Origin of the sequence: Pseudomonas sp. 91RF (genome assembly GCF_003576265.1) — a bacterium.
Taxonomy (GTDB): Bacteria; Pseudomonadota; Gammaproteobacteria; order Pseudomonadales; family Pseudomonadaceae; genus Aquipseudomonas; species Aquipseudomonas kribbensis.
Genome location: NZ_QWFC01000023.1, coordinates 1 through 55374 on the forward strand (window position 1 = coordinate 1; position 55374 = coordinate 55374).

The 55374-nt window shown below is 62.2% G+C and carries 54 protein-coding genes and 1 pseudogene (1 of these 55 only partly in view); 30 read left to right on the plus strand and 25 right to left on the minus strand.

Going from position 1 to position 55374, the window contains the following annotated elements:
* A pseudogene (locus DXT77_RS09845) lies at positions 1-727 on the plus strand (threonine ammonia-lyase, biosynthetic); the annotation flags it as partial.
* A 39-nt stretch (positions 728-766) separates the two neighbouring features.
* Positions 767-1192, plus strand: a complete 426-nt coding sequence (locus tag DXT77_RS09850) for a DUF2269 domain-containing protein (RefSeq protein WP_119427503.1) — start codon at positions 767-769, stop codon at positions 1190-1192.
* A 119-nt stretch (positions 1193-1311) separates the two neighbouring features.
* Here DXT77_RS09850 and DXT77_RS09855 read toward each other — a convergent pair whose 3' ends face one another.
* Positions 1312-1968, minus strand: a complete 657-nt coding sequence (locus DXT77_RS09855; protein WP_119427504.1) for an HAD family phosphatase — start codon at positions 1966-1968, stop codon at positions 1312-1314.
* Positions 1969-2111: 143 nt separating this feature from the next.
* Here DXT77_RS09855 and DXT77_RS09860 point away from each other — a divergent pair, with 143 nt between their 5' ends.
* Both DXT77_RS09860 and ptsP read left to right on the plus strand, forming a co-directional pair.
* A complete protein-coding gene (locus DXT77_RS09860; RefSeq protein WP_003229203.1) occupies positions 2112-2591 on the plus strand; it encodes an RNA pyrophosphohydrolase in 480 nt (159 codons plus the stop codon).
* Between the two features lie 22 nt (positions 2592-2613).
* A complete protein-coding gene (ptsP, locus tag DXT77_RS09865) occupies positions 2614-4878 on the plus strand; it encodes a phosphoenolpyruvate--protein phosphotransferase (RefSeq protein WP_119427505.1) in 2265 nt (754 codons plus the stop codon).
* 31 nt (positions 4879-4909) lie between these two features.
* On the opposite strand, the gene DXT77_RS09870 is transcribed toward ptsP, so the two are convergent.
* Entirely contained in the window at positions 4910-5656 is a 747-nt protein-coding gene (locus DXT77_RS09870; RefSeq protein ID WP_119427506.1) for an NRDE family protein, read from the minus strand.
* Positions 5657-5786: 130 nt separating this feature from the next.
* Here DXT77_RS09870 and DXT77_RS09875 point away from each other — a divergent pair, with 130 nt between their 5' ends.
* The 3 genes from DXT77_RS09875 to DXT77_RS09885 all read left to right on the plus strand — a co-directional run bounded on the left by DXT77_RS09875 (position 5787) and on the right by DXT77_RS09885 (position 8503).
* Positions 5787-6569: a sulfite exporter TauE/SafE family protein gene (locus tag DXT77_RS09875; RefSeq protein WP_085709026.1), complete on the plus strand. Its 783-nt coding sequence runs from the start codon at positions 5787-5789 to the stop codon at positions 6567-6569.
* 96 nt (positions 6570-6665) lie between these two features.
* Positions 6666-7481, plus strand: coding sequence for a prolipoprotein diacylglyceryl transferase (gene lgt, locus DXT77_RS09880; RefSeq protein ID WP_065258902.1), 816 nt, complete (start codon positions 6666-6668; stop codon positions 7479-7481).
* 50 nt (positions 7482-7531) lie between these two features.
* Complete coding sequence (locus DXT77_RS09885; RefSeq protein ID WP_011336420.1) at positions 7532-8503, plus strand: thymidylate synthase; 972 nt, start codon at positions 7532-7534, stop codon at positions 8501-8503.
* A gap of 60 nt (positions 8504-8563) precedes the next feature.
* On the opposite strand, the gene cadR is transcribed toward DXT77_RS09885, so the two are convergent.
* Positions 8564-9013, minus strand: coding sequence for a Cd(II)/Pb(II)-responsive transcriptional regulator (cadR, locus tag DXT77_RS09890; protein ID WP_064600182.1), 450 nt, complete (start codon positions 9011-9013; stop codon positions 8564-8566).
* An 84-nt stretch (positions 9014-9097) separates the two neighbouring features.
* On the opposite strand from cadR, the gene DXT77_RS09895 reads away from it, so the two are divergent.
* The 8 genes from DXT77_RS09895 (at position 9098) to DXT77_RS09930 (ending at position 18583) form a co-directional block, all read left to right on the plus strand.
* Positions 9098-11365, plus strand: a complete 2268-nt coding sequence (locus tag DXT77_RS09895) for a heavy metal translocating P-type ATPase (RefSeq protein WP_119427507.1) — start codon at positions 9098-9100, stop codon at positions 11363-11365.
* A gap of 16 nt (positions 11366-11381) precedes the next feature.
* Positions 11382-12245: a LysR family transcriptional regulator gene (locus DXT77_RS09900; RefSeq protein ID WP_119427508.1), complete on the plus strand. Its 864-nt coding sequence runs from the start codon at positions 11382-11384 to the stop codon at positions 12243-12245.
* A gap of 107 nt (positions 12246-12352) precedes the next feature.
* Complete coding sequence (locus DXT77_RS09905; protein WP_119427509.1) at positions 12353-13429, plus strand: putative 2-aminoethylphosphonate ABC transporter ATP-binding protein; 1077 nt, start codon at positions 12353-12355, stop codon at positions 13427-13429.
* Positions 13429-15153, plus strand: a complete 1725-nt coding sequence (locus tag DXT77_RS09910; protein ID WP_119427510.1) for a putative 2-aminoethylphosphonate ABC transporter permease subunit — start codon at positions 13429-13431, stop codon at positions 15151-15153. The genes DXT77_RS09905 and DXT77_RS09910 overlap by 1 nt, the downstream gene beginning before the upstream one ends.
* Before the next feature lie 47 nt (positions 15154-15200).
* Positions 15201-16226 carry a putative 2-aminoethylphosphonate ABC transporter substrate-binding protein gene (locus tag DXT77_RS09915; RefSeq protein WP_119427511.1) on the plus strand — a complete coding sequence of 342 codons (1026 nt, stop codon included), beginning with the start codon at positions 15201-15203 and terminating at the stop codon, positions 16224-16226.
* A gap of 146 nt (positions 16227-16372) precedes the next feature.
* Positions 16373-17506 (plus strand): TIGR03364 family FAD-dependent oxidoreductase, encoded by a 1134-nt coding sequence (locus DXT77_RS09920; protein ID WP_119427512.1) that lies wholly within the window; start codon positions 16373-16375, stop codon positions 17504-17506.
* Positions 17506-18072 carry a phosphonate degradation HD-domain oxygenase gene (locus tag DXT77_RS09925; RefSeq protein WP_119427513.1) on the plus strand — a complete coding sequence of 189 codons (567 nt, stop codon included), beginning with the start codon at positions 17506-17508 and terminating at the stop codon, positions 18070-18072. The genes DXT77_RS09920 and DXT77_RS09925 overlap by 1 nt, the downstream gene beginning before the upstream one ends.
* An 85-nt stretch (positions 18073-18157) precedes the next feature.
* Positions 18158-18583, plus strand: coding sequence for a hypothetical protein (locus DXT77_RS09930; RefSeq protein WP_119427514.1), 426 nt, complete (start codon positions 18158-18160; stop codon positions 18581-18583).
* On the opposite strand, the gene DXT77_RS09935 is transcribed toward DXT77_RS09930, so the two are convergent.
* Together DXT77_RS09935 and DXT77_RS09940 are read right to left on the minus strand one after the other, a co-directional pair.
* Positions 18580-19965: a GTPase/DUF3482 domain-containing protein gene (locus tag DXT77_RS09935; RefSeq protein WP_119427515.1), complete on the minus strand. Its 1386-nt coding sequence runs from the start codon at positions 19963-19965 to the stop codon at positions 18580-18582. The genes DXT77_RS09930 and DXT77_RS09935 overlap by 4 nt on opposite strands.
* On the minus strand, positions 19958-21331 hold the full coding sequence (locus DXT77_RS09940; RefSeq protein ID WP_119427516.1) for a DUF2868 domain-containing protein: 1374 nt from the start codon (positions 21329-21331) through the stop codon (positions 19958-19960). Before DXT77_RS09940 ends, DXT77_RS09935 begins: the two co-directional genes overlap by 8 nt.
* An 85-nt stretch (positions 21332-21416) precedes the next feature.
* Here DXT77_RS09940 and DXT77_RS09945 point away from each other — a divergent pair, with 85 nt between their 5' ends.
* The gene (locus DXT77_RS09945) at positions 21417-21929 is read left to right on the plus strand and encodes a dihydrofolate reductase (protein ID WP_119427517.1); all 513 of its coding nucleotides are present in this window, start codon (positions 21417-21419) and stop codon (positions 21927-21929) included.
* A 76-nt stretch (positions 21930-22005) separates the two neighbouring features.
* On the opposite strand, the gene DXT77_RS09950 is transcribed toward DXT77_RS09945, so the two are convergent.
* On the minus strand, positions 22006-23397 hold the full coding sequence (locus DXT77_RS09950) for an L-cystine transporter (RefSeq protein WP_119427518.1): 1392 nt from the start codon (positions 23395-23397) through the stop codon (positions 22006-22008).
* A 241-nt stretch (positions 23398-23638) separates the two neighbouring features.
* Between DXT77_RS09950 and DXT77_RS09955 the strand changes: the two genes are divergently transcribed.
* Entirely contained in the window at positions 23639-24694 is a 1056-nt protein-coding gene (locus DXT77_RS09955) for a haloacid dehalogenase-like hydrolase (RefSeq protein ID WP_119427519.1), read from the plus strand.
* A gap of 62 nt (positions 24695-24756) precedes the next feature.
* On the opposite strand, the gene ilvD is transcribed toward DXT77_RS09955, so the two are convergent.
* The 5 genes from ilvD to DXT77_RS09980 form a co-directional block, all read right to left on the minus strand.
* The gene (gene ilvD, locus DXT77_RS09960; protein ID WP_064380052.1) at positions 24757-26598 is read right to left on the minus strand and encodes a dihydroxy-acid dehydratase; all 1842 of its coding nucleotides are present in this window, start codon (positions 26596-26598) and stop codon (positions 24757-24759) included.
* A gap of 255 nt (positions 26599-26853) precedes the next feature.
* Positions 26854-28071 (minus strand): multidrug effflux MFS transporter, encoded by a 1218-nt coding sequence (locus DXT77_RS09965; RefSeq protein ID WP_119427520.1) that lies wholly within the window; start codon positions 28069-28071, stop codon positions 26854-26856.
* Positions 28064-29020: a diiron oxygenase gene (locus DXT77_RS09970; RefSeq protein ID WP_119427521.1), complete on the minus strand. Its 957-nt coding sequence runs from the start codon at positions 29018-29020 to the stop codon at positions 28064-28066. Before DXT77_RS09970 ends, DXT77_RS09965 begins: the two co-directional genes overlap by 8 nt.
* A complete protein-coding gene (locus DXT77_RS09975; RefSeq protein WP_119427522.1) occupies positions 29017-30090 on the minus strand; it encodes a SagB family peptide dehydrogenase in 1074 nt (357 codons plus the stop codon). Before DXT77_RS09975 ends, DXT77_RS09970 begins: the two co-directional genes overlap by 4 nt.
* A gap of 443 nt (positions 30091-30533) precedes the next feature.
* Complete coding sequence (locus DXT77_RS09980; protein ID WP_085709044.1) at positions 30534-31730, minus strand: class I SAM-dependent rRNA methyltransferase; 1197 nt, start codon at positions 31728-31730, stop codon at positions 30534-30536.
* A gap of 266 nt (positions 31731-31996) precedes the next feature.
* On the opposite strand from DXT77_RS09980, the gene DXT77_RS09985 reads away from it, so the two are divergent.
* The 3 genes from DXT77_RS09985 (at position 31997) to DXT77_RS09995 (ending at position 34040) form a co-directional block, all read left to right on the plus strand.
* On the plus strand, positions 31997-32809 hold the full coding sequence (locus DXT77_RS09985; protein WP_178083460.1) for an HDOD domain-containing protein: 813 nt from the start codon (positions 31997-31999) through the stop codon (positions 32807-32809).
* A gap of 27 nt (positions 32810-32836) precedes the next feature.
* Positions 32837-33649: a bifunctional DNA-formamidopyrimidine glycosylase/DNA-(apurinic or apyrimidinic site) lyase gene (gene mutM, locus DXT77_RS09990; protein WP_085709046.1), complete on the plus strand. Its 813-nt coding sequence runs from the start codon at positions 32837-32839 to the stop codon at positions 33647-33649.
* 67 nt (positions 33650-33716) lie between these two features.
* Positions 33717-34040 carry a multidrug transporter gene (locus DXT77_RS09995; protein ID WP_085731548.1) on the plus strand — a complete coding sequence of 108 codons (324 nt, stop codon included), beginning with the start codon at positions 33717-33719 and terminating at the stop codon, positions 34038-34040.
* A gap of 38 nt (positions 34041-34078) precedes the next feature.
* On the opposite strand, the gene DXT77_RS10000 is transcribed toward DXT77_RS09995, so the two are convergent.
* From DXT77_RS10000 to DXT77_RS10020, 5 genes are all read right to left on the minus strand, one after another.
* Positions 34079-34330, minus strand: a complete 252-nt coding sequence (locus DXT77_RS10000) for a YfhL family 4Fe-4S dicluster ferredoxin (protein WP_003195146.1) — start codon at positions 34328-34330, stop codon at positions 34079-34081.
* 102 nt (positions 34331-34432) lie between these two features.
* Positions 34433-34912 (minus strand): pantetheine-phosphate adenylyltransferase, encoded by a 480-nt coding sequence (gene coaD / locus DXT77_RS10005; protein WP_003229157.1) that lies wholly within the window; start codon positions 34910-34912, stop codon positions 34433-34435.
* Positions 34913-35027: 115 nt separating this feature from the next.
* Positions 35028-36623, minus strand: coding sequence for a GMC family oxidoreductase (locus DXT77_RS10010; RefSeq protein WP_119427524.1), 1596 nt, complete (start codon positions 36621-36623; stop codon positions 35028-35030).
* 41 nt (positions 36624-36664) lie between these two features.
* On the minus strand, positions 36665-37210 hold the full coding sequence (locus DXT77_RS10015) for a twin-arginine translocation pathway signal protein (protein WP_119427525.1): 546 nt from the start codon (positions 37208-37210) through the stop codon (positions 36665-36667).
* Positions 37211-37234: 24 nt separating this feature from the next.
* Positions 37235-38665 (minus strand): coniferyl aldehyde dehydrogenase, encoded by a 1431-nt coding sequence (locus DXT77_RS10020; protein ID WP_119427526.1) that lies wholly within the window; start codon positions 38663-38665, stop codon positions 37235-37237.
* 146 nt (positions 38666-38811) lie between these two features.
* Here DXT77_RS10020 and DXT77_RS10025 point away from each other — a divergent pair, with 146 nt between their 5' ends.
* Both DXT77_RS10025 and DXT77_RS10030 read left to right on the plus strand, forming a co-directional pair.
* Positions 38812-39483: a TetR/AcrR family transcriptional regulator gene (locus tag DXT77_RS10025; RefSeq protein ID WP_065258928.1), complete on the plus strand. Its 672-nt coding sequence runs from the start codon at positions 38812-38814 to the stop codon at positions 39481-39483.
* Between the two features lie 27 nt (positions 39484-39510).
* Positions 39511-40365, plus strand: coding sequence for a sulfurtransferase (locus DXT77_RS10030; RefSeq protein WP_085731552.1), 855 nt, complete (start codon positions 39511-39513; stop codon positions 40363-40365).
* A 6-nt stretch (positions 40366-40371) separates the two neighbouring features.
* Here DXT77_RS10030 and DXT77_RS10035 read toward each other — a convergent pair whose 3' ends face one another.
* From DXT77_RS10035 to DXT77_RS10055, 5 genes are all read right to left on the minus strand, one after another.
* A complete protein-coding gene (locus DXT77_RS10035; protein WP_119427527.1) occupies positions 40372-41202 on the minus strand; it encodes an AraC family transcriptional regulator in 831 nt (276 codons plus the stop codon).
* A gap of 4 nt (positions 41203-41206) precedes the next feature.
* Positions 41207-42205 (minus strand): hydrolase, encoded by a 999-nt coding sequence (locus DXT77_RS10040; RefSeq protein ID WP_119427528.1) that lies wholly within the window; start codon positions 42203-42205, stop codon positions 41207-41209.
* Between the two features lie 63 nt (positions 42206-42268).
* A complete protein-coding gene (gene rsmD, locus DXT77_RS10045) occupies positions 42269-42877 on the minus strand; it encodes a 16S rRNA (guanine(966)-N(2))-methyltransferase RsmD (RefSeq protein ID WP_114886109.1) in 609 nt (202 codons plus the stop codon).
* Positions 42877-44364: a pitrilysin family protein gene (locus tag DXT77_RS10050; RefSeq protein WP_119427529.1), complete on the minus strand. Its 1488-nt coding sequence runs from the start codon at positions 44362-44364 to the stop codon at positions 42877-42879. The genes rsmD and DXT77_RS10050 overlap by 1 nt, the downstream gene beginning before the upstream one ends.
* Positions 44357-45712: a pitrilysin family protein gene (locus tag DXT77_RS10055; protein ID WP_114886107.1), complete on the minus strand. Its 1356-nt coding sequence runs from the start codon at positions 45710-45712 to the stop codon at positions 44357-44359. The genes DXT77_RS10050 and DXT77_RS10055 overlap by 8 nt, the downstream gene beginning before the upstream one ends.
* A 344-nt stretch (positions 45713-46056) precedes the next feature.
* Here DXT77_RS10055 and ftsY point away from each other — a divergent pair, with 344 nt between their 5' ends.
* The 4 genes from ftsY to rpoH all read left to right on the plus strand — a co-directional run bounded on the left by ftsY (position 46057) and on the right by rpoH (position 50236).
* Entirely contained in the window at positions 46057-47577 is a 1521-nt protein-coding gene (gene ftsY / locus DXT77_RS10060) for a signal recognition particle-docking protein FtsY (protein WP_119427530.1), read from the plus strand.
* Positions 47574-48245: a cell division ATP-binding protein FtsE gene (gene ftsE, locus DXT77_RS10065; RefSeq protein WP_007953396.1), complete on the plus strand. Its 672-nt coding sequence runs from the start codon at positions 47574-47576 to the stop codon at positions 48243-48245. The genes ftsY and ftsE overlap by 4 nt, the downstream gene beginning before the upstream one ends.
* The gene (gene ftsX / locus DXT77_RS10070; protein WP_119427531.1) at positions 48242-49267 is read left to right on the plus strand and encodes a permease-like cell division protein FtsX; all 1026 of its coding nucleotides are present in this window, start codon (positions 48242-48244) and stop codon (positions 49265-49267) included. Before ftsE ends, ftsX begins: the two co-directional genes overlap by 4 nt.
* 114 nt (positions 49268-49381) lie before the next feature.
* Positions 49382-50236 carry an RNA polymerase sigma factor RpoH gene (gene rpoH, locus DXT77_RS10075; protein ID WP_003229146.1) on the plus strand — a complete coding sequence of 285 codons (855 nt, stop codon included), beginning with the start codon at positions 49382-49384 and terminating at the stop codon, positions 50234-50236.
* A gap of 70 nt (positions 50237-50306) precedes the next feature.
* Here rpoH and mtgA read toward each other — a convergent pair whose 3' ends face one another.
* Positions 50307-51029, minus strand: a complete 723-nt coding sequence (mtgA, locus tag DXT77_RS10080; RefSeq protein WP_119427532.1) for a monofunctional biosynthetic peptidoglycan transglycosylase — start codon at positions 51027-51029, stop codon at positions 50307-50309.
* A 74-nt stretch (positions 51030-51103) separates the two neighbouring features.
* Here mtgA and DXT77_RS10085 point away from each other — a divergent pair, with 74 nt between their 5' ends.
* The 4 genes from DXT77_RS10085 to trmB all read left to right on the plus strand — a co-directional run bounded on the left by DXT77_RS10085 (position 51104) and on the right by trmB (position 53347).
* On the plus strand, positions 51104-51484 hold the full coding sequence (locus DXT77_RS10085; protein ID WP_119427533.1) for a DUF423 domain-containing protein: 381 nt from the start codon (positions 51104-51106) through the stop codon (positions 51482-51484).
* A 72-nt stretch (positions 51485-51556) separates the two neighbouring features.
* Positions 51557-51757 (plus strand): sulfur carrier protein ThiS, encoded by a 201-nt coding sequence (gene thiS, locus DXT77_RS10090; protein WP_007953386.1) that lies wholly within the window; start codon positions 51557-51559, stop codon positions 51755-51757.
* A 60-nt stretch (positions 51758-51817) separates the two neighbouring features.
* On the plus strand, positions 51818-52612 hold the full coding sequence (locus tag DXT77_RS10095) for a thiazole synthase (RefSeq protein ID WP_007953385.1): 795 nt from the start codon (positions 51818-51820) through the stop codon (positions 52610-52612).
* Positions 52613-52621: 9 nt separating this feature from the next.
* Entirely contained in the window at positions 52622-53347 is a 726-nt protein-coding gene (trmB, locus tag DXT77_RS10100) for a tRNA (guanosine(46)-N7)-methyltransferase TrmB (RefSeq protein ID WP_085646976.1), read from the plus strand.
* A 130-nt stretch (positions 53348-53477) separates the two neighbouring features.
* On the opposite strand, the gene DXT77_RS10105 is transcribed toward trmB, so the two are convergent.
* The 3 genes in view from DXT77_RS10105 to rdgB are tightly spaced (at most 20 nt apart) and all read right to left on the minus strand, a layout consistent with a single transcriptional unit that may run on beyond the window.
* On the minus strand, positions 53478-53801 hold the full coding sequence (locus DXT77_RS10105) for a DUF3392 domain-containing protein (protein WP_011336381.1): 324 nt from the start codon (positions 53799-53801) through the stop codon (positions 53478-53480).
* A gap of 20 nt (positions 53802-53821) precedes the next feature.
* Positions 53822-55027 carry a radical SAM family heme chaperone HemW gene (hemW, locus tag DXT77_RS10110; RefSeq protein WP_119427534.1) on the minus strand — a complete coding sequence of 402 codons (1206 nt, stop codon included), beginning with the start codon at positions 55025-55027 and terminating at the stop codon, positions 53822-53824.
* Positions 55024-55374, minus strand: partial view of an RdgB/HAM1 family non-canonical purine NTP pyrophosphatase gene (gene rdgB / locus DXT77_RS10115; protein ID WP_085709065.1) — the 3' portion only. It continues 246 nt past the right edge of the window; the window shows 351 of its 597 coding nt (coding positions 247-597); the start codon falls outside the window, past its right edge — the gene reads right to left on this strand; it ends in the stop codon at positions 55024-55026. Before rdgB ends, hemW begins: the two co-directional genes overlap by 4 nt.

Below are 55374 nucleotides of genomic sequence, written 5' to 3' on the forward strand. Positions count from 1 at the left end.
GATCAAGGACATCTACGACGACACCCGTTCGATCACCGAGCCGGCCGGCGCCCTGGGTGTGGCGGGGATCAAGAAGTACGTCGAACAGCGCGGCGTCAGCGGCAAGACCTTCGTCGCCATCGATTCCGGGGCCAACGTCAATTTCGACCGCCTGCGCCACGTCGCCGAACGCGCCGAGCTGGGCGAGGGCCGCGAAGCGATAATCGCCGTGACCATCCCGGAGAAGGCCGGCAGCTTCAAGGCGTTCTGCGAAGCCATCGGCAAACGCCAGATCACCGAATTCAACTATCGCTACAACACCGGCAGCGAAGCGCACATCTTCGTCGGCGTGCAGACTCACCCGGAAAACGATCCGCGCAGCGCGCTGCTGGCGAGCCTGACCGAGCAGGGTTTCCCGGTACTCGACCTCACCGACAACGAACTGGCCAAGCTGCACATCCGCCACATGGTCGGCGGGCGCGCGGCGCAGGTAGTCGACGAAGTGGTGCTGCGCTTCGAGTTCCCGGAACGTCCGGGCGCGCTGTTCAACTTCCTCAACAAGCTCGGCGGGCGCTGGAACATCTCGATGTTCCACTACCGCAACCACGGCGCGGCGGACGGTCGTGTGGTCGCCGGCCTGCAAGTGCCTCACGACGAGCGACATCTGGTTCCCGCGGCGCTGGCGGAAATCGGCTACCCGTACTGGGACGAAAGCGACAACCCGGCCTATCAGCTGTTTCTTGGCTGAGCGGCTACGCTGATGGGCAGGCCATAAGGAAATTCGACAATGGAAACGTTAACTGCCCTGAAAACGGCGCACATGGTCGCCACCGTGGTTCTGCTGGCGAGTGCGCTGGGACTGGGCGTCTGGGTTTTGCTGGCCCGGCGCAAGGGTGATGCGACGGCGGGCAGCCGCACGTTGCAGCGGCCACGGGTGTTTGTCTGGCTACTGATGGGCCTGGCGCTGCTGAGCATGCCGTTCACCGGCTGGTGGATGGTGCATCTGGTGGGCTGGCCGCTGGGGCAGACGTGGATTCTGGCCTCCAGCGTGCTGTACACCGTGGCGGCGCTGGCGTGGTTCTGGCTGCTGGTGCGCTTGAACCGCTTGCGCAAGACGCCGGGCGGCGTTGGCCGGTTCAGCTTTGCCCTGGCGTTGTTCAGTTTTGTCTGTTTTGTCGCGATTGCCGGATTGATGGGCGCCAAGCCGGTTTAAGGCCTGGTATCGAGTCGACCCCAATCGCGAGCAGGCTCGCTCCCACAGGGAATTTGTGTGCGACACAGATCCAATGTGGGAGCGGGCTTGCCCCGGGCGGCGTTCCGACGAAGGCGTAGTCAGTCGCGCAGACTGATCACCGGCCAGCCACGCTTCTCAGCCTCGGCCCGCAGATTCGGATCCGGGTCGACTGCCGCCGGATTCGCCACCTGCTCCAGCAGCGGCAGGTCATTCATCGAGTCGCTGTAGAAGTAGCTGTCTTCCAGCGAATGCCCGGTCTCTTCCAGCCAGCGGTTCAGGCGCGTCACCTTGCCTTCGCGGAAGCACGGCACGTCGGTGCTGCGGCCGGTGTAGCGGCCGTCCTGCATCTCGCACTCGGTGGCGATCAGGGTTTCAACGCCCAGGCGCACGGCAATCGGTGCGGTGACGAAGCGGTTGGTGGCAGTGATGATCACCAGTTTGTCGCCGGCATCGCGGTGCTTTTTCAGCAGCTCGACCGCTTTTGGCAGCATCAGTGGCTCGATGCAGTCGCGCATGAAGTCGCTGTGCCATTGCTCGAGCACGGCCATGTCGGTGCGGCCGAGGATTTCCAGGCAGAAGTTCAGGTACGCGGCGTTATCCAGTCTGCCCGCCAGGTAATCCTGGTAGAACTCGTCGTTGCGCGCCTTGTAGGCGATCGGGTCGAGGAAGCCGCGTTCGCACAGATAGTCGCCCCAGGCGTGATCGCTGTCGCCGCCCAGAAGGGTGTTGTCCAAATCGAATAAAGCCAGGCGCATTGCAGTTACCCGCTGAAAAGTCAGTAAAAAGGCCACAAGAATACGGTCTTTTCACAAGAGTGCACATAAGCTCGGAACCTTCGTTGCCGCCTTCACAAGCTTTGTGGAACAATGCGGCGACATGCGTTTGCGAGGTTGTTGCCGTGATCGACCCCGATGGTTTCCGTCCTAATGTCGGGATCATTCTGACGAATGACGCCGGACAGGTGCTATGGGCTCGCCGTATCAATCAAGATGCCTGGCAGTTTCCACAGGGAGGAATCAATCCCGAGGAGACGCCGGAAGACGCCTTGTACCGCGAGTTGAACGAAGAAGTGGGCCTGGAACGCGAAGATGTTGAAATTCTCGCCTGTACCCGAGGCTGGTTGCGCTATCGTTTGCCGCAACGTCTGGTGCGAACCCACAGCCAACCGCTGTGCATCGGCCAGAAACAGAAGTGGTTTCTCCTGCGCCTGATCTCCAACGAGCAGCGGGTGCGGATGGATTTGACCGGTAAACCGGAGTTCGATGGCTGGCGCTGGGTCAGCTATTGGTATCCGCTGGGCCAGGTGGTGACATTCAAGCGCGAGGTGTATCGCCGCGCTCTCAAAGAGCTTGCCCCGCGCCTTTTAGCGCGCGACTGACGACGGAGTTCGACCCCGAGCCATGCTCAATACGCTGCGCAAGATCGTCCAGGAAGTTAACTCCGCCAAGGATCTCAAGGCGGCGTTGGGGATTATTGTGTTGCGCGTCAAAGAGGCCATGGGCAGCCAGGTCTGCTCGGTCTATCTGCTTGATCCCGAGACCAACCGCTTCGTCCTGATGGCCACCGAGGGCTTGAACAAGCGCTCGATCGGCAAGGTCAGCATGGCACCCAACGAAGGTCTGGTCGGCCTGGTCGGCACGCGTGAAGAACCCTTGAACCTCGAAAATGCCGCGGATCACCCGCGCTACCGCTACTTCGCCGAAACCGGCGAGGAGCGCTACGCCTCGTTTCTCGGGGCGCCGATCATTCACCACCGCCGCGTCGTCGGCGTGTTGGTCATCCAGCAGAAAGAACGCCGCCAGTTCGATGAAGGTGAAGAAGCCTTCCTCGTGACCATGAGCGCGCAGCTCGCCGGCGTAATCGCCCACGCCGAGGCCACCGGGTCGATCCGTGGCCTGGGCCGTCAGGGCAAGGGCATCCAGGAAGCCAAGTTCGTCGGTGTGCCGGGTTCGCCGGGCGCGGCGGTCGGTACGGCGGTGGTCATGTTGCCGCCAGCCGACCTCGATGTCGTGCCGGACAAGTCTGTCGACGACATCGATGCCGAAATAAGACTGTTCAAGAAGGCGCTTGAAGGCGTGCGCGCCGACATGCGCAACCTGTCGACCAAACTGGCCACCCAGTTGCGTCCCGAAGAACGCGCGTTGTTCGACGTGTACCAGATGATGCTCGATGACGCGTCCCTCGGTAACGAAGTCAAAACCGTGATCAAGACGGGTCAGTGGGCCCAGGGCGCGCTGCGTCAGGTGGTGACCGACCACGTCAACCGTTTCGAATTGATGGACGATGAATACCTGCGTGAGCGGGCGTCGGATGTGCGTGACCTCGGTCGCCGTCTGCTGGCCTACCTGCAGGAAGACCGCACGACCAACATGGTTTTCCCCGACAACACCATCCTGGTCAGTGAAGAGTTGACCGCCACCCAGCTCGGCGAAGTGCCGGAAGGCAAGCTGGTGGGGCTGGTCTCGGTACTGGGTTCGGGTAACTCCCACGTCGCGATCCTGGCCCGGGCCATGGGTATTCCGACGGTGATGGGTGTAGTCGACTTGCCGTACGCCAAGGTCGATGGCATCCCGATGATCGTCGACGGGATCAAGGGCGAAATCTATACCAACCCGAGCGAAGTGCTGATCAAGCAATTCGCCGACGTGGTGGAAGAAGAGAAGCAACTGGCGCTGGGCCTCGATACCCTGCGCGACTTGCCGTGCGTGACCCTCGACGGTCACCGCATGCCGCTGTGGGTCAACACCGGCCTGCTGGCGGACGTGGCGCGGGCGCAGAAGCGTGGGGCCGAAGGTGTCGGCCTGTACCGCACCGAAGTGCCGTTCATGATCAACCAGCGCTTCCCGAGCGAGAAGGAACAACTGGCGATCTACCGCGAGCAGCTCGCCGCGTTCCACCCGCAACCGGTGACCATGCGTACGCTGGACATCGGCGGTGACAAGGCGCTGTCGTACTTCCCGATCAAGGAAGACAACCCGTTCCTTGGCTGGCGCGGGATCCGCGTCACCCTCGACCACCCGGAAATCTTCCTGGTGCAGACCCGTGCGATGCTCAAGGCCAGCGAAGGCCTGAACAACCTGCGGATCCTGTTGCCGATGATCTCCGGCATCCATGAGCTCGAAGAAGCGTTGCACCTGATCCATCGGGCCTGGGGCGAAGTGCGCGACGAAGGCACCGATGTGCCGATGCCGCCGGTGGGCGTGATGATCGAGATTCCGGCGGCGGTCTACCAGACCAGAGAACTGGCGCGGATGGTGGATTTCCTGTCGGTGGGTTCCAACGACCTCACCCAGTATCTGCTGGCCGTGGACCGCAACAACCCGCGTGTGGCCGACCTCTACGACTACCTGCACCCGGCGGTGCTGCAAGCCTTGCAGATCGTCGTGCGCGACGCCCATGCCGAAGGCAAGCCGGTGAGTATCTGCGGCGAGATGGCCGGTGACCCGGCGGCCGCGGTGCTGTTGATGGCGATGGGCTTCGACAGCCTGTCAATGAACGCCACCAACCTGCCGAAGGTGAAGTGGATGCTGCGTCAGATCAACCTGAGCAAGGCGAAGGATCTGCTGGCGGAACTGATGACCATCGACAACCCGCAAGTTATCCACAGCTCGCTGCAACTGGCGCTGAAGAGTCTCGGGTTATCGCGGATGGTCAAACCGCTCTGAACAGAAGATCGCAGCCTTCGGGCTGCGATCTTCAGAGATTGATCTCCACTTCCCCCAGATGCCCGCCATACGGCCCGAAACTGCGCTCCACCATCCGCCGCGTCCCGTCCGCCTGCACGATCAGCGCCGTACTCGCCCGGGTCCCGTAACTCTGGCTGGCAATAAACACACTCGACAGCAGCGACTCGGTCGCCAGCCCCACGCCGGTATCCGGCAGCTCGGCAAACGGCGCCGTCTGCGCATCCCCCAGCAACGCCAGCAACCGCTCGGGCTGCGGATCATCCAGCACCGCACTCAATGCCGCCTTGGCCTTGAGCAGTTTCGGCCACGGCGTATCCAGCCCCGCGTTTGAAAGTCCATAAATGCCCGGCTGCAGCATCACCGGTTCCGAAGACCGGGCGTTGAAATGCCACAGCTCGTTGGCATTGCCCAGCAGCAGATTGAACCCGGCATACTCCGGCGAGCGGGCGACAACGTCGGACAAATAGTCATCGATCGACAGGTTTGCGGTCAGAAATCCCGCCACCAGTTCGCCCCGAGAGCGCCGGGCCGGAGGCTGATGCGGATCGCGGATGTTGGTCAGCGCGGCAAAGCGGCCGTTGGCGCCGAGGCCGAGCCAGGTGCCGCCGGCCTCCAGATCCCGTCCGGCATGAACCTGTGGCGACTCGGGCCACTGGGCCAGCGGCAGGCTGGGCCGGGCGTAGAATTCGTCACGGTTGGCCGCGACGATCAGCGGCTGGGCGTGCCCGGGCCGCCAGGCGAAAACGATCAGGCACATAAGGTGGTCCTTGTGTGTTTTCTGCCCACTCTACGCAGACATCGTCCGTGCATCCATCGCCAGTGGAGCCGAAGGCCATGCATCCGTTACCATGCCGCTCCGGTTTTGGGATGCGCCTCTGGAGGCAGTCATGGAATTTCTGCTCTATCTGGCGCTGGGTGCCTGTGCAGGCGTACTGGCGGGGCTGTTCGGGGTTGGCGGCGGGATCATCATCGTCCCGGTGCTGGTGTTCAGTTTCACCTTGCAGGGTTTCGATCCGTCGATCCTGACCCACCTGGCCGTCGGCACGTCGCTGGCGACGATCATCTTCACCTCGGTCAACGCCGTGCGTGAACACCATCGACGCGGGGCGGTGCGCTGGCCGATTTTTGCCTGGATGACTGTCGGGATCCTGCTCGGTGCCGGTTTCGGCGCGCTGACCGCTGAAGCGATCTCCGGGCCCAACCTGCAGAAGATCATCGGTGTGTTCGCCCTGGTGATCGCGGCGCAGCTGGCGCTGGACGTCAAACCCAAGGCCAGTCGAACGGTGCCGGGCAAACTTGGTCTGACCGTGGCCGGCAGTGTGATCGGCTGGGCGTCGGCGATTTTCGGCATTGGCGGCGGCTCGCTGACCGTGCCGTTCCTGACCTGGCGCAGCGTGCCGATGCAGCAGGCCGTGGCGACCTCGTCGGCCTGTGGCCTGCCGATCGCTTTGGCAAGTGCAATAAGTTTCATGATTCTGGGCTGGCATGATCCATTGCTGCCGGCCCATAGTCTCGGGTTTGTGTATCTGCCGGCGCTGCTGGGCATTGCGCTGACCAGCATGGTGTTCGCCCGGATCGGCGCGCGGCTGGCGCACAAGTTGTCGCCGAAGTTGCTGAAACGGCTGTTCGCCGCTTTGCTGTTCTGCGTGGGGCTGAGCTTTCTGTTCTGAGGCGTCTGTTCCGAGCAGGCCACAATCCTGGCTTAATCCTGAGGTGGCAGCGTCGCCCGGGAATTTTGAAGATTTGAACTCTAACGAGGAGTCGCAATGCTGCCTTACCCGCAGATCGACCCGGTGGCCCTGGCCATCGGTCCGCTGAAAATCCATTGGTACGGCCTGATGTATCTGGTCGGCATCGGCGGTGCGTGGCTGCTGGCGTCGCGCCGGCTCAACCGTTTCGACCCGACCTGGACCAAGGAGAAACTCTCCGACCTGGTGTTCTGGCTGTCGATGGGCGTGATTGTCGGCGGGCGACTGGGCTATGTGCTGTTCTACGATCTGAGCGCCTACATCGCCAACCCGACGCTGATTTTCGAAGTGTGGAAGGGCGGCATGTCGTTCCACGGCGGCTTCATCGGCGTGATGCTGGCGGCGTTGTGGTTCGGCAAGCGTAATGGCAAGTCGTTCTTCCAGCTGATGGACTTCGTCGCGCCGATGGTGCCGATCGGTCTGGGCGCCGGGCGTATCGGCAACTTCATCAACGCCGAGCTGTGGGGCAAGGCCACCGACGTGCCGTGGGCCATGGTGTTCCCGCCGTTCAGCGACCCGGCGCAACTGCCGCGTCACCCGTCGCAGCTGTATCAGTTCGCGCTCGAAGGCGTCGCGCTGTTCCTGATCCTCTGGCTGTTCTCGCGCAAGCCGCGTCCAACCATGGCGGTCTCGGGCATGTTCGCGCTGTTCTATGGCATCTTCCGTTTCATCGTCGAATTCGTCCGCGTGCCGGACGCGCAGCTGGGCTACCTGGCCTGGAACTGGCTGACCATGGGTCAGATCCTCTGCGTACCGATGATCATCGGCGGGCTGTTCCTGATCTGGCTGGCCTACCGCCGTGCCCCGTCGGCGCCGGTTGCCCCGACAGCTTAAATATTCGAACCCCGGCGCAGTTCGCCGGGGCTCAAGGACACAGGTAACTCATGAAGCAATATCTCGATCTGGTGTCGCACGTCATCAACAACGGCACCAAACAGGCCAACCGTACCGGCGTGAACACCATCAGCTTTCCGGGCGCGATGCTGCGCTTCGATCTGCAGGAAGGTTTCCCGGCGATCACCACCCGCAAGATGGCCTTCAAATCGGCCATCGGCGAGATGTGCGGCTTTCTGCGTGGCGTGAACAACGCCGCCGAATTCCGTGCGCTGGGCTGCAAGGTCTGGGATCAGAACGCCAACGAAAACGCTCAGTGGCTGGCCAACCCGTTCCGTCAGGGCGAAGACGACCTCGGCGAAATCTACGGTGTGCAATGGCGCAAATGGCCGGCGTACAAGCAGATCCCGCTGAGCAACACCGCCGCCATCGAACAAACCCTGAGCAACGGCTACAAGCAGATTGCCCAGGGCGAAGAAGACGGCCAGGCCTACGTGGTGCTGTACAAAGCCATCGATCAGGTGCGCCAGTGCGTCGACACGATCATCAAGGACCCGGGCAGCCGCCGCATCCTGTTCCACGGCTGGAACTGCGCCCAGCTCGATGAAATGGCCCTGCCGCCGTGCCATCTGCTGTACCAGTTCCACCCGAATGTCGAGACCAAAGAGATTTCTCTGACCCTCTACATCCGCTCCAACGATCTGGGCCTGGGCACACCGTTCAACCTCACCGAAGGCGCCGCGCTGCTGAGTCTGATCGGTCGCCTGACCGGCTACACGCCGCGCTGGTTCACCTATTTCATCGGTGATGCCCACGTCTACGAAAACCACCTCGACATGCTCAATGAACAGCTCAAGCGCGAGCCGTTCGCCATGCCGAAGCTGAAGATTTCGGATCGTGTGCCGGAGTTTGCCAAGACCGGTGTGTACCAGCCGGAATGGCTGGAGCTGGTAGAGCCGAGCGACTTCTCGCTGGAAGGCTACGAGCACCATGCGCCGATGACTGCGCCGATGGCGGTCTGAAGCACGGGTGATCAAAACACTGAGGGAGCCAAATGGCTCCCTCAGTCGTTTCCGGGGTTCTTAATGGCCGTGACTGCGGCCCACATGCGAATGCTCGACTTCCGTCGCCACAACCCCGCCACTCACCTCCAGCCGCTGCAGGATCCCGCACTGATCCGCCTCCGGCCCTTCGCCACAACGCTGGCGCAGGTCGAGCAGTTGCGTCTGCAACGCCAGCAACCCGTCGATCCGCGCCTTGACGTGCTGGATGTGCTCGTCGATCAGCGCATTCACGCTCTCGCACTGATCCTGCGGGCTGTCGCGCAAGGCGAGCAGGCTGCGGATTTCTTCGAGGGTCATGTCGAGGGTGCGGCAGTTGCGGATAAAGGTCAGGCGCTCGGCGTGGGCCTGGGTGTAGACGCGGTAGTTGCCATCGCTGCGGGCCGGCTCCGGCAGCAGGTTTTCGCGCTCGTAGTAGCGGATGGTTTCCACGGCGCAATCGGTCTGTTTCGCCAGTTCTCCGATCTTCATGACGGCAATCTCCAAAAGGGTGCTTGACCCTATAGTGGCTACAGGGTCTTTACTTGGCAACAGGCACCTTCATGGACGCGACCAATGAGCGATTCCCAGCACACCCACCCTCACACCCACAAACCGGGCGACGGGCACGATCACAGTCATAAATTGCAGCCTGTGCATAAGCATTCCCACGGCGGCGATTCCTGCTGTTCATCGAAAGCCGCTGCGCCGGCGCTGGTACAACTGAGCGAAGCGAAAAGCGCCGACGCCCGGTTGAGCAGTTTTCTCATCGAAGCAATGGACTGTCCGACCGAGCAGACGCTGATCCAGAACAAGCTTGGCAAACTGGCCGGGATCCAGCAGCTGGAGTTCAACCTGATCAACCGCGTGCTCGGCGTGACCCACAATCTGCCGGATACTGCGCCGATCATCGACGCGATCAAATCCCTCGGCATGCAGGCCGAGCCACTGGAAGCGGGCGTTGATGCCCCGGCCGCCGCCCCGGTGAAAAAACACTGGTGGCCACTGGCGCTGTCCGGCGTCGGTGCGCTCGCTGCCGAAGTGATCCACTTCACCAGCGCCGCGCCGACCTGGGTGGTGGCGATCATCGCGCTGATCTCGATCCTCAGCGGCGGCCTGACCACCTACAAGAAGGGCTGGATCGCCCTGAAGAACCGCAACCTCAACATCAACGCCCTGATGAGCATCGCCGTGACCGGCGCCGTGTTGATCGGCCAGTGGCCGGAAGCGGCGATGGTGATGTTCCTGTTCACCGTGGCCGAGCTGATCGAAGCGCGCTCGCTGGACCGCGCGCGGAACGCCATCAGCGGTTTGATGCAGATGACGCCAGAACAGGCGACTGTGTTGCAGGAGGACGGCAACTGGGTCGAGCTGGATGTGAAAAGCATCGATCTCGGCGCCCGGGTGCGGGTGAAACCTGGCGAGCGTATCGCGCTGGACGGTGAAGTCGTCAGCGGCAGCACGACCATCGATCAGGCGCCGATCACCGGTGAAAGCCTGCCGGTGGAAAAAACCGTCGGTGATAAAGTCTTCGCCGGCACCATCAACCAGGCCGGTTCGCTGGAATACACAGTGACCGCAGCGGCCAACAACTCCACCCTGGCGCGGATCATCCACGCCGTGGAACAGGCACAAGGCGCACGGGCGCCGACCCAGCGCTTCGTCGATCAGTTCTCGAAGATCTACACCCCTGTGGTCTTTGTTCTGGCCCTGGCCGTGGCGATCATCCCGCCGCTGTTCATGGGCGCTGCATGGTTCGACTGGATCTACCGCGCTTTGGTGCTGCTGGTGGTCGCGTGCCCGTGCGCACTGGTGATTTCCACCCCGGTGACCATCGTCAGCGGCCTCGCGGCGGCGGCGCGCAAAGGCATTCTGGTCAAGGGCGGCGTGTACCTGGAGGGCGGTTTCAAGCTCGACTATCTGGCCCTCGACAAGACCGGCACCATCACCCACGGCAAACCGGTGCAGACCGATTACCTGTCCCTCGACCCGACCGCCGACGCCACGGCTCCGGCCATTGCCGCTGCGCTGGCCGGGCGCTCCGATCACCCGGTGTCGCTGGCCATCGCCAACGCGGCTGTGGATAAAGGTTTCGCGCCGCTGGTTGTGGATAACTTCGAAGCCCTGGCCGGGCGCGGTGTGAAAGGTGAGGTCAACGGCCAGGCCTACCATTTGGGCAATCACCGACTGGTGGAAGAACTGGGCCTGTGCTCGCCGCAACTGGAAGAAAAGCTGTTCGCGCTGGAGAAACAGGGCAAGTCCGTGGTGTTGCTGCTCGACAGCTCCGGCCCGCTGGCATTGTTCGCCGTGGCCGACACCGTCAAGGAAACTAGCCGCGAGGCGATCCGCCAGTTGCACGATCTGGGCGTGAAAACCCTGATGCTGACCGGCGACAACGTCCACACCGCGCAGGCGATTGCGGCGCAGGTCGGGATCGATCAGGCCAAGGGCGACTTGTTGCCGACCGACAAATTGCAAGCCATCGAAGACCTGTATGCGCAGGGCCGACGGGTCGGCATGGTTGGCGACGGCATCAACGACGCACCGGCACTGGCTCGGGCGGAGATCGGTTTTGCGATGGCGGCGGCCGGCACGGATACAGCGATTGAAACCGCCGATGTCGCCCTGATGGACGACGATCTGCGCAAGATTCCGGCCTTCATCAGTCTGTCCCGCAACACGGCCAGCATCCTGAAACAGAACATTGCGTTGGCACTGGTGATCAAGGCTATCTTTCTTGGGGTAACCTTCGCCGGGCTCGCCACCATGTGGATGGCGGTGTTTGCCGACATGGGCGTGAGCCTGCTGGTGGTGTTCAACGGTTTGCGCCTGTTGCGCAAATAGAGGAAGAGGGACGGTTGTGCTGAGTGCCGAGCTGAAAGCGTTTTACATGGTGGCCCGCCTGGGCAGCATCACGCTGGCGGCGAAGAAGCTTGGACTCAGCCAACCGACCGTGACCACCCAGATCCGCAATCTGGAAAGCCAGTATTCGGTGGAGCTGTTCTATCGTGGCGGCCGACGGCTGAGTGTCAGCGATGAAGGCGCGCGGCTGCTGCCGATGGTCAAGGCGTTGTTGCAGCAGGAGGCCGATATCGAATTCTTCCTGCGTAACAGCGGTCAGGTGCAGGGCACGTTGCGCATCGCCGCCACGGCGCCGTATTACATCCTCGATCTGGTGAAGACCTTCCGCGAGCGCCTGCCGCAGGTGGAGGTCTCAGTGGAAATCGGCAATTCACAGCAAGTGCTCGAAGCGCTGGAGGATTACCGGGTGGATGTCGCGGCGTCGTCGCAGTTGCTCGACGATGCGCGGCTGATCCGCCGGGTGCTCGGCAGCGATCCGCTGGTGCTGGCGGTGCATCGCAATCATCCACTGGCGGCGCACGACCATGTGACGCTGAACGCGCTGGCCGGGCATACCCTGTTGATGCGCGAGCCGGGCTCGACCACCCGTCGCCTGACCGAAGAGTTGCTGGCCGGTGCCGGGGTCAGTTTCGGGCCGTTGCTGGAGATCGGTAGCCGCGAGTCGATCCGCGAGGCGGTGCTGCGCAACATCGGCATCAGCATCATTGCCCGTCAGGAAGTGCCGCACGATCCGCAGTTGCGGGTGCTGACGCTCGAGAATGCGCCGCAGATTCCCGAATACCTTTACTGCCTGAAGGAACGCAAGAATGCGCGCTTGCCGGCGGCGTTTCTCGGGCTGGCGCAGGAAATGTCTCCGGCCTGATCAACCCAAATCCCTGAATACCACTATCGGTCGATTTTGCCTCGTTGCCATATGACCGACGCATTACAACTCTAGGATTCGTCTCATCTGCTTGATGAGGCCTGTCCATGAACCCTGCAATCGCAACTGCCCTGACCAACCCCGGCGCTCCGATGAAAGTGCGCGGCGTGCAGAAGCGCTTCGGCGCCTTCACAGCGCTGGATAACGTCTCCCTCGATGTTGCGGCCGGTGAGCTGGTGTGCCTGCTCGGCCCGTCGGGCTGTGGCAAGACCACGTTACTGCGCTGTATCGCCGGTCTGGAGAAGCAGGACAGCGGCGAGTTGTACCTCGGCGATCGCGACGTTTCCCACCTCGCGCCGCAGGCCCGGGACTACGGCATCCTGTTCCAGTCCTACGCGCTGTTCCCCAACCTGACCGTCGAAGCGAACATTGCCTACGGCCTCGCCGGCAGCGGTCGCGATGAAGTGCGCCGTCGCGTCGGTCAGATGCTGGAACTTGTCGGCCTCAGCGGCAGTGAGAAAAAATACCCGGGCCAGTTGTCCGGCGGCCAGCAGCAACGTGTGGCGCTGGCCCGTGCCTTGGCGCCGGCGCCGTCGCTGCTGTTGCTCGACGAACCGATGTCGGCCCTCGACGCCCGGGTCCGCGAGCATCTGTGCACCGAGCTGCGCCAGCTGCAACGCAACCTCGGTATCACCACCCTGATGGTCACCCACAATCAGGACGAAGCCATGCTGATGGCCGACCGCATCGCCGTGATGAACAACGGCAAGGTCGAGCAGTACGCCACCCCGCAGGAAATCTACAGCCGCCCGGCCACGCCGTTCGTGGCCGAGTTCGTCGGCCAGGGCAACTGGCTGCCGTTCCAGCGCAGCAGCGACAGTCACGCCAAGGTCGGCGGGATGAACCTGCGTCTGGCCGACGGCAGCGTCCACAGTCCGTCGGGCCGACTGTTCTGCCGCCCGGAAGCGATCAACGTCAATCCGCTGGTGCACGAAGAAAACCTGTTCCCGGCCAAGGTCCGCGAGATCACTTTCCTCGGCAACCGCTGCCGCATGAGCTTCGAGCTCGATCAATTGCCCGGTCATGCCTTGCTTGCTGAACTGGCGCCGGAAGCCATGCCGCGCCTCGGCGCCCAGCAGATCATGGTTGCCTTGCCGCCACGCAGCCTGCAGGTGTTTGCCTGATGAACAGCAACCTCGCACTGCCGCTACCGCAAAAGCAGGCGCGGCAGGTGTCCGGGGCCGAGGTCGGCGACCGGATCTTCGTCCTCGGCGGCAAACTCCTGCTGCTGGTGCTGCTCGGTGTGGCGGTGCTGTTGCCCTTGCTGGCGATCTTCTGGCGCGGCTTCAGCAGCGAAGCCGGGCAGGGCGGTGGCTGGCTTGCCGCCAAGGAACTGGTGACCAGCGACAACTTCCACTGGTTGCTTGGTAACAGCCTGAAAGTTTCCCTCAGCGTCGCGGCCATCGTCGTACCGCTGGCCTACCTGTTTGCCTACGCCTTGCAGCGCACGTTGATTCCGGCAAAAGGCATCTGGCGCGGGATTTCGCTGCTGCCACTAATGGCGCCATCGATGCTGCCGGGGATTGCGCTGGTCTATCTGTTCGGCAACCAAGGCATGTTGCGCGGGCTGCTGTCGGACAACATCTACGGCTTCTGGGGGATTGTTCTGGGTGAGGTGATCTACACCTTTCCACACGCCTTGATGATTTTGCTGTCAGCCCTGTCGCTGGCGGATGCGCGACTGTTCGATGCTGCGTCGAGCATGGGTGCCAGTCCGGCGAAGGCCTTTCGCAGCATCACCTGGCCGGCAACCCGTCAGGCTGTGTTCGCCGCGTTCTGCCTCGTCTTCACCCTGACCATCACCGATTTCGGTGTGCCGGTGGTGGTCGGTGGCGACTATCAAGTGCTGGCGCTGGAAGCCTACAAAGCAGTGGTCGGCCAGCAGCAATTCGGTCGCGGCGCCTTGATCGGCATGGTTCTGCTGCTGCCGGCACTGTTCAGCTTCGGTGTCGATGCCTGGCTGCGTCGTCGTCACGGCGACTCCATGAGCGGCCGTGCCCAGGTGTTCAAACCGGCGCCGTCGAAGAAGCGCGACGCCTGTTATCTGGCCATCGTCCTGCTGATCAGCGCGGCGTTGCTGCTGGTGTTCGGCATGGCGGTGTTCTCGTCGCTGGTGAAGTTCTGGCCGTACAACCTGTCGCTGTCGCTCAACCACTACCAGTTCAACGAGACCGCTGGAGGTGGCTGGCTGGCCTACGGCAACAGTCTGAAAATGGCGCTGGGCACGGCGTTGATCGGCAGCGTGCTGATCTTCACCGGTGCCTACCTGATGGAAAAGACCCGCAGCCAGCGCGGGCTGAATCTGACGCTGCGCATGCTCAGTTTCGTACCGATGGCGGTGCCGGGGCTGGTGCTGGGTCTGGGTTATGTCTTCTTCTTCAACCTCACCGGCAACCCGCTGCACGTGCTGTACGGGACCATGACCCTGCTGATCGTCTGCACCATTGCTCACTATCTGACCACTGCGCAGATGACCGCCACCACCGCGTTGCGTCAACTCGATGCCGAGTTCGAAGCCGCCGCGCTGTCGCTCAAGGCGCCGCTGTACCGGCATTACCTGCGGGTCACCGTGCCGATCTGCCTGCCGGCGCTGCTGGACATCGTGCGCTACCTGTTCGTCTCGGCCATGACCACCGTGTCGGCGGCGATCTTCCTCTACAGCCCCGACACCATCCTCGCGGCGGTGGCGGTGCTGAACATGGATGACGCCGGCAACGTCGGCGGCGCGGCAGCGATGTCGACCCTGATTCTGTTCACCTCGGCGGGCGTGTCCTTGCTGCTGGCGTGGGCTTCGCGCGGCTTGCTGCGCCGTTCCCAGGCCTGGCGGCAAACGGCGCCCGGCCACTGATCCACGACTTGTCCCTTTAGCCTCAACTCACCTACAGGAAAACGATCATGTTCAAGCCTATGGCCCTGGCCGCTGCTGTGCTCGCTACTTTCAGCCTGAATGCCTTCGCGGCAAAAACCGAGTTGACGGTGTACACCGCCCTCGAAGCCGAACAGCTGACCGCCTACAAGGCTGCGTTCGAAAAGGCCAACCCGGACGTCGAGATCAAATGGGTGCGCGACTCCACCGGGATCATCACTGCCAAACTGCTGGCCGAAAAGGATCGCCCACAGGCTGACGCGGTATGGGGCCTGGCTGCTTCGAGCCTGGCGATCCTCGATCAGCAAGGCATGCTGCAAAGCTATGCGCCGAAGGACCTGGGCAAGATCGGCGCGAACTACCGCGACGCCGCCAACCCGCCAGCCTGGGTCGGCATGGACGTCTGGGCCGCAACCATTTGCTTCAACACCGTCGAGGCCGAGAAGCAGGGCCTGACCAAACCGGTGAGCTGGCAGGACCTGACCAAGCCTGAGTACAAAGGCAAGATCGTGATGCCGAACCCGGCCTCGTCCGGCACCGGTTTCCTCGACGTCAGCGCCTGGCTGCAAACCTTCGGCGAGAAACAGGGCTGGGCTTACATGGACGGCCTGCACCAGAATATCGGCCAGTACGTTCACTCCGGTTCCAAGCCTTGCAAACTGGCGGCCGCTGGCGAATTCCCGATCGGGATTTCCTTCGAATACCCGGCCGTTCAGCTGAAACGTCAGGGCGCGCCGCTGGACATCATCCTGCCGAAGGAAGGCCTGGGCTGGGAGATCGAAGCGACTGCCGTGATCAAAGGCACGCCGCATGAAGAGGCCGCGAAGAAACTGGCTGACTTCTCCGCCAGCGTCCCGGCGATGGATCTGTACAAGGAAAACTTCGCCGTCCTCGCCCAACCGGGCATCGCCAAGCCGCAGACCGAACTGCCGGCCGACTACGAACAGCGCCTGATCAAGAACGACTTTGCCTGGGCTTCGAAGAACCGCGACGAGATCCTGACCGAATGGCGCAAGCGCTATGACGGCAAGTCCGAGAAAGTCGCTGCCAAGTAAGATCTTCATCGACTGACAGGGGCCTATCGCGAGCAGGCTCGCTCCCACATTGGATCTTCAGTGAACGCAAATTCTGTGTGCACCAAGAATCCCCTTTGGGAGCGAGCCTGCTCGCGAAAGCGGTCTCTCATTCAGAGCACTTCTCAATGACACAACACAAAGACTTGCTGATCGTAGGCGCCGGCATTTTGGGCCTGTCCCATGCTTACGCCGCCGCCCGGCGCGGTCTCAAGGTCACGGTTTTCGAGCGCACTGCCACACCTGTTGGCGCATCGGTACGCAACTTCGGCCAGGCACTGGTCACCGGCCAGCCACCGGGCCCGATGCTCGAACTGGCCAAGGCCAGCCGCGAAATCTGGGGCCAGTGGGCACAGCTCGCCGGCCTGCAACTCAAGCGCAACGGTTCGTACCTGTTCGTCCGCACCGAGGCGGAAGAGCACTTGCTCGAAGCCTTCTGCGCCGGGCGCGCCGTGGAGCACGACTACCGCGTCGAGCTGCTGCGCGGTGCCGCGTTGCGTGATCTGTATGGTGGCCAGTTCAGCCATCACCGCGCCGCGTTGCACGGCATGGACGATCAACAGCTGTATTCCCGGGAAGCGATTCCGGCACTGATCGATTACCTGCGTCGCGAACTCGGCGTCGAGTTTCACTTCTCGACGCTGGTGCGCGACGTCGAACCTGGGCGCCTGCACAGCACCGCCGGACTCTTCACCGCCGAGCAGATCATCGTCTGCTCCGGCCACGATTATCAGACCTTGCTGGCCGAGCCGATTGCCGCCCTCGACCCGCAGATCTGCCGCCTGCAAATGCTCCGCGCCCGGCCGCAGATCGAGCTGAACCTGCAACACGCCTTGCTCACCGGCCTCAGTTGCGTGCATTACGGCGCCTTCGCCGATCTGCCGGAAGCGGCCGCAGTACAGGCGCAGATCCTGCGCGAGCAACCGCACCTGCAGGAAAACGGCATTCACCTGCTGATCAGCCCGACGCCTTACGGCGAACTGATCATCGGCGACTCGCACCATTACGGCAGTGATCCTTCACCGTTCAACGCCGAGCAGGTCGACAACTGGATGCTCGAACTGGCCGAGCAGACCCTTGGCTGCAAGGTGCAAGTGGTCGAGCGCTGGCAGGGTGTCTATGGTTCCCGGGGGCCGGGGCCGTTTTCGTTCCTGCGTCCGGCGCCGGGGCTGAGTGTGGCGCTGATGCACAGCGGCGTCGGCATGAGCGTCGGCCCAGCCATGGCCGAACGCAATGTCTCACAGCTTTTCGGAGAGCGTTGATGTTGAATCACGAGCAAGTCATTGACCGGGTGTTCGGGCTCTATGAGCGCTTCGGCGCCAGTGACTACATCGGCGAACCGGTGTCGCAGATCGAGCACATGTCCCAAGCCGCGCAACTGGCCATCGCCGAAGGCTTCGACGACGAAGTGGTGCTCGCCGCGTTCTTCCACGACATCGGTCACTTGTGTGCCGAAGGTGCGGAGAACATGGGCGGTTACGGCGTGGTCAGTCACGAACGGCTCGGTGCGGACTATTTGCGTGAAGCCGGATTCAGCGAGCGCCTGGCACGGCTGGTGGAATATCACGTCCAGGCCAAGCGCTATCTGACGCTCAGGGAGCCGGGCTATTACGAACGCTTGAGCGAAGCCAGCCGCCGCACCCTGGAGTATCAGGGCGGGGTGATGACCGAGGCTGAAGCGGATGCGTTCGAGCAGGATCCGCTTTGTGCTGTCAGTCTGCGGATGCGCCAGTGGGATGAGCTGGCGAAGGAGATGGCGGTGCCGGTGATGGATCTTGCGGTGCTGAAGCACAAGGCTTTTACCGTGCTGTCACGCGAAGCGCGCTGAACCTTCTTACGCCAAACCGGGAAACGGTGCATGGCGCGTGTTGCCCCTTCGGCCCAGACTGGTGCTTTGCCGAAGGAGCGCACGGATGCGTTTTTTGAAAGTGATTGCTCGGGATCGATCCGGCAGCGGTGCGGGGGACAGTGTCCAGCTGCGCTTTCATCACACCGAACAGGACTGGCGCGAAGCCTCGGCTCGAGAGGTGGCGCAACTGCGGAGCTTCTCCGGCACCTATCTGAAATGTGCCTGGTTCAACGCCGCCGATGAAGACGCTCGGCATTTGCGAATCTTTGCCCTGAACTCCGGCAGCGATGGAACGCCGGAGTCAGTGAGGTTGCACTTTCACGAGGGCGAAACCATCGCTTATAAAGCAGCCGTCCACGACCTCGATAACGATGGCGGCTTCGAGGTTGTCCTGTGTTCGGACGTCGACAACGACGGGCGCGCCAATCGCACGGATCGCAGCCGCGTGACGGCGCTGGTCAAACAGTTCCTCAAGGTTGGCTGGTTCTAGAGTTCGAGGACGTTGCTCACCAGCTCATCGATCTGTTCCTGACGCTGGGCCTGATTCAGTTTCGGGTGCGGATTGAGCGACGACCACTGCGGATGGGCCCGGGCGATGTTCAGCGCCTCCGGCAGCTTGCCTTCGCGCCAGGTCTTGTCCTGCGGCGTCGCCACCTGAACGGCATCCATCGCCGCATGGCCTCGGGTATTCAGCGCTTGCAGCAGTTGCCGCTGACGCAGAGCCAACAGGCGCAGCACGTTGTCGTCGACCGTCAGTTCCCGCTGCCCTTTGATCTTGCCGAGCAGGCGGTTGCCATAGCTGCGGGCGGTTTGCAGCGCGCCGCCGGCAATGGCACCGGCCAGAGCGGCGGCGCCAAGGGTGATACCGCCCACCAGCAGATCCACCCCGGCACCGGCTGCGGCACCGGCGGCGATTCCACCACCGACTCGCACGCCGAGTTGCTTGAGGGTTTCCGGGTTGAACAGGTCATCGCCCCAACGGCCGTCGAGCAGCGGCAGATCGCTTGCGGCGGCGTCTTGCGGGCGGAAGGCGTAGAGCTTGAGCAGCGCTTCGACGCATTTCTGCTCGCGCTGGCGCACGGCTTTGCGCAGTTCGCTGATGGCCTGTTGTTCCTGTTCGGCGTTGCTCACCACGCTGCGTCGGCACGCGGCACAGTCGATCAACAGTTCGGCGATCAGGCGCGCGGCGCTTTGCTCGCGGGCGAGGCGTTGGGCCTGTTGATCGGCGATCAGCCGTTCAAGTTGCGGACGGGCGTTTTCCAACAGCAACGCGAGGCTTTCATACAGTCGCCGCTCGCCATCCTCCGGCGGGGCGACGCTGTCGAAACGCACCAGAGCATGCAGCCCCAGACGCGCCAGCGCTTCACGCCAGTCCGGTTCGCGATGGTTGGCGCTGCTGACGAAATTCAGCACCGGCAGCAATGGTTTTCCGCAACTGGCCAGCACCTCCAGTTCGTCGCGGTACTTGGCCAGCACCGGTTCCCGGGCGTCGATCACGTACAGGCCGGCATCGGAATCGAGCAGTTGCCGCAGTACCTTGGCTTCCTGTTCGAAACGCTGGCGTGCTTCGCTGCCGTCGAGAAACCGCGCTAATCGAGCCGGGCCGTCGAGGCGTTCGCCGGGACGTTCCAGGCGTTCGAGAAAATCCAGCAGGGCGATGGCGTCTTCCAGACCGGGTGTGTCGTAGAGGTCAAGCAGCGGTTCGCCATCCACCGACAACCGCGCGCCTTCGACATGCCGCGTGGTGCTCGGCCGATGGGAGACGTCGCCGAAGCCGACGTCGCGGGTCAGGGTGCGCAACAGCGACGTCTTGCCGACGTTGGTGTGGCCGACCACCGCCAGTTTCAGCGGCGCTTTCCAGGCATCAGTCATGTCCGTGCTCCAGCCAGTTCAACGGGGCGCAATCGGCGAACTCCAGCTCAAGCTGTTGCAGCGCCACGTGCCAGTCGCCCAAACGCTCGGCGTCCAGCGCCTGTCCTTGCGGTGCCTGCAACAGCCAGACGCGGGTCGCGGCGGCGTTGCGCGCCAGTTCGGCGATCAGTGCCAGGCTGCCGCGATCCGGCGAGCGCCGTGGGTCGCAGGCAATCGCGAGACGCGCCGGCGGGAAACGGCTGAGCTGTTCGAGCAGTTTGTTGCGCGATTCCCGGCTGTCGAGGATGCCGGCGTTGCTGACGTTTTTCGGTAGCGTCGGTGGCCATGGGTGTTGATCGTCGAGTTCGATCGCCACCAGCAACGCGCCGTCACTGGCGTGTTCGCCGACGGCGCTTTCGACGCGGTGCAATTGCGCAGGCTCGGGGTCGGTGATGCCGAGGCGCTCGCTGGTCGGCATCAGGCGTTCGCGCAACTGGGCGTAGCCGGGCAGGTTCAGGTCCAGACGCAACGCCGCTTTGCCACTGTTCCAGCGCCAGAAGCAGAACAGCGCCAGCAGCAGACGCGGCAGCACGCCGTACACCATCAGCACGCCGACCAGCCAGGTCGCCCAGGCTAGACGGGCGCTTTCGATGTTCAGCGCGGTGTCGCCACTGGCTCGGATCATGTCTACGGCCGGTACGTTGAAGCCCAGCAACGCCGGCAATGCGCCGAGGGCCTGGGTCATGTTGATGAAGGTGTCGGCGCTGAGAATCGTGGTTTCCCAGACGAAGCCGTAGCGCCGGGTCGCCATCAGCGTCAGCAGCAAAACCAGCGCGCTGAACATCGCCAGCAACCACAGGCCATTGACCAGCGTACCGAGCGCCCAGCGATTGAGCTTCTTGCGTTGCAGCATCAACAGCAAGGCCGGCGCCAGTTGCGCTGCCTTGGCATCGCGGGCGAGTTTTTCACTGAGCCACAGCCACAAGCGGCCAAGAGTAGCGCCGTGTTCGCCGGCAAAGATCAGCCCCAGCGCCCAGCTCAACAGCAAAATCAGATTCAGCCCGAGCAGACTGCCCAGGGCCCAGAACACATTGACCGGCGTCTGACCCAATGCAGCGAAGGCCAGACCTGCGCCGCTCAACACGGCGAGGATCGCCAGCAACACCAGCGCCAGGCGCGCGCCTTGCAGCCAGTGGCTGAGCGCCGAGGTCAGGCCATCGCGCTCGGCCAGCCACAGGGCACGGCGTTGAATGCGTCCCGGCAGGTCGCCGCCGGCCGCGCGGGCCAGGCGATTGGCTTCCTGATCGTCCAATGGGCCTGCGTGTTCTTCGCGCAGGCGCACGGTTTCGGTGAGCCAGAGGTTTTGCAGTGAAGTCAGTTCAGTCACGCGGCATCCCGATGCTTGATTGAGCCGTGAGCATAACCGCTGTGGCGCTTATCGGGGTAAGCGCGGCTCTGGTATCCTCGCCGGCATGACTAAATCACTCCCCCTCAGCCTGATCGCAGCCCTCGGTGAAAACCGCGTGATCGGCATCGACAACAGCATGCCCTGGCACCTGCCGGGGGACTTCAAATACTTCAAGGCCACGACGCTCGGCAAGCCGATCATCATGGGTCGCAAGACCTGGGATTCGCTGGGTCGTCCGTTGCCGGGCCGCCTGAACATCGTAGTCAGCCGTCAGCAGGATCTGGTGCTGGAAGGGGCGGAAGTCTATCCGTCGCTGGAAGCCGCCGTGGTTCGCGCCGAAGAGTGGGCGAAAGAGCAGGGCGTCGACGAGTTGATGCTGATTGGCGGGGCGCAACTGTATGCGCAGGGACTGGCCCAGGCGGATCGCTTGTATCTGACCCGTGTGGCGCTGAGCCCGGAAGGCGATGCGTGGTTTCCGGAGTTCGATCTGAACCATTGGAAACTGGTGTCGGATGTGCCGAATCCGGCTGAAGGCGACAAACCGGCTTACCACTTCGAAGTCTGGGAAAAAGCCTAAGAGCATCGCTGGCAGGCCAGCTCCCATTTCCCTGTGGGAGCGAGCCTGCTCGCGATAGCAATCTGTCAGACGCTACTTAAGCCTGGGCAAGCTCCGCATGCTCATCGGCCTCCAGCAGGGCCTTGTCGGTCTGCTGCATCACCTGGCTGGTAATCGCGCCAGCGGTGATCGAACCGCTCACGTTCAGCGCCGTACGACCCATGTCGATCAGCGGCTCGACCGAAATCAGCAACGCCACCAGCGAAACCGGCAAGCCCATGGCCGGCAGCACGATCAGTGCCGCGAAGGTCGCGCCGCCACCTACGCCCGCCACACCGGCCGAACTCAGGGTCACAATCGCCACCAGCGTCGCGATCCACAGCGGATCCAGCGGGTTGATGCCGACCGTTGGCGCAACCATCACCGCCAGCATCGCCGGGTACAGGCCGGCGCAACCGTTCTGGCCGATGGTCGCGCCGAACGAAGCGGCGAAGCTTGCCACCGATTGCGGAATGCCCAGGCGACGGGTCTGCGCTTCGATGCTCAGCGGAATGCTTGCGGCGCTGGAGCGGCTGGTGAAGGCGAACGTCAACACCGGCCAGATCTTGCGGAAGAAACGCAGCGGGTTGATCCCGGCGGCCGACACCAGCAGGCCATGCACGACGAACATCAGGCCCAGGCCGAGGTACGACACCACCACGAAACTGCCGAGCTTGATGATGTCCTGCAGGTTGGAACCGGCCACCACTTTGGTCATCAGCGCCAGCACGCCGTACGGGGTCAGCTTCATCACCAGACGCACCAGACGCATCACCCAGGCTTGCAGGGTGTCGATGGCGTTGATCACTTTCTGACCTTTCTCGGCGTCATCCTTGAGCAGTTGCAGCGCGGCAACCCCCATGAACGCGGCGAAGATCACCACGCTGATGATCGAGGTCGGCTTGGCCCGTGCCAGGTCGGCGAACGGGTTCTGCGGGATGAACGACAGCAGCAGTTGCGGCACATTCAGGTCGGCGACCTTGCCGGCGTAGTCGGTCTGAATGGTTTGCAGACGGGCCATTTCCTGCGTACCGGCGATCAGGCCTTCGGCGGTCAGGCCGAACAGGTTGGTCAGGCCGATGCCGATCAGCGCCGCAATCGCCGTGGTGAACAGCAGCGTGCCGATGGTCAGGAAGCTGATTTTGCCCAGCGAAGATGCGTTGTGCAGGCGGGCCACGGCGCTGAGGATCGAGGCGAACACCAGCGGGATCACGATCATTTGCAGCAGCTGCACGTAACCGTTGCCCACCAGATCGAACCAGCCGATCGAGGCTTTCAGCACCGGGTTGCCGGCACCGTAGATCGTGTGCAGCGCGACGCCGAACGCCACGCCCAGCACCAGGGCGAGCAGGACTTTTTTCGCCAGGCTCCACGAGGTGTGGCGGGTTTGCGCCAGACCGAAGAGCAGGGCGAGGAACACCAGCAGGTTGAGAATCAGCGGCAGATTCATGAGTTCTCCAGAAAAGACTTTGCCAACAGCCTTCCGGGGCTGTTGCGAACCGGCAAGCCTAACAGTTTGATTTCCAATGATTTAATACCGAAATCAAAGGTCGTCCGTCGTTTTTGGAATAAGCGGGTGTCGCTCTCGGGGATGCAGTTGGCGCAAAAGGGACGTGGACAGTCGCTGACAGACGGTAACTGTCACACTGATTTGTTAGCGTCGATCTCTTTCAATCGGGGAGAAACGCAGAATGAAGTTCGCACCTAAATTGCTGGCTGCCGCACTCTGCTTAGGCCTTGTTGGCCAAGCGTTCGCCACTGACCTCAAGCACTGGCCGGCGGATCAGGCCAAGGCGCTCGACGCGATGATCGCGGCCAACGCCAACAAGGGTAACTACGCGGTGTTCGACATGGACAACACCAGTTACCGCTATGACCTCGAAGAGTCGCTGCTGCCGTTCATGGAAAACAAGGGCCTGATCACTCGTGACAAGCTCGACCCGTCGCTGAAGCTGATCCCGTTCAAGGACACCGCCGACCACAAGGAAAGCCTGTTCAGCTACTACTACCGCCTCTGCGAAGTCGACGACATGGTCTGCTACCCATGGGTGGCGCAGGTGTTCTCCGGCTTTACCCTCAAGGAACTCAAAGGCTACGTCGACGAACTGATGGCGTCGGGCAAACCGGTGCCGGCGACCTATTACGAAGGCGATGTGGTGAAGAACATCGACGTGCAGCCGCCGAAAGTCTTCACCGGTCAGGCCGAGCTGTACAACAAACTGATGGAGAACGGCATCGAGGTCTACGTGATGACCGCCGCTTCCGAAGAACTGGTGCGCATGGTCGCGGCCGATCCGAAGTACGGCTACAACGTCAAACCGCAGAACGTGATCGGCGTGACCACCTTGCTGAAGAACCGCGAGACCGGCGAACTGACCACTGCGCGCAAGCAGATCACCGCCGGCAAGTATGACGAGAAGGCCAACCTCGGCCTGGAACTGACGCCGTACCTGTGGACCCCGGCGACCTGGATGGCCGGCAAGCACGCGGCGATCCTGACTTACATCGACGAATGGAAAAAGCCGGTGCTGGTGGGCGGTGACACTCCGAGCAGCGACGGCTACATGCTGTTCCACAGCGTCGACGTGGCCAAGGGCGGCATTCACTTGTGGGTCAACCGCAAGGACAAGTACATGACCCAGCTCAACGGCATGATGGCCAAGCACGCGGCAGCCCAGGCGAAAGAAGGTTTGCCGGTGACGGCGGACAAGAACTGGGTGATCGTGAAGCCGGAAGAGATTCAGTAAGCCTCAAGGCAAAAAAATGCCCCGCACTTGGCGGGGCATTTTTTGTTTCTGCGATTTGACCCTTACAGGCCGTCGAGCATGGCCTTGTTACGCACCGCACCCTTGTCGGCGCTGGTCGCCAGCAGGGCGTAGGCCTTGAGGGCGGTGGTCACTTTGCGTGGACGCTTCTCGACCGGTTTCCAGCCTTTCTTGTCCTGCTCGACCCGGCGTGCCGCCAGTTCTTCGTCGCTGATCAACAGGTTGATCGAGCGGTTCGGAATGTCGATCAGCACCTTGTCACCGTCCTGCACCAGACCGATCGCGCCACCGGCCGCAGCCTCTGGCGAAGCGTGGCCGATGGACAGGCCGGAAGTACCGCCGGAGAAACGGCCGTCGGTCAACAGGGCGCAGGCTTTGCCCAGGCCCTTGGATTTCAGGTACGACGTCGGGTAGAGCATTTCCTGCATGCCCGGACCGCCTTTCGGGCCTTCGTAGCGAATGATGACGATGTCGCCTTCCTTCACTTCGTCGGCGAGGATGCCGCGTACGGCGCTGTCCTGGCTTTCGAAGATCTTCGCGTTGCCTTCGAAGACGTGGATCGATTCATCGACGCCGGCGGTTTTCACGACGCAGCCGTCCAGGGCGATGTTGCCGTACAGCACGGCCAGGCCGCCTTCTTTCGAATAGGCGTGTTCGAAGCTGCGGATGCAACCGTTTTCACGGTCGTCATCCAGGGTTTCCCAGCGGGTCGACTGGCTGAACGCGGTTTGCGTCGGAATGCCGGCCGGGCCTGCCTTGAAGAAATGGTGTACGGCTTCATCGTCGGTCTGGGTGATGTCCCACTTGGCGATGGCCTCTTCCATGCTGCGGCTGTGCACGGTCGGCAGGTCGGTGTGCAGCAGGCCGCCACGGGCCAGCGAGCCGAGGATGCTGAAGATGCCGCCGGCGCGGTGTACATCTTCCATGTGGTACTTCTGGATGTTCGGCGCGACCTTGCACAGCTGCGGCACCTTGCGCGACAGACGATCGATGTCACGCAGGTCGAAGTCGATCTCGGCTTCCTGGGCGGCGGCCAGCAAGTGCAGGATGGTGTTGGTCGAACCGCCCATGGCGATGTCGAGCATCATCGCGTTTTCGAACGCCTTGAAGTTGGCGATGTTGCGCGGCAGTACCGACTCGTCGTTCTCGCCGTAGTAGCGTTTGCACAGTTCAACAATGGTGCGGCCGGCCTGCAGGAACAACTGCTCGCGGTCGCTGTGGGTGGCCAGGGTCGAACCGTTGCCCGGCAATGCGAGGCCCAGGGCTTCGGTCAGGCAGTTCATCGAGTTGGCGGTGAACATGCCGGAGCACGAACCGCAGGTCGGACAGGCGCTGCGCTCGTACTCGGCAACCTTCTCGTCAGAAGCGCTGGAGTCGGCGGCGATGACCATGGCGTCGACGAGGTCGAGACCGTGGCTGGCCAGTTTGGTCTTGCCGGCTTCCATCGGCCCGCCGGAGACGAAAATCACCGGGATGTTCAGGCGCAGGGCGGCCATCAGCATGCCGGGGGTGATCTTGTCGCAGTTGGAGATGCAGACGATGGCGTCGGCGCAGTGGGCGTTGACCATGTACTCGACGGAGTCGGCGATGATCTCGCGGCTCGGCAGCGAATACAGCATGCCGTCGTGGCCCATGGCGATGCCGTCGTCCACGGCGATGGTGTTGAATTCTTTCGCCACGCCACCGGCGCGTTCGATTTCACGGGCAACCAGCTGGCCCAGATCCTTCAGGTGCACATGGCCCGGTACGAACTGGGTGAAGGAGTTGGCAATGGCGATGATCGGCTTCTTGAAGTCGTCATCCTTCATCCCGGTGGCGCGCCACAGTGCGCGGGCGCCGGCCATGTTGCGGCCGTGGGTGGATGTTTTCGAGCGGTAATCTGGCATGGAGCACTCCGGGCGGCTAATCAGGTATCAAAAGGGAGTGAGCTTCTATTGACGTCTGGAACACTCAGAAATGGCCGTGTGTCCTGAAGTTGCCGATGACGTTGCGGGATCGCCGCTGGTCTCAGCCTGAGCTCATAAACCCGCCGGGGATGAATGGCGATGAATCTCGCGATTCTACACCGCTGGCGTCAGGAGGGAATGGCGCAAAACGTTGTTCCAGTGCTGACGCCGCGTGTGGAATGACGACCGGCAGGTTTATTCGCTGTGTGGTTGCCCCACCAGATCGTTGCGCCGACTGATCCGCGCGTTCAATGCCAGTGCCACCCCGCTGAGTATCACGAAGCTGTAGCCCAGCGTGGATTGCAGATTGGTCGGGCTGAGGCTGATCAAGGCACTGATCAACCCGCCGCAAATGAAGATGATCGTGCTGCCGGCCGAGGCCGAGGTACCGGCGTTGTCCGGAAACAGACTCATGGCCCGGGAGGTGGCGGCCGGCCGGGCAATGGTGGTGCCGGCGGTGCAGATCAGCATCGGGATCAGCACGGTTGCCGGTGCCAGAGCGAAGTTCGACGACAGGTACAGCATGGCCACGCCGGCAAACAGGATCAGGCTCAGACCGACGACGATCTGCTGGCCGCTGCTGATGCGCTTGCTCAGCACGCTGGCGAGGATGCCTCCGGTGATGTAAGCCGCGCCGTAGATCAGCAGAATCAACGAGAACTCGTAGGCGGACAATTGCAGCCGGTCCATGAAGATCAGCGGCGAGATCACGATGAATGAAAAGTGGCAGGCGAACGCAAATGCCGAAATCAGCCAGTAGCCGACGAAGTCGAATTCCCCCAGAACCCTTCGGTAAGCCTTGAGGAAGTTTGCACGTGTATCGCTGGTGGTTGGTCGGGTGTTTTCCAGAAACAGCCAGGCCTTGAGCAGTACCACGGCCGATAATGCGATGAACACCCAGAAGCTGCCACGCCATCCCAGTGTCGCCTGCAGGAAAGTACCGACAAGAGGCGATACCGAGATGAAAATCCCGCCGGCGGTGACCATCAGGATTCGCAGGCGATCGCGTTCCTCGCCTTCGAACAGGTCCTGGACCAGCGCCTGGGACAGCACGAAGCAACCGCAACCCAGTGCCTGCACGACCCGGAACATCAGGAACAGCGAATAGTCGGTGGTCATCACGCAGCCGAGGGCACCGAGCATTGAAACGCTCATGCCGGCGAGCAACAGGCCTTTGCGCCCGATCACATCCGACAGCGGCCCGATCAGCAACTGGGCGAAGGCGATGCCGACGGCGAATAGGCTGATGGACAGCGCGATGTCGGCCGGTGTGCTGCGAAAGTGTTCGGCCAGCGCCGGAAACGAAGGAAGCACGACATCCAGCGGAAAAACACCCAGCAACACCATCGCCAGCAACAGGCTGACGGCCCCGCGACGCTGTCGGGTCGTCACCCCGGATTTTCCTTTATCCATCGATCAATCCCGCCCTGGCGAAAAGTATCTGGTTGTAAGGTTCAGCGAAAAATCCGGCTTTCTTCAGTGCATTCAATGTGGCGATGCTGCCCGTCCGGGCACGTCGTCGGGAGGCTTGCGCTGTTGTCAGGCTTTCGAGTATTTCCAGCACGGCACCGTCGGCAATCCCGGTATCGCACAGGCTTTGTCGCAGCCACTGTTCATCGGTTTCGAAGAAAATCCCGAAGATCTCGAGCAGGGTGGTGGCGGCGAACGTTCGTTGCTGCGGTACCAGATGCAGCCATAGGTAATGGAACACTTCGGTGAAGTAGCGACTGTGTCGCGCCTCGTCGGTGAGGTGGTCGCGCAGCATGTCGTTGACCCCGGACACCAGGCTGTCCCGGCAGACATCGAGCAGTTCCCGGGCAATGATGGTTTCCGAGACGAAACCGAGCAGAAACCATGTCAGCGATCGCTGCTGCGGAAGGGTTTCGTCGATCAGCCTGTTCATGCGAGTGATCCGCCTGGGCATCACCGGGCGCCCGGTGATGCCGTAGAACCCGGCGATCTGTTCCGCGACCTGATGGGAAAACAGGGCGTGGTAGCCCTCATCGGTGTAGAGCTGCAGCGCGGCGGTTTTCATGGGCGGCGGAACATCGACCGGCAGTTCGCCGTGGACGATGACTTCCACGGCGCGATTGACGATGCGGTGTTCGAGCAGGGTGGTGTAGTCGAGAAAGTGCACCAGATGATTGGCCGTGAGCCGGTGCACCACCGAGCGGCCCGCAGCTTCGATGGCCGGGTGGGCGAGGTAGGGCAGAAATGCCGGCGGGAACCAGTGACGGGTTTCCAGCTGTTGCGCTATGTCATCCGGCAAGCGGTAATCGTGGGCACTGGCACGCACGGATGCGCGAGTGCTCCAGTCACCCAGTGAAAACTCGAAGGCTGGGGCCTGGGAGAGAAGGCTCATGCTGGCGTCTCACGCAGCAGGTCGCGCATTTCCTGGCACATCGCCTGGCCGTCGCTTTCCCCGCAACCGACGAAGAACAAAGGTTGTTCCACACTGTTCTCGAGTTTCAGCAAGCGCTCGACCTGGTCGTCGGAAAACGCACCGGTCAGCCAGGTGTTCATGCCCAGGGCCGTGGCCACCAGTTGAAACGTCTGTGAGAGGTGCCCGGCTTCGACGAATGCCATTCGATAGGCGCGCGAGTGCGGGTATTTCCACCAGAGCCTGTCGAAGCGGGCGGTGATGAACAGGCCCAGCGGCAGGTTATTGATGAAGTGCTGGCCTCCCAGCAGATTGCCCAGTGCTGTGTCGGGCAAGGGATTGATGAAGTTCAGGGCGTGTTCCGCCGGGTGATAGGCGTATACGCCCGGTGGCAGTCCGTCGACGTTCTGCACCAGCGCAAACCCGGCGCAGGCATTGAGGCCACCCCCGGAAGGGCTGCCGCGCCGCGCGCCAAGCCCTTCGGCGATGCTGTCGTCGCGGTCGGCTTCGCGTTCTTGCAGGTAACCGAGGGACAGGTAAAGCAAGGTGCCGACATCGTCCAGCGACAGAGGGGCGCCGGTGAAGGATCGGCAAGTCTTTCGCCGGATCAGTGAACCCGACAGGCTGTCGTCCTTCAATACCAGAGATGCGGGCAGGGCGATGAGTGCGTTCGGGGCGGTGTCCACAGGGACGTCCGCCGGAGGCGACGTGGCAAGCACGGTGTTGCAGTGTTCGAGGTATTGCCTGGACCATTCCTGAATATTTCGGGGCGTGTGTTCGCAGGGAATATTCCGGGTGCCGATATGGTAGATCCTGGACAGTTCATCCCAGCCCCAGACAGGCGCTGCGATTTTTGAAGAAGTCAGTATTCCGGCATTTAGAAGTTGCGTGTCTATTGTGTTGTCGCTGTCATATAAAGCCGGCTCGTGAATAAGTTGTGCCAGTCGAGAGGAGTATTCGAGGTCAAGTTCGTGCTGAGTATGATCTTTGTAGTTCCAGACTATCTGGCCGGGCGTTCGTGGCAGTATGAACAAATAAGGATTTATATGCATGTTGGGGCACGCTGCTCTGGGTAGGTATTTTGCCAGAGGCGCTGGGTAGCCGGCATACCCAGCGCCACCTTACTTAACGGGCTTTAGGTGCGACCAGAAAAGCCAGGTTTGCGAGGGTGCGGGATTCCAGAGTAATTGTTTTCATGATTGAACTCCTTGTTCATTGTTGCTTCGTGGTTAGTTGGTGCCACCTTCGTGGTGACGACTTAATAATAGTTTGTAATGGATTAATCGCAAGCAAATATTAAGTAGGAATAATCCAGTAATTTTGTCGGAGTGATCTTTGGATGGAAGTAAGTGTGTAAGTTGAATGCCGCTAAATAGAATAGTTAAGGAAATATCCTGCACGCCGGCAGGACAATAAATGTAGGAAAGCAAAGCTCAAGACAAAAAGAAGGGGAGCCCGCGGGCTCCCCTTTGACAGCATCAATGCCGTGCGTCTGTCAGCTGTTGGGCAGCAGACGGCAGGTGATGCTCTTGATGTAGCGGGTTTCTGCAATGGCCGGGTGCACCGGATGATCCGGGCCCTGACCGCCGCGTTCCAGCAACTGGATGTTGCGGTCCAGGTGACGGGCGCTGGTCAGCAGGATGTTCTGCAGATCGTCTTCCGGCAGGTGCATCGAGCACGAAGCGCTGACCAGGATGCCGTCCTTGTTGAGCAGGCGCATGGCTTGCTCGTTCAGGCGACGGTAGGCGCCTTCACCGTTTTTCATGTCCTTCTTGCGTTTGATGAACGCAGGCGGATCGGCCACGATCACGTCGAAGCGCTCTTCGCTGGCCTTGAGTTCCTTCAGGGCTTCGAAGACGTCGCCTTCGATGCAGGTCATCTTGTCGGCGAAACCGTTCAGTGCGGCGTTGCGCTCGACGCCGTCGAGGGCGAAGCCCGAGGCATCGACGCAGAACACTTCGCTGGCGCCGAATGCGGCAGCCTGCACACCCCAGCCACCGATGTAGCTGTACAGGTCCAGCACGCGTTTGCCTTTGGCGTAAGGCGCCAGGCGTGCGCGGTTCATGCGGTGGTCGTAGAACCAGCCGGTCTTCTGGCCCTGGATCACCGGGGCTTCGAATTTCACGCCGTTCTCTTCCAGAGCAACCCACTCCGGCACCAGGCCGAACACGGTTTCGGTGTAGCGCTCCAGACCTTCGGCGTCACGGGCGGCGGAGTCGTTCTTGAACAGAATGCCGCTCGGCTTGAGCACCTGGGTCAGTGCCGCGATCACGTCATCTTTATGGGCTTCCATGGTGGCGGAAGCGATCTGCACCACGAGAATGTCGCCGAAACGGTCGACCACCAGACCCGGCAGCAGGTCGGAGTCGCCGTAGACCAGGCGATAGAACGGTTTGTCGAACAGGCGCTGACGCAGGGACAGCGCGACGTTCAGGCGATGCACCAGCAGCGACTTGTCCAGTGGCAGCTTGATGTCGCGCGACAGCAGGCGGGCGCAGATCAGGTTGTTCGGGCTCATGGCCACGATGCCCAGCGGCTTGCCGCCGGCGGCTTCGAGGATCGCCTGGTCGCCGGCCTTGAAGCCGTGCAACGGGGTGGCGGCCACGTCGATTTCGTTGCTGTAGACCCACAGGTGGCCGGCGCGCAGGCGACGGTCGGCGTTGGCTTTGAGGCGCAAGCTAGGCAGGGACATGACGTCGCTCCGGAAAAAAGAGCGGGAGTATACCGTGTTGCGACGCAGGCGGGTTCGGTGCTGGACATGTGGCGCACAGGCGTGGCGCGCAAACGGACGAAGGCAGAATTCTGTCCATGGTCTTGAATGAAAGTTTCCGCCGATCTGCCCCCGATGTGTCGTTCGTCGGTTTTTAGGGGTTAGAATCGCCGCCTGTCCAAGAGTGTGTACTTATGTCCCAAGAGCTGACCACCGAACAGATTCAACAATCCCTGCAAGGCATCAGCGTGCCGGCGCAACCGCAGATCATGGTGGATCTGCAAATGGAGCAGTACATGCCCGACCCGGACCTGGAGACGATCGCCAAGCTGATCTCCCAGGATCCCGGCCTGTCCGGCTCTCTGCTGAAAATCGTCAACTCCCCGTATTACGGCCTGAGCAACAAGATCACCTCGATCAAGCGCGCGGTGAACCTGCTGGGCAGCCGCTCGATCATCAACCTGATCAACGCGCAGTCGATCAAGGGCGAGATGAACGACGACACTATCGTCACGCTCAACCGTTTCTGGGACACCGCCCAGGACGTGGCCATGACCTGCCTGACCCTGGCCAAGCGCGTCGGCACCGAGGCGAGCGACGAAGCCTACGCGTTGGGCCTGTTCCATGACTGCGGCGTGCCGCTGATGCTTCAGCGTTTCCCGGATTACATGACGACGCTCGAAAAGGCCTACGCCAACGCGAGTGTCGAACGCCGGGTCGTAGACACCGAGAACGATGTCTACAACACCAATCACTCGGTGGTCGGTTACTACACCGCCAAGTCCTGGCGCTTGCCGGAGCACGTCAGTGCGGCCATCGCCAACCACCACAACGCCATGGCGATCTTCAGCGATGAGACTTCGCGCAACAGCCAGATGAAAAACCTGCTGGCGATTCTGAAAATGGCCGAGCACATCTGCGCGTCGTACCGGGTGCTGGGCAACCAGAGCGAAGACTTCGAGTGGCAGGCTGTCGGGCCGCTGGTGCTGGAATACATCGGCCTCTCGGATTACGACTTCGAAACCTTGAAGCAGACGATCCGCGAACTCGGCGCACACTGATAAAGACACTCAAGATTCGAGACGCTCATGCCTGAATTGCCGGAAGTCGAAACCACCCGTCGCGGCATCGCCCCGCACCTGGAAGGCCAGCGCGTCAGCCGGGTGATCGTGCGTGACCGGCGGCTGCGCTGGCCGATTCCCGAAGACCTCGATGTGCGCCTGTCCGGCCAGCGCATCGTGCTGGTCGAGCGGCGCGCCAAGTACCTGCTGATCAATGCCGAAGTCGGCACGCTGATCAGCCATCTGGGCATGTCGGGCAATTTGCGGCTGGTCGAGGTCGGGATGCCGGCAGCCAAGCATGAGCATGTGGATATCGAACTGGAGTCGGGCCTGGCCCTGCGCTACACCGATCCGCGTCGTTTCGGCGCGATGCTCTGGAGCAACGACCCGCTCAATCACGAATTGCTGATTCGTCTGGGGCCGGAGCCGTTGACCGATCTGTTCGATGGCGAGCGGTTGTATCAGCTGTCACGCGGTCGGTCGATGGCGGTCAAGCCGTTCATCATGGACAACGCGGTGGTGGTGGGGGTCGGCAATATTTACGCGACCGAAGCGCTGTTCGCCGCCGGCATCGATCCGCGCCGCGAAGCCAAGGGCATTTCCCGGGCGCGTTATCTGAAGCTGGCGATCGAGATCAAACGCATCCTCGCCGCCGCCATCGAGCGCGGCGGTACGACGTTGCGCGACTTTATTGGCGGCGATGGGCAGCCGGGGTATTTCCAGCAGGAGCTGTTTGTCTACGGCCGCGGTGGCGAGCACTGCAAGGTCTGCGGCACGGGCCTGCGGGAAGTGAAGCTGGGCCAGCGGGCCAGCGTTTTCTGCCCGCGCTGCCAGACCTGACGAAAAGCTGAAAAAGTCCTACGGTCTATAGTGAGTTGTCTCACTGTTCAGCCCGAAGGATCGTGCCATGAAGTCCTCGCAAGCCCTGCTCCTCGCACTGCTGCTGTGTTCCAGCCTGACCGTTCAGGCCACGGAAGGCGGCAGCGGTGATCCGCGATACGCCATCCAGAATCCACCGGCCTACGCCATGATCGGCGATCTGCTGATTGCCCGCCCCTTGCTGGTGGCGGCGACAGTGATCGGTGCAGGCGTGTTTGTGGTGTCGTTGCCGTTTACCGCGCTGGGTGGCGGTGTCGGCGATGCGGGGGAGGCGCTGGTGGTGGCACCGGCGAAAGCGGCGTTCGTGCGCTGCCTGGGCTGTACCGGGGAAGGATTCGAGCAGCGGGAATGACGTGATCGCAGCCTGGCGCTGCGATCACGGTCAGCGACTCAAGCCTTGCCGGTAATCTTGCGGTACTTCTCCATCAACTGTTCTTCAGTCTCCGGATGGGCTTCGTCCAATGGAATGCAATCCACCGGGCAGACCTGCTGGCACTGCGGTTCGTCGTAATGGCCGACGCACTGGGTGCACAGGTTCGGGTCGATCACGTAGATCTCTTCGCCTTGGGAAATGGCGGCGTTCGGGCACTCAGGTTCGCAGACGTCGCAGTTGATGCAATCGTCGGTGATGATCAGGGACATGCTAACTCCAGCCGGGGCGGGGAGCCCGGGCGCTATGAATCAATGCGCGCAATTGTGCCGCATTGGCGCCCGCAGTGCACGCGGGCGCCGTTTGAACGGTCGTTACTTCTTGAAGCGCAGGGTCAGGGCATCAGCCACGGCCGGGTGGACGAACTTGCTGATATCGCCGCCCAGGGCTGCAATTTCACGCACCAGCGTCGAGGAGATGAACGAATAACGCTCGGACGGGGTGAGAAACAGGCTCTCCACATCCGGCGCCAACTGACGGTTCATGTTGGCCAGCTGGAATTCGTATTCGAAGTCCGACACCGCGCGCAAACCACGCAGGAACACATTGGCGTTCTGTTCCTTGGCGAAATGCGCCAGCAGCGTCGAGAAGCCGACCACTTCCACGTTGGGCAGGTGTTTGGTGACCTCGCGGGCCAGCTCGACCCGTTGTTCCAGCGGGAACAGCGGATTCTTCTTGGGGCTGGCGGCGACGGCGATGATCACATGATCGAACAGGCGCGAGGCGCGTTCGACCAGATCGCCATGGCCCTTGGTAATAGGGTCGAAGGTACCTGGGTACAACACTCGGTTCATCGCGTCGTCCTGGCGGGAATCCGTTGGGGAGTCGGATGGTATCGCAGCCGTCCCGGTCGGCCAAGTCGCCTTTTGGGTAAGAAAGCACTATGGACGGTACGAATCTTCGTCTTTTTCAAGGGTTTTTCAGCCGTTCGCCGAGGGATGTCGCCAGTTGCGCCGTCAGACCATACACCGACAACTGCGGGTTGGCGCCGATGCTGGTGGGGAACAGCGAGCCGTCGTGAATCGACAGATTGCGCAGCTGATGATGGCGGCCAAGGCTGTCGGTGACGGCGCTTTTCGGGTCTTCGCCCATCGCGCAACCGCCCATGACGTGGGCGCTGCCCAGGCGGGTGCGGTACAGCTCGAGGCTCAGGCCGTCGATCATATTGCGGGCCTCGGCCAGGCTGTTCACATAACGCGCATCGGCGTGCATCGGCATCACCGCTTTGGCGCCGCCGGCGAACTGGATTTCGGCCATGACGTGGAAGGCCCGGCGCAAACCGTCCCAGGCGTAGGACGACACCTGATAATCGAGCACCGGCGAACCGTCCCCGCGCAATTCGACACTGCCGCCCTGGCTGTCCTGATGAAAGCCGTCACGCAGCAACGCCAGCATGGCGTGAGTGTGGGGCAGGTCGGCCATGTGCTGCGCGTTTTCCTGGCCGAAGCCGCCGAGCAGGGTGGCGGCCAGCGCCGGGTGCAACGGCGGCACTTCGAGTTTGAAGGCCATCGGCCCGGTGGTGCCGTCCTTCCACTGGAAATGGTCGGAGTAGATCGACTGCGGCGCTCCGTAAAACGGGTTGATGACCTCGTCGAAGCGCCCGGCGGACATGTTCACCGGATGCAGGAACGTGCGCTTGCCGAGGCGTTGATGCGGATCCGGCGCGTCCGAGCGCAGCAACAGGGCGGGGCTGTTGATGCCGCCGCCGGCCAGCACGTAATGGCGGGCCTTGACCGTGATCTTGCGCCCGGTCGGCTCGACGCAGCGTTCGTCCATCGCCACGCATTGCAGGCCGGTGACCTTGTCGCCGTTGATCAGCAGTTTTTCGGCGCGGGCCAGATAGAGCAGTCCGCCACCCTTTTCCAGGGTCGCCGGAATGGTCGTAACCATCATCGACTGCTTGGCATTGGTCGGGCAGCCCATGCCGCAGTAGCCAAGATTCCAGCAGCCGCGCACGTTGCGCGGGATCACGTGCCAGCTGTAGCCGAGTTGTTCGCAGCCTTTGCGGATTACGTCGTTGTTGGCGTTGGGTGGCACCATCCACGGGGCGACGCCGAGGCGTTGCTCCATTTTTTCGAACCAAGGCGCCATGTCGGCGGGGCTGTGGCCTTTGACGTTGTGCTCTTTGGCCCAGTGTTCAAGGGTTGGCTCAGGGGTGCGAAAACTCGAGGTCCAGTTGATCAGGGTGGTGCCGCCGACCGCGCGGCCCTGAAGGATGGTGATCGCGCCGTCCTTGCTCATGCGGCCGATACCTTCCTGATAGAGGCTGCTGTAGGCCTTGTCTTCCAGCATCTTGAAGTCGCTGCTGGTCTTGAGCGGACCTTCTTCGATCAGCAACACCTTGTAGCCGGCGGCGCTGAGGATTTCCGCCGTGGTGCCGCCGCCGGCACCGCTGCCGATGATTGCCACGTCGGTTTCCAGGGTCAGGTCATCGGTCAGTTGCGCGCCGTTGTAGGTTTTCCAGCCACGGGCAAGGCCTTCGCGAAACGGGTCGGGTACGGGCATCAATCAGGCTCTCTTATTATTGTTCGGAGGCGTCGCAGGTCTTAAACCGTGGGCGGGCCGGGATAACCGCAGTGCGCCCAGGATTCGGCGTGGGTGTACCAGGCCATCATCACCATTTGCTGCAGGGAGCTGTGGCCCATGCGCAGCAGGCTCAACGAACTGTTTTCCCAGCGCTCGAGAAAGTGCCGGATCGCCTCGGGGCTGGCGTTTTCCCAACTGCCCCAGATTCCGGTCAGCGGTCCCCGGTTCACGGCCATGCCCAGCACGTCGAACAGTTGCCGGGTGAGCTTGAGCATTTCCGGCGACAGGTGATCGAGGCTGTAGTCCAGGGACTTCAGGGTTCCATCGACAGCGGCGGGCATCTTTTCCACCGCGACGGCGCCATCCAGCATCACCGGAATCAGCGCGCGCAGAAACAGCAGGTCACCGCTGCGCAACGCGGCGAATCCGTTGGCCGATACGCTCGATGAGCAACCGCTCAGACTGGCGCCAAGGCCGGCGGTGGCGAGGAAAGCCGTGGCGCCGAGGCTGAATTTCAGCAGGCCACGGCGCGAGAGGGCGGGTGTTTCGGTCAGGCTTGGGTGCATTGTTGTTATTACCCGGCGGTGACGTTAGCGAATGAACAGTTTCTGGATCAGTTTCTGAATGGATTTGCCGTACGGCGGGTAGATCAGCTTCGCCGCGTTGAAGCGCTGTTTGACCAGCACACCTTTGGCCTTGCTGAAGGTCAGAAAACCTTCGTGTCCGTGGTAATGGCCCATCCCCGACGGCCCGATACCGCCGAACGGCATATCGTCCTGGGCCACATGCAGCAGTGTGTCGTTGAGGCAGACGCCACCGGAGTGGGTTTCGTGGAGCACACGGTTCTGTTCGCGTTTGTCGTAGCCGAAGTAGTAAAGAGCCAGAGGACGTGGGCGCTGATTGATGTAAGCAAATGCCTGATCCAGGTCCCGGTACGGCACGATCGGCAGCAGCGGACCGAAAATTTCGTCCTGCATCACCGTCATCTCGTCGCTGACGTTCAGTAGCAGGCTGTGTGGCATGCGTCGGCCCTGGCCTTGCTCGAACAGCGGAATCAGCAGCGCGCCCTTGCTGGTGGCGTCGCTGAGGTAACTGTTGAGCCGCGCCAGTTGGCGTTCGTTGATGATCGCGGTGTAGTCCGGGTTGTCGGCGAGGGTCGGATAGAACCCGCGCACGGCCTGGCGATAGGCTTCGACGAAACCGCCGACCCGTTCTTCCGGCACCAGCACGTAGTCCGGGGCCACGCAGGTCTGGCCGGCGTTGAGGGTCTTGCCGAAGGCGATGCGTTCGGCGGCGTCCTTGAGCGGCACGTCGTGGGAGACGATGGCCGGGGATTTGCCGCCCAGCTCCAGGGTCACCGGCGTAAGGTTTTCCGCCGCCGCGCGCATCACGTGCTTGCCGATGCTGGTGGCGCCGGTGAACAGCAGGTGGTCGAAGCGCAGTTTCGAGAATGCCACGCCGACATCGGCCTCGCCGAGCACCACGCATACCAGGTCTTCGGGGAAGATCCGCGCCAGCAATTCCTTGAGCAGCAGGCCGGTGGCCGGGGTCGATTCGCTGAGCTTGAGCATCACCCGATTGCCTGCTGCGAGCGCGCCGGTCAACGGGCCCATGGCCAGGAACAACGGGTAGTTCCACGGCACGATCACGCCGACCACGCCCAGCGGCTGATACACGACTTTTGCCGACGCTGGCTGAAATGCGACGCCGACCTTGCGCCGCGAAGGCTTCATCCATTGGCTGATATGCCGGCTGGCGTAATGAATACCGTGCAGGCTCGGCATCAGCTCGGCGAGCAGGGTTTCGTCGGCGCTGCGGTGGCTGAAATCCGAGCTGATCGCCTCGACCAGTGCTTGCCGTTCGCTGCTCAGCAGATCGCGCAAGGCCTTGAGCCACTGCTGACGCTGGGCGGCAGGCGGCATCGGGTTGGCGGCGTAGGCGGCGCGCTGCGCGTCGAACAACCGGTTGAGCTCTTCCAGCGGCTGTTGCAACGATTGCAGGTAGGCAATATCGGCGGTCATTGTCGGCTCCGGATTTGTTGTCGTGAGGAACTTTCTAGAGTCTATGCTCTAGAAAGTCAAATGACTTCCTTGGGCATCATGGTTTTATCCCGTTCCGGTTAGGTCGTAAGATGCCTCCCAACGCACTCTGAATTAAAGCTCAAGCCATGGCCCCACGGATCAAAACCAGCGAGCGCATCGTGCAGAACAGCCTCGAGCTGTTCAATCAGCAGGGCGAGCGCAGCATCAGCACCAATCACATCGCCGCCCACATGGAGATTTCTCCGGGCAATCTGTACTACCACTTCCCCAACAAGCAGGCGATCATCGCCGTGTTGTTCAGTGAGTACGAAAGCCTTGTGGACAGCTTCCTGCGCCCGCCTCAGGGGCGTGCGGCGACGGTCGAAGACAAGCGCTTCTATCTCAAGGAACTGCTGTCGGCGATGTGGCGTTACCGCTTTCTGCACCGTGATCTCGAGCACTTGCTCGACAGCGATCCGGACCTTGCCGCACGTTACCGGCGCTTTTCCCAGCGCTGCGTGATTCAGGGCGCGGCGATCTATGAAGGTTTCGTCGCCGCCGGCATCCTGAAGATGGACCGGGTGCAGATCGAATCCCTGACCCTCAACGCGTGGATCATCCTCACCTCCTGGGTACGTTTTCTGTGCACCACCCGGGAAAACTCCAACCACCTCAGCGAGCAGGCCATTAAACGCGGCGTGTATCAGGTGCTGGTGCTGGAAGCGGGGTTTGTCACCGAGCAGGCCCGCGACGAGGTCAATGCACTGTTCGAAGAATTCTACGTACCGTTGGCCCAGGCCCTCGAAGAAAGGTCCTGACCCATCCGCTCACAGGAGTCGTTCGCTATGCCGATTGCGCAACTGATCAGCCCGACCACGCTGGATGCCCGCAAGGAGCAACCGGGGCTGGTGATTCTCGATTGCCGTTTTGCCCTCGAAGACCCGGATTACGGCCAGCGCAGCTATGCCGAAGGGCACATTGCCGGGGCGAGTTTCGCCGATCTTGAACGCGACCTGAGCGGGCCGGTGACCAAGGGCGTGACCGGACGTCATCCGCTGCCGGAGCCGGCGGCATTGATCGAACGTCTGCAAGCGTTCGGCATCAACAACGACAGCGACGTGGTTCTGTATGACGACGGCCCCGGTGCCTACGCGGCGCGGGCCTGGTGGTTGCTGGCGTGGCTGGGCAAGCGCGACGGCGTGTTCATCCTCGATGGCGGGCTCAAGGCCTGGCATGCGGCCGGCCTGCCGCTGAGCCTGGATGCGCCTTCGGTGGCGCGCGGGACGTTCAGCGGTCAGCCGGACAAGCATTTGCTGCTCAGCGCCGAGCAATTGCAGCAGCGCCTCGGCCAACCGGCCCTGACCCTGCTCGATGCCCGCGCCTTGCCGCGTTTCAAGGGCGAAGTGGAGCCGATCGACCCGATTGCCGGGCACATTCCCGGCGCGCAATGCGCAGCGTTTACCGACAATCTGGGCAGCGACGGGCGATTCCTGCCAGCGGATCAGCTCAAGCAGCGCTTTGCTGCGAAGCTCGGCGAGCGTTCGCCGAACGATCTGGTGGCGTATTGCGGCTCCGGGGTGACGGCGTGTCATAACCTGTTCGCCCTGTGCCTGGCGGGTTATCCGTTGGGTACGCTGTATGCCGGATCGTGGAGCGAGTGGATCAACGAGCCTTCGCGTGGTATCGCCACCGGCGAGTAAACGCGTTCAGCGGTCCAGTCGCGCGCTGCGATAGGCCGCCGGCCCCACGCCATAAACCTGTTTGAACTGCCGGCTCAGATGACTCTGGTCGGCAAAGCCCAACCGCGTGGCGACCTCCACCGGCAGGCAGCCGCTCTGCAACAAACCCCGGGCGCAGGCAATCCGCTGTTGCATCAGCCAGGTGTGCGGCGGCATGCCGGTGGCGCGGCGGAATACCCGGGCGAAGTGGAAGGGCGACAGGTTCACCGCTGCCGCCAGTTCTTCCAGCGAGGGTGGCGCCGCCAGTTGTGCATGCAGCAACTCCTTGGCCATCACCACTGCGCGGTGCTCTTTTCCGGGTTTGCCGTTGATCTGCACCGCCGCGTGACGTTGCAGCAGCAACATCATCATTTCGCGCCACACCGTCTGCTGTTGCAGCGCGGTGGCGGGGCTTTCCAGCAAACGGTGCAACTGGCTGAAGCCGTTGACCAGATCCGGATCGCGATACAGCGTCGCGCCAAAGGCCGGCATCGGCGCGGTCGGCAGTTCCAGTTCTTCGAGCAGCGAGACAATCTTGTCGGTGTCCGGATAAAACGCCCGGTACAGCCAGCCGTCCTCGGTGCCTTTGTGGCCGGTGTGCAATTCATCCGGGTTGATCAGCACCAGCGTGCCGCTACCGGCCAGGTGTTCGGCACCGCGATAACGATAGCGCTGGGCGCCGGCCATGATCATGCCGATCACATAGCCGTCGTGGACGTGCGGGGCGAAACGATGCTCGATGTAGCGCGCCGACAGTAATTCGACGCCGGCCAGTGGCGCGGTTTGCCAGAAACGGATCGACTCGCCCTGATCGCTCATGACCTCACCCGCGCCCCGTTTCGGCCAGCCACTGGGGGATGCGCCGTTCCAGGTAATAACCCGGTTGGCGGAATGAACCGTCGACGAAACCGACATGCCCGCCCCGGGCTTGCAATTCAAACGCGGTCGAACTCGACAGCTCGCTGGCCTGCGGCAGGCTGTGGGGAAATACGAACGGATCGTCCGCTGCCTGAATGATCAAGGTCGGCGTACGGATCTCGCCCAGAAAGTAGCGACTTGACGCCCGGCGATAGTAATCCTCGGCATCGGCAAAACCGTGCAGCGGAGCCGTCACCCGGCCGTCGAAATCCCAGAAAGTGCGCATGTTTTCCAGCGAGCCGAGGGCGGCCAGTGCGGCAAGACCGTCCTCGCGCCCGTCATGCTGGAACTGGCGCTGCTTGTTCTTGATGTAGGCCACCATCTCGCGCATGAAGTGCGCCTGATAGACCTTCGAAAAGCCCTGGCCGATACGGTCGGCGCATTGATCCAGTCGAAACGGTACCGATACCGCCACCGCACCGAGCACGCCGCTGGCGCTGCCGGTTTCCCCCAGATGCTTGAGCAGCACGTTGCCGCCAAGGGAATAACCAACCGCATACAGCGGCGCCAATGGCCGCTTGGCTTTCAGATGGCGGATGGTTTCGGCAAGGTCTTCGCTGGCGCCGGAATGGTAACTGCGCGGCAACAGGTTCGGCTCGCCGGAGCAACCACGCCAGTTCAATGCGACGCTGGCCCAGCCTTGGGCGGCGAGCGCTGCCTGGATTCCGGCGACATAAGGCGAGTTGGAAGAGCCAGTCAGACCGTGCAGCACCAATACCAATGGCGCCTCGGCGCTGTGCGGGCCGTGCCAGTCGAGGTCGAGAAAGTCGCCGTCCTCCAGCCACAGGCGCTCGCGCTGGCGATCAAGGTGCACGGTTTTGCGCCACAGCGGTCCCCACAAGGTTTGCAGGTGCGGATTGCCGAGGCCGAAGGCGGGGATGAACGGTTTTGACGAAGGGGACACGATTGCTCTCGATGCAGCGCAGCGAGCCTCGGCTGAGGCTCGCCGCTTTTTCAGGCCGGTCGGTTAACCGGCGATCACTGCCATACGTTGCCACAACGCGTAGTACACCCGCCCGGATTTCTGCTCACGGTGCAGGCGCCAGTTGCCCGGCAGGCCGAGGGTCGATGGCGCGGTTTCGCTTTCAGTGTAGATCCACGAATCATCGGCCAGCCATTGGCGCTCCTCCAGCAGCGTGCACACGGCTGGCAGCAGGTTCTGGTTGAACGGAGGGTCGAGGAACACCAGGTCGAACGCAGTCGCGGTCTGGGTTTCCAGATAACGCAAGGCATCGGCCGTCTGCACCTGGCCGTTGGTGCAGCGCAGGGTGCCGAGGTGTTCTTTCAGGCTGGAGACCGCGACGTGGCTGGCATCCAGCGCCTGGCCCATGGACGCGCCACGGGACAGCGCTTCCAGAAACAGCGCGCCGCTGCCGGCGAACGGATCGAGCACCTTGGCCCCGGCAACGTACGGCGCGAGCCAGTTGAACAGGGTTTCGCGCACCCGGTCCGGCGTCGGACGCAGGCCCGGCGCATCCGGAAAGCTCAGTTTGCGGCTGCGCCATTCGCCGCCGATGATGCGCAACTGGTTCACACCGTTGTGCAGTTTTTGTACAGGTTTCTTTGGACTGGCCATTAATGCTCCGGAACCCCGAGCGGCTGCTCGGCAGGTTTATCAGATGGGGCCGGTAACGGCTTTTGCGGCACGGTCGGGCCAGCGCTGACGATGACCATTTTGTCCGTGCTCAAGTGTTTGTTCAGGGCGTCGCGGACCTGCTCGACGGTCAGGCTCTGGGACTGACGCATGAAGTCGTCCAGATAGCTCAGCGGCAGGTTGTAGAAGCCCATGGCGCCGAGCTGGCCGACGATATCGGCGTTGCTCGCAGTGGACAACGGGAAGCTGCCGGCCAGTTCGCGCTTGGCGTCGTCGAGTTCTTTCTGGGTCGGGCCGGTCTTCAAGTAATCGGCAAGCACGTCCTGCACCAGTTTCAGGGTGCCTTCGCTCATTTCCGCGCGAGTCTGCAGATTGATCATGAACGGGCCGCGTGCCTGCATCGGGCTGAATGCCGAATACACGCCGTAGGCCAGGCCGCGCTTCTCGCGGACTTCGCTCATCAAGCGAGTGCCGAAGCCACCACCGCCGAGGATCTGGTTGCCCATCGACAGTGCGGCGTAGTCCGGGTCGTCACGGTCGATGCCCAGTTGCGCGAGCATCAGGTTGGTCTGCTTCGACGGGAATTCGATGTGGCCGACGCTGGCCTTCGGCTCCTGCGGCTGGGCGATCTTCGCCAGCGCCGGGCCTTTCGGCAGGGCGGCGGAGACCTGATTGGCTATCGCCTCGGCTTCGCTGCGGGACAGGTCGCCCACCAGTGCAATCACCACGTTGCCGGCGGCATAGGCCTTGGCATGGAACTCACGCAGTTGCGCCAAAGTGATCTTCGGCACGCTTTGCGCGCTGCCATCGCTGGAGTGCGCGTACGGGTGATCGCCGTACAGACGCTTCATCAATTCCAGGCTGGCGAGCTTGCCGGGGTTCTGTTTCTGGTACTCGAAACCGGCGAGCATCTGGTTCTTGATGCGTGCGAAGGAGTCGGCCGGGAAGGTCGGCTTGCCGATCACTTCCGAGAACAGTTTCAGCGCCGGCTCGCGTTTGTCGGCGGCACTCAGGCTGCGCAACGAAACGATGGCCATGTCCTTGTAGGCGCCGTTGCCGAAATCCGCGCCGAGGCCTTCGAAGCCTTGGGCGATGGCACCGACATCCTTGCCCGCCACGCCTTCGTTGAGCATGGCGTTGGTCAGCAGGGCCAGGCCCGGCGCGTTGCCGTCCTGGCTGCTGCCGGCGGAAAAGATCAGGCGCATGTCGAACATCGGCAATTCGCGAGCTTCGACGAACAGCACCTTGGCACCTTCGGAGGTGTTCCAGGTCTGCACGTCGAGCTTGCGGCTGGCCGGGGCCTTGCCGTCGAGTTCGGCCAGCGATTGCAGCTTCTGGCTGGACTTGGCGTTATCCAGCGCTTCGCTGGCCTTGCTGTTATCGCTCGGCGCCAGATACAGCGCGGCGGAGCCAATGACTGCCACCGCGATCAGGCCAAGCAGCAGGCGTGGGGTTTTGCGCTCACTCATGAGTCGTCTCCAGTGGCAGGACATGGGCGACGCTGAGACGTTCGCGGGTGAAATACAGCTTGGCGGCGTTCTGGATGTCTTGCGGGGTGACGCTTTCCAGATCGGCCAGTTCGGTGTCCATCAGCTTCCACGACAGACCGACGGTCTCCAGTTGGCCGATGGCGGTGGCCTGGCTGGTGATCGAGTCGCGCTCGAAAACCAGACCGGCGATGACTTGCGCACGCACGCGCTCCAGCTCTTCAGCGGACGGTGCGGTGGTTTTCAGCTGTTCCAGCAGTTTCCACAGGCCGGCTTCAGCCTGGGCCATTGTCTTTTTCTTCTGGGTGTTCGGCGTGGCGGACAGAGTGAACAGACTGTCGCCGCGGGTGTAGGCGTCGTAGCTCGACGAACCACCGGACACCAGCTCTTCGCCGCGCTCCAGCTGGGTCGGAATGCGCCCGCTGTAGCCGCCGTCAAGCAGCGCCGAGATCAGGCGCAAGGCGTTGATCGAGCGTTTGTCTTCGGCCGTGGCCAGGCTCGGCACGTTGAAACCGAGCATCAGGCTGGGCAGTTGGGTCTGCACATGCAGGGTGATCTGGCGTTCGCCGGGTTCGGCCAGTTCCAGCGGTTGCTTCGCCGGCGGCACGTCGCGTTTCGGGATAGGCCCGAAGTAGCGCTGGGCGAGGGTTTTCACTTCGTCCGGGGTCACGTCACCGACCACCACCAGCGTGGCGTTGTTCGGCACATACCAGGACTGGTACCAGTGGCGCAGTTCTTCGACCTTCATCCGGTCGAGGTCGGCCATCCAGCCGATGGTCGGCGTGTGATAACCGCTGGCCGGGTAGGCCATGGCCTTGTAGCGCTCGTAGGCCTTGGACATCGGCTTGTCGTCGGTGCGCAGTCGGCGCTCTTCCTTGATGACTTCGATTTCCTTGGCGAACTCGTCGGCCGGCAGGCGCAGATTGGCCATGCGGTCGGCTTCCAGTTCGAAGGCCACGCCCAGACGATCGCGGGCCAGCACCTGGTAGTAGGCGGTGAAGTCATCGCTGGTGAAGGCGTTCTCTTCGGCGCCGAGGTCGCGCAGGATCAGCGAGGCTTCGCCGGGGCCGACTTTCTCGCTGCCCTTGAACATCATGTGCTCGAGGGCGTGGGACAGGCCGGTCTGGCCCGGGGTTTCGTAGCTGGAACCGACCTTGTACCAGACCTGCGACACCACCACTGGCGCGCGATGGTCTTCGCGCACGACGACTTTCAGACCGTTGTCGAGGGTGAATTCGTGGGTCGGTTGCGGGTCGGCCGCCAGGGCCGAAAGGGGCAGGCAGACTGTGCTGAGCAGCAGGCCTGCGGCGCGGCGGGCTAGAGCATTCATTCGTTTTTAAACCTGTTCGGCTGCCCGCTTGGTCTTAGCCTAGGCGGGCGAGGAGGTGCTAGGATACTGATCCGTTTTACCGGCGACCACGCCTATCCGGTTTTGAAACTTGATCAGGTTGTATGGGTTTGCGGCAGAAGGCCTTGGTTTATCAGCTAAACTTCGCTTTTTCGCCGATTTTGCCGGCTAGTCCTTCATTAAAACGATTCCTTTGAGGTGCCGTTGGCGCCTCGACAAAATGTTGCGCGTGAACAAGCTGGGTGAAACACAGTCTGTTCTGCATCGAATATTTATTTGCCGGGGCGCCCCTGTGGCGCGTCGCTACCGTGAGATAGCCGTCCTCCATGTTTGGTTCCAACGACGACAAGAAGACCCCAGCTGCGGCTGGCGAGAAGAAAAGCCTGTTCGGATGGCTGCGCAAAAAGCCGCAGGAACCCGTCGTCGAACAGCCGACTGCCATTCCTGAGCCAGCCCCGGCGCCAGCACCTGTCATAGAAGAAGTGCCGGCGCCGGTTGTGCTGCCGATTGCCGAACCGGTGCTGCAACCAGTGGCCGAAGTCGAGCCTGAAGCGCCGGCTGCCGCTGAACTTCCGCTGACCCCGGCTGCCCAGCCATGGCTGACCTTGCCCGTGGCGGAAGAGCCGGTGGCGCTGGTGGAAGAGGCTGCGCCGCACGTCACGCCGCCGATTCCGGCACCGGTTGCGTTCACTCCCGAGCCTGTTCAAGCGCCGGTGGTCGAACCTGCTCCTGTCATTCCCGAGCCTGTGGTCGCCGCGCCGGTTGCACCGATTGTCGCTGCGCCCGAGCCTGCACCTGCACCTGCACCTGCACCTGCACCTGCACCTGCACCTGCACCTGCACCTGCACCTGTTGTCGCTGCGCCAGTCGCGGTCGTCGAAACTCCGGTGGAGGCACCGCGCACCGAAGAAACCAAGGCCGGCTTCTTCGCCCGCCTCAAGCAAGGTCTGTCGAAAACCAGCGCCAGCATCGGCGAGGGCATGGCCAGCCTGTTCCTCGGCAAGAAAGCCATCGATGACGATCTGCTCGACGATCTCGAAACCCGCTTGTTGACTGCCGACGTCGGCGTCGAAGCGACTTCGGTGATTATCCAGCGCCTGACCCAGAAGGTCGCCCGCAAAGAGCTGGCCGATTCCGACGCCCTGTACAAATCCCTGCAGGCCGAGCTGGCCGCGATGCTCAAACCGGTCGAGCAGCCGCTGAAGATTGCTTCGCAGAACAAGCCGTTCGTGATCCTTGTGGTTGGCGTCAACGGCGCCGGCAAGACCACCACCATCGGCAAGCTGGCGAAGAAGCTGCAACTGGAAGGCAAGAAAGTCATGCTCGCCGCCGGCGACACCTTCCGTGCCGCCGCTGTCGAGCAATTGCAGGTCTGGGGCGAGCGCAACAAGATTCCGGTGATCGCCCAGCACACGGGCGCGGACTCGGCTTCGGTGATCTTCGACGCCGTGCAGGCCGCCAAGGCCCGTGGCATCGATGTGCTGATCGCCGACACTGCCGGTCGCCTGCACACCAAAGACAACCTGATGGAAGAACTGAAGAAGGTTCGCCGGGTGATCGGCAAGCTCGACGCCGATGCGCCGCACGAAGTGCTGCTGGTGCTCGACGCCGGCACCGGTCAGAACGCCATCAATCAGGCCAAGCAATTCAACCAGACCGTCGAACTGACCGGCCTGGCGCTGACCAAGCTCGACGGCACCGCCAAGGGCGGGGTGATTTTCGCCCTGGCCAAGCAATTCGGTCTGCCGATCCGCTACATCGGCGTCGGTGAGGGCATCGACGATCTGCGTACCTTTGAAGCCGAACCCTTTGTCCAGGCACTGTTTGCCGAGCGGGAGCGTTCATGATTCGTTTCGAACAGGTCGGTAAGCGCTACCCGAACGGTCACGTCGGCTTGCATGAGCTGAGCTTTCGAGTCCGTCGCGGCGAGTTCCTGTTTGTCACCGGCCACTCCGGTGCCGGTAAATCCACTCTGTTGCGCCTGCTGCTGGCGATGGAGCGTCCGACCAGCGGCAAACTGCTGCTCGCCGGGCAAGACCTGAGCACCATCAGCAATGCGCAGATTCCATTCCTGCGTCGGCAGATCGGCGTGGTGTTCCAGAACCATCAACTGTTGTTCGATCGCACGGTGTTCAACAACGTCGCGCTGCCGTTGCAGATTCTCGGGCTGTCCAAGGTCGAAATCGCCAAGCGCGTCGATTCAGCGCTGGAGCGCGTGGCGCTGTCGGACAAGGCCGAGCTGTATCCGGGTGATCTGTCCACCGGTCAGCAACAGCGCGTCGGCATCGCCCGCGCCATCGTGCACCGCCCGGCCCTGCTGCTGGCGGACGAACCGACCGGTAACCTCGACCCGCGTCTGGCGGCCGAAATCATGGGCGTATTCGAAGACATCAACCGTCTGGGCACCAGCGTGCTGATCGCCAGTCACGACCTGGCCCTGATTGCACGCATGCGTCATCGCATGCTGACCCTGCAACGCGGCCGATTGATCGGCGACGGGGAGGCCGGCGTATGAGTGCTACTCGCAGTCCGAAGGTTTCCGAGCGCGTGGCCCCGAAAGCCGCCGATCCGCAGCCGCCGAAGAAGAAAAAGCACGACGAGGATGATGGTCCGGATTTCACCACGCTGTTCCACGCCTGGATCGAAAGCCACCGTGCCAGTCTGCTGGACAGCCTGCGTCGTCTTGGCAAACAGCCGATCGGCAGCTTTTTCACCTGCATGGTGATGGCGGTTGCGCTGAGCCTCCCGATGGGCTTGTCGTTGTTGCTGAACAACGTCGAGCGTCTGGGCGGTTCGTGGCAGCGCGCGGCGCAGATCTCGCTCTATCTGGAGCTTGAGGCCAGTCCGGCCCAAGGCGAAGCGTTGCGTGACCAGATCAAAGGCATGCCCGGCGTAGCTGATGCTGAATATGTCGGCCGCGACCAGGCGCTGGAAGAGTTCCAGCAGCAGTCCGGACTGGGCGAAGCCCTGCGCGAGCTGCCGGAAAACCCGTTGCCGGGCGTTGTGCTGGTGACGCCGAACGAGGTCGACAAGTCGACCCTGGAAGCATTAAGACAAAAACTTTCCGAACTGCCCAAGGTACAACAGGCGCAACTTGATCTAGTCTGGGTCGAGCGTCTGGCCGCCATCCTCAAGCTCGGCGACCGCTTTGTCTTCGGTCTGACGGTGTTGCTGGTTTCCGCATTACTTTTGGTGATAGGCAATACCATTCGTCTTCATATTGAAAACCGCCGCACAGAGATAGAAGTGATTAAACTCGTCGGCGGCACCGACAGCTATGTGCGTCGTCCCTTCCTTTATATGGGCGCGTTGTATGGCTTCGGTGCGGGGCTGCTGTCCTGGGGTGTGCTGGCGTTCGGCCTGAACTGGCTGAACGACGCGGTGGTCGGGCTGGCCGGCTTGTACGGCAGTGATTTCGCACTGGCCGGAGTGCCAGTTGCCGACGGTCTGTCGCTCTTGCTTGGCGCGGTGCTGTTGGGTTATATCGGTGCATGGATTGCAGTCGCACGTCATCTCAGGGAGCTGGCGCCGAAGTAGAATCTTTTTTGCGCGTGATTGACCTTGCGGTTTTTTGGGAACTTGTACCTGAGTTCCCGGTCAATTTTTCGCAGTGCCGTAAGGCGCGAGTATGTAAGTCGGAGGTTTTTTCGTATGACCAATTCTTTGCAACCTGCGTATGCATTGGTTCCGGGCGCAAACCTGGAAGCCTATGTGCACACCGTCAACAGCATTCCATTGCTGACGCCGGAGCAGGAGCGTGAACTGGCCGAGAGTCTCTACTATGAGCAGGATCTTGGGGCGGCTCGGCAGATGGTGCTCGCCCACCTGCGATTTGTCGTACACATTGCCCGTAGCTATTCCGGCTACGGTCTGGCTCAGGCTGACCTGATCCAGGAAGGCAACGTCGGCCTGATGAAGGCCGTGAAGCGTTTCAACCCGGAAATGGGCGTGCGTCTGGTGTCCTTTGCAGTGCACTGGATCAAGGCCGAGATTCACGAGTTCATCCTGCGCAACTGGCGGATCGTGAAGGTCGCGACCACCAAGGCCCAGCGCAAGCTGTTCTTCAACCTGCGCAGCCAGAAGAAGCGTCTGGCCTGGCTGAACAACGAGGAAGTCCACCGTGTGGCGGAAAGCCTCGGCGTCGAGCCCCGTGAAGTGCGTGAGATGGAAAGTCGTCTGACCGGCCATGACATGGCCTTCGACCCGGCTGCCGAAGCCGACGACGACAGCGCTTTCCAGTCGCCGGCCAACTATCTGGAAGACCACCGGTACGACCCGGCGCGTCAGCTGGAAGATGCCGACTGGAGCGACAACTCCAATCACAACCTGCACGAAGCGCTGGAAGTGCTGGACGAACGCAGCCGTGACATCCTCTATCAGCGCTGGCTGGCAGAAGAGAAAGCCACGCTGCACGACCTGGCGCAGAAGTACAACGTGTCGGCCGAGCGGATCCGTCAGCTCGAGAAGAGCGCGATGAACAAGCTCAAGTTGTCGATTGCCGCGTAACCGGTAGTCCTGCAATAAAAAACGCCCCGATCAGTGATGATCGGGGCGTTTTTGTGTGCGCTTCAGAAACTCATTGGGCCCAGGGTGCGCGGCGTGAATCATCGAGTGTCAGCAGATAGCTGTCGCCACCCAGCTGGCTCATCTGCTGGCGAATCCAGCCGGCCCGGCGCGAAACATAGGAAGTCGGGTGACTGGCGCTCCAGACCCGGGGATTGGGCAGTACGGCCGCCAGATAACTCGCCTGCTGCCGCGACAACGACCTGGCGCTTACGCCAAAGTGATGCCTTGCCGCCGCCTCAGCGCCAAACACGCCGTCATCCCACTCGACACTGTTCAGATACACCTCAAGAATCCGCTGCTTGGGCCAGAACACTTCTATCAGTGCAGTAAACCACGCCTCAAGACCTTTACGCAGATAGCTGCGGCCGGACCACAGAAACAGGTTCTTCGACACTTGCTGGCTCAGGGTGCTGGCACCGCGAATCGAACCGCCGAGTTCGTTGTGGGCCAGTGCGGCCTTGATTGCACTCAGGTCAAAACCCCAATGCTCGGGGAATTTCTGGTCTTCGCCGGCAATCACCGCGACCTTCAGGTCATCGGAGATCTCGTCCCACGGCTTCCAGGTGCGTTGCAGATCGATCGGCTCGCCGTCGACCCAGGATTCGATCTTGCGCTCGACCATCAGCGCCGTGCCCGGCGGTGGCACAAAGCGAAACACCAACACCAGCAATACGCTGCCGCCCGCGAACCAGAGCAGGGCCTTCGTGAAACGACGGAGAAATAAACGCAGCATAGAGATGGCTTGGCCGAACCGGTTGAGCGGGCCATTATACAGACCCTGCCGATCGAGTCTGAGTGGAGTTCTACATGCTGCGTAGCTTTCTGATGCTGGCTGCCTTCTTTGGTTTCACCGGTGTCGGCCTCGGCGCATTCGCCGCCCATGGCCTGAAAAACCGCCTGACCCCAGAGTACCTCGCGATCTTCCATACCGGCGTCACCTATCAACTGGTGCACGCGCTGGCGCTGTTCGGTGTGGCGCTGCTGGCCACGCAGCTTCAGGGGCGTCTGGTCGCCTGGGCCGGCATTTCGTTCAGCATCGGCATCCTGCTGTTCTCCGGCAGTCTGTACCTGCTGACCACGATCGGTATCGGCAAGCTCGGCATCATCACTCCGTTCGGTGGTCTGGCGTTCCTGATCGGCTGGCTGTGCCTCGGACTCGCCGCCTGGCGCCTGCAGCCAACCGCTTGACGCTTGGTGCTGACCTTTAGGTCATGATCGGGCTAGAATGCCACCCCCTAAAAAGTGATGGCGGCGTTGCGCATGCGCATTCAGTTGAACGGTGAATCCTTTGAACTGCCCGACGGTGAAACCGTTGCGGCCCTGCTGACCCGTCTGGACCTGACCGGACGCCGCGTCGCGGTCGAACTCAATCTGGATATCGTCCCGCGCAGCCAGCACGCCGACACCACTTTGAATGACGGCGACAACGTCGAAGTGGTGCACGCCATCGGCGGCGGCTAGCCGTCCGGCCTGCATGGGCCGAGAATTCTGCAAGACCCTCACCCCAACAGAGGATTTCCCATGAGCATCGTTCGTAGCGACAAGCCTTTCGTTCTGGCCGGTCGTACTTACCAGTCGCGTTTGCTGGTCGGTACCGGCAAGTACCGTGACATGGAAGAAACCCGCCTGGCCATCGAAGCCTCGGGTGCCGAGATCGTCACCTTCGCGGTGCGCCGCACCAACCTGGGCCAGATCGAAGGCGAGCCGAACCTGCTCGAAGTGCTGTCGCCGGATCGCTACACCTTCCTGCCGAACACTGCCGGCTGCTACGACGCGGTCGAAGCCGTGCGCACCTGCCGCCTGGCCCGTGAGCTGCTCGATGGCCACAACCTGGTGAAGCTGGAAGTGCTGGCCGACCAGAAAACCCTGTTCCCCAACGTGATCGAAACCCTCAAGGCCGCCGAAGTGCTGGTCAAGGAAGGTTTCGACGTGATGGTTTACACCAGTGATGACCCGATCATCGCCCGGCAACTGGCGGAAATCGGCTGCATCGCGGTGATGCCGCTGGCCGGTCTGATCGGCTCGGGCCTGGGGATCTGCAACCCGTACAACCTGCAGATCATCCTCGAAGAAGCCAAGATCCCGGTGCTGGTGGATGCCGGTGTCGGTACCGCTTCCGACGCCACCATCTCCATGGAACTGGGCTGTGACGCCGTGCTGATGAACTCGGCCATCGCCCACGCCCAGCAGCCGATCATGATGGCCGAAGCCATGAAACACGCGATCGTCGCGGGCCGCCTGGCCTACCTCGCCGGCCGCATGCCGAAAAAACTCTATGCCAGCGCCTCTTCGCCGCTGGATGGTCTGATCAAGTAAGAGCTATTGATGACTGAATCGAACGACACGCCAATCCAGACGGAAGAAGGCGACGAGCGCCAACACCGCCGCATCAAGAGTTTTGTGATGCGCGCCGGGCGCATGACCGAAGGCCAGCAGCGCGGCCTGGATCAGGGCGCGCCTAAGTTCGTCCTGCCGCTGGCCGATGCGCCGGTGGATTACGATCAGGTGTTCGGCCGCTCCGCGCCGCGTTCGCTGGAGATCGGTTTCGGCATGGGCCACTCGCTGCTGGAAATGGCAGCCGCTGCGCCGGAACAGGATTTCATCGGTGTCGAGGTTCACCGTCCGGGTGTCGGCGCGCTGCTCAATGGCGTACTGACCCAGGGCCTGACCAACCTGCGGGTCTACGATTGCGACGCGATCGAGGTGCTCAACCGCTGCATCGCCGACAACAGCCTCGATCGCCTGATGCTGTTCTTCCCGGACCCGTGGCACAAGAGCCGTCACCACAAGCGCCGCATCGTTCAAGCGTCCTTCGCTGAACTGGTGCGCAGCAAGCTGAAAGTCGGCGGCATTCTGCACATGGCCACCGACTGGGAACCGTACGCCGAATACATGCTGGAAGTGATGAACGTCGCCCCGGGCTATCGCAACCTCGCCGAAGACGGCAAGTGCGTGCCACGCCCGGCCGAACGTCCGATCACCAAGTTCGAACGCCGTGGCGAACGTCTTGGGCATGGCGTTTGGGATCTGAAGTTCGAGAAACTCGCTTAAGCCTTACGCAGAACCTAATGTGGGAGCGAGCCTGCTCGCGATAACGGTCTTACAGTCAACGATGATGTTGAATGTTAAATCGCTATCGCGAGCAGGCTCGCTCTCACAGTTGTTTTGTGTGTGCTGAAAATCAGCGGCGGTCGGCGACCACGCCGATCAAAACGAGCACCACCAACAGCACCGGCGCCAGACTGTAGTTGTTGAACTGGCTCAGCCCTTTCACTACCCAAGGTGTGGCGTAGATCAGCGCCGCGCCGCTGCCGATCATGCACAGCAGGGCCATCAGCGGGACGCGCAGGGCGCCGGCGATGCTGCCCAGGCGTTGCTCGACCCAGCCTTTGAAGTCGGCGCCGAACAGCACCAGCAGGCAGCCCACCAGGGCCAGCGCGATTTCCGAGAGATTGCTGCGGCTCCAGCGGGAGACAGTGGCGAGCAGGTCGAGTATCAAATCCATGCGGTTTCCCCGGGAGCCATTCAGCTCAGAAATTTCTGCAGCAAATCGTTGAGAAAGAGTTGTCCGCGCTCGGTGGCCGCCAGACGTGACGGTTCGACCTGCAACAGACCGCTTTGTTCGGCCTCACGGCGGTGTTCGTCGAGGCTTTCCAGCGGCAGGCCGGTGCGCTCGGGGTACAGGCGTGATTCGACGCCGGCAGTCAGTCGCAGGGCGTTCATCAGGAACTCGAAGGGCATCTCGTCGTTGGTCAGAGCTTTCTCGCCGGCCTGGAAGCTTTTGGCCGGGTTGAGGTAGTCCTTCGGCAAGCGCGTCTTCCAGGTGCGCACGATGCGCCCGTCCGGATGGCTGAGCTTGCCGTGGGCGCCGGCACCGATGCCGATGAAGTCGCCGAAACTCCAGTAGTTGAGGTTATGCCGCGCCGGACGACCCGGTTGGGCGTAAGCGGAAACTTCGTATTGCGCGTAACCGTGTTCGGCCAGCAGCGCCTGTCCGGCTTCCTGAATGTCCCACAACGTGTCGTCTTCCGGCAGCACCGGCGGCTGGTTCCAGAACACGGTGTTCGGCTCCAGTGTCAGTTGATACCAGGAAATGTGCGTCGGCTTCAGCTCGATGGCCTGGCGCAGATCGCTCAGGGCATCGTCCAGCGACTGGTCCGGCAAGCCGTGCATCAAGTCGAGGTTGAAGTTATCGAACCCGGCCTGGCGCGCCATGCCGGCGGCACGCACCGCTTCGTCGCCGTTGTGGATGCGGCCGAGGGCCTTGAGCTTTTCCTGCTGGAAGCTCTGGATACCGATCGACAGGCGATTGATCCCCAGTTTGCGGTAGGCGACGAACTTCTCTTGTTCGAAGGTTCCGGGGTTGGCTTCCAGGGTGATTTCGATGTCATCGGCAAACGGGATGCGTTGTTTCACGCCTTCCAGCAAGCGGCCCAATGCTTCGGCACTGAACAGGCTCGGCGTGCCGCCACCAAAGAAGATCGAACTCAACTCACGGCCGTACACCGCGTGCAGATCCTGATCCAGGTCGGAGAGCAGCGCGTCGACGTATTCCTGTTCCGGCAGCACCGGGCTGGCGGTGTGGGAGTTGAAGTCGCAATACGGGCATTTGCGCACACACCACGGGATGTGGATGTACAGCGCCAGGGGCGGCAGCGTCGGCAACGGCGCGCGAGGCGAGGAGGCGGCGCCACCGACGATCAGTGGCGACGCAGAAGAATCACGGGTCATTTCAAGCCCAGACGCTGGCGCAGCAGATCCATTGCACGGGCGCGGTGGCTGATCTGGTTCTTGTCGCTCGGGCTCAGCTCGGCGCTGGACACGTTACGCTCCGGCACCCAGAACAGCGGGTCGTAGCCGAAACCGTGCTCGCCGCTGGCGGCGGTCAGGATGCGCCCGTGCCACAGGCCTTCGCAGAGGATCGGCAGCGGGTCGTCAGCGTGACGCACCAGCGCCAGCACGCAGACGAACTGTGCGCCGCGCTCGGCTTCAGGCACATCCTTCAAGGCGTCGAGCAGTTTGGCGTTGTTCGCCGCGTCGCCCTTGCCGTCGGCGTAGCGCGCGGAGTAGATGCCCGG

What these genes read in the sequence shown, in the direction of transcription:
- hemW (WP_119427534.1), bottom strand. Translation starts at nt 55,027, where the DNA reads ATGACCCGTGATTCTTCTGCGTCGCCACTGATCGTCGGTGGCGCCGCC.
- DXT77_RS09925 (WP_119427513.1), top strand. Translation starts at nt 17,506, where the DNA reads ATGTTGAATCACGAGCAAGTCATTGACCGGGTGTTCGGGCTCTATGAG.
- DXT77_RS09905 (WP_119427509.1), top strand. Translation starts at nt 12,353, where the DNA reads ATGAACCCTGCAATCGCAACTGCCCTGACCAACCCCGGCGCTCCGATG.
- DXT77_RS10055 (WP_114886107.1), bottom strand. Translation starts at nt 45,712, where the DNA reads ATGAATGCTCTAGCCCGCCGCGCCGCAGGCCTGCTGCTCAGCACAGTC.
- coaD (WP_003229157.1), bottom strand. Translation starts at nt 34,912, where the DNA reads ATGAACCGAGTGTTGTACCCAGGTACCTTCGACCCTATTACCAAGGGC.
- DXT77_RS09955 (WP_119427519.1), top strand. Translation starts at nt 23,639, where the DNA reads ATGAAGTTCGCACCTAAATTGCTGGCTGCCGCACTCTGCTTAGGCCTT.
- DXT77_RS09980 (WP_085709044.1), bottom strand. Translation starts at nt 31,730, where the DNA reads ATGTCCCTGCCTAGCTTGCGCCTCAAAGCCAACGCCGACCGTCGCCTG.
- DXT77_RS09975 (WP_119427522.1), bottom strand. Translation starts at nt 30,090, where the DNA reads ATGCATATAAATCCTTATTTGTTCATACTGCCACGAACGCCCGGCCAG.
- DXT77_RS10025 (WP_065258928.1), top strand. Translation starts at nt 38,812, where the DNA reads ATGGCCCCACGGATCAAAACCAGCGAGCGCATCGTGCAGAACAGCCTC.
- DXT77_RS09895 (WP_119427507.1), top strand. Translation starts at nt 9,098, where the DNA reads ATGAGCGATTCCCAGCACACCCACCCTCACACCCACAAACCGGGCGAC.
- trmB (WP_085646976.1), top strand. Translation starts at nt 52,622, where the DNA reads ATGACTGAATCGAACGACACGCCAATCCAGACGGAAGAAGGCGACGAG.
- DXT77_RS09995 (WP_085731548.1), top strand. Translation starts at nt 33,717, where the DNA reads ATGAAGTCCTCGCAAGCCCTGCTCCTCGCACTGCTGCTGTGTTCCAGC.
- rsmD (WP_114886109.1), bottom strand. Translation starts at nt 42,877, where the DNA reads ATGGCCAGTCCAAAGAAACCTGTACAAAAACTGCACAACGGTGTGAAC.
- DXT77_RS09945 (WP_119427517.1), top strand. Translation starts at nt 21,417, where the DNA reads ATGACTAAATCACTCCCCCTCAGCCTGATCGCAGCCCTCGGTGAAAAC.
- DXT77_RS10020 (WP_119427526.1), bottom strand. Translation starts at nt 38,665, where the DNA reads ATGACCGCCGATATTGCCTACCTGCAATCGTTGCAACAGCCGCTGGAA.
- DXT77_RS10050 (WP_119427529.1), bottom strand. Translation starts at nt 44,364, where the DNA reads ATGAGTGAGCGCAAAACCCCACGCCTGCTGCTTGGCCTGATCGCGGTG.
- DXT77_RS10095 (WP_007953385.1), top strand. Translation starts at nt 51,818, where the DNA reads ATGAGCATCGTTCGTAGCGACAAGCCTTTCGTTCTGGCCGGTCGTACT.
- DXT77_RS09930 (WP_119427514.1), top strand. Translation starts at nt 18,158, where the DNA reads ATGCGTTTTTTGAAAGTGATTGCTCGGGATCGATCCGGCAGCGGTGCG.
- ptsP (WP_119427505.1), top strand. Translation starts at nt 2,614, where the DNA reads ATGCTCAATACGCTGCGCAAGATCGTCCAGGAAGTTAACTCCGCCAAG.
- mutM (WP_085709046.1), top strand. Translation starts at nt 32,837, where the DNA reads ATGCCTGAATTGCCGGAAGTCGAAACCACCCGTCGCGGCATCGCCCCG.
- DXT77_RS10015 (WP_119427525.1), bottom strand. Translation starts at nt 37,210, where the DNA reads ATGCACCCAAGCCTGACCGAAACACCCGCCCTCTCGCGCCGTGGCCTG.
- DXT77_RS09870 (WP_119427506.1), bottom strand. Translation starts at nt 5,656, where the DNA reads ATGTGCCTGATCGTTTTCGCCTGGCGGCCCGGGCACGCCCAGCCGCTG.
- DXT77_RS10085 (WP_119427533.1), top strand. Translation starts at nt 51,104, where the DNA reads ATGCTGCGTAGCTTTCTGATGCTGGCTGCCTTCTTTGGTTTCACCGGT.
- DXT77_RS09915 (WP_119427511.1), top strand. Translation starts at nt 15,201, where the DNA reads ATGTTCAAGCCTATGGCCCTGGCCGCTGCTGTGCTCGCTACTTTCAGC.
- ftsE (WP_007953396.1), top strand. Translation starts at nt 47,574, where the DNA reads ATGATTCGTTTCGAACAGGTCGGTAAGCGCTACCCGAACGGTCACGTC.
- cadR (WP_064600182.1), bottom strand. Translation starts at nt 9,013, where the DNA reads ATGAAGATCGGAGAACTGGCGAAACAGACCGATTGCGCCGTGGAAACC.
- ftsY (WP_119427530.1), top strand. Translation starts at nt 46,057, where the DNA reads ATGTTTGGTTCCAACGACGACAAGAAGACCCCAGCTGCGGCTGGCGAG.
- DXT77_RS10010 (WP_119427524.1), bottom strand. Translation starts at nt 36,623, where the DNA reads ATGCCCGTACCCGACCCGTTTCGCGAAGGCCTTGCCCGTGGCTGGAAA.
- DXT77_RS09885 (WP_011336420.1), top strand. Translation starts at nt 7,532, where the DNA reads ATGAAGCAATATCTCGATCTGGTGTCGCACGTCATCAACAACGGCACC.
- DXT77_RS10000 (WP_003195146.1), bottom strand. Translation starts at nt 34,330, where the DNA reads ATGTCCCTGATCATCACCGACGATTGCATCAACTGCGACGTCTGCGAA.
- DXT77_RS09950 (WP_119427518.1), bottom strand. Translation starts at nt 23,397, where the DNA reads ATGAATCTGCCGCTGATTCTCAACCTGCTGGTGTTCCTCGCCCTGCTC.
- DXT77_RS09855 (WP_119427504.1), bottom strand. Translation starts at nt 1,968, where the DNA reads ATGCGCCTGGCTTTATTCGATTTGGACAACACCCTTCTGGGCGGCGAC.
- DXT77_RS10035 (WP_119427527.1), bottom strand. Translation starts at nt 41,202, where the DNA reads ATGAGCGATCAGGGCGAGTCGATCCGTTTCTGGCAAACCGCGCCACTG.
- DXT77_RS10030 (WP_085731552.1), top strand. Translation starts at nt 39,511, where the DNA reads ATGCCGATTGCGCAACTGATCAGCCCGACCACGCTGGATGCCCGCAAG.
- lgt (WP_065258902.1), top strand. Translation starts at nt 6,666, where the DNA reads ATGCTGCCTTACCCGCAGATCGACCCGGTGGCCCTGGCCATCGGTCCG.
- DXT77_RS10105 (WP_011336381.1), bottom strand. Translation starts at nt 53,801, where the DNA reads ATGGATTTGATACTCGACCTGCTCGCCACTGTCTCCCGCTGGAGCCGC.
- DXT77_RS09920 (WP_119427512.1), top strand. Translation starts at nt 16,373, where the DNA reads ATGACACAACACAAAGACTTGCTGATCGTAGGCGCCGGCATTTTGGGC.
- mtgA (WP_119427532.1), bottom strand. Translation starts at nt 51,029, where the DNA reads ATGCTGCGTTTATTTCTCCGTCGTTTCACGAAGGCCCTGCTCTGGTTC.
- DXT77_RS09910 (WP_119427510.1), top strand. Translation starts at nt 13,429, where the DNA reads ATGAACAGCAACCTCGCACTGCCGCTACCGCAAAAGCAGGCGCGGCAG.
- thiS (WP_007953386.1), top strand. Translation starts at nt 51,557, where the DNA reads ATGCGCATTCAGTTGAACGGTGAATCCTTTGAACTGCCCGACGGTGAA.
- rpoH (WP_003229146.1), top strand. Translation starts at nt 49,382, where the DNA reads ATGACCAATTCTTTGCAACCTGCGTATGCATTGGTTCCGGGCGCAAAC.
- DXT77_RS09970 (WP_119427521.1), bottom strand. Translation starts at nt 29,020, where the DNA reads ATGAGCCTTCTCTCCCAGGCCCCAGCCTTCGAGTTTTCACTGGGTGAC.
- DXT77_RS09875 (WP_085709026.1), top strand. Translation starts at nt 5,787, where the DNA reads ATGGAATTTCTGCTCTATCTGGCGCTGGGTGCCTGTGCAGGCGTACTG.
- DXT77_RS09850 (WP_119427503.1), top strand. Translation starts at nt 767, where the DNA reads ATGGAAACGTTAACTGCCCTGAAAACGGCGCACATGGTCGCCACCGTG.
- ilvD (WP_064380052.1), bottom strand. Translation starts at nt 26,598, where the DNA reads ATGCCAGATTACCGCTCGAAAACATCCACCCACGGCCGCAACATGGCC.
- DXT77_RS09935 (WP_119427515.1), bottom strand. Translation starts at nt 19,965, where the DNA reads ATGACTGATGCCTGGAAAGCGCCGCTGAAACTGGCGGTGGTCGGCCAC.
- DXT77_RS09965 (WP_119427520.1), bottom strand. Translation starts at nt 28,071, where the DNA reads ATGGATAAAGGAAAATCCGGGGTGACGACCCGACAGCGTCGCGGGGCC.
- ftsX (WP_119427531.1), top strand. Translation starts at nt 48,242, where the DNA reads ATGAGTGCTACTCGCAGTCCGAAGGTTTCCGAGCGCGTGGCCCCGAAA.